Below are 57,671 nucleotides of genomic sequence, written 5' to 3' on the forward strand. Positions count from 1 at the left end.
GAGGGATTATTTATCCCAAGTTCATTAGCCAGGGTTTGATAGGATTTTTCGCCGGATTCATAAAGTGTAATAGCTTTCAACTTAAATTCTACACTGTATTTTTTGTTTTGACGAGAGCGTTTTAACCCCTTAATCCCTGACGTTTGATAGGCATTGACCCACCGCCTAATCTGTTGAGTATCCTTCATGTTGTATTTTTTAGCTAACGGTTTGTATCCAATCGTATCCGAAAGATATTCTGCGACGACTTTCATTTTGAATTCTAAGCTATATTTAGCCATACAAAGACCCCCTAAAGTTGGATTTTTTGGTCCAACTTTAGGGGGTCAGTACAGATTTTTCAGCTCCTTTTGCAGGGGTTCCTATTTTATTAAAAGATGCAGGTCAAGACTATGAGGGGAAACCTTCAACTGCTGCTTCACCATTATTGAAAAATAATATTGCTAACATAACAGATAATTATGTTCAAAAGATTTTGGATGCAGGTTTTATAATTGTGGGGCATACTAATGTTCCTGAATTTGCTCTTTTATATATAACAGATGGTGGTATATATGGGCCAACAGCAAATCCTGTAAATGTTAATTACAATGCAGGTGGTTCTTCTGGTGGAGCTGCTGCAGCAGTACAATCCGGTATGGTTCCAATTGCAGCTGCATCAGATGGTGGTGGTTCAATTAGAATTCCTGCATCGTTTTCAGGTTTAGTAGGATTAAAGCCAACTAGAGGTCGTACAGCTTCTGGTCCTGGATCATGGAGATCATGGGGAGGAGCTTCTATTAACTTCGCGATTACTTCAACTATTAGAGATACTTGGAACATGCTTAAAATATTACAAACAGATAAAATAGAGGCAATTCCTTTTTCGCTACAAAATCTTAATGATGAAGATTTAGAAAGAGAATATACTGAATTAAAAAATATAAAATTCGCATATACAACAAAGTCTTTTGTGGGAAGTGAAGTTTCAGATGAAGCCATAAAAGCTGTATTAGATACTGTTAAATTTTTAAGGAAACAAGGATTTACTGTTGAGGAAGTTAATCCTGAAGTGGATGGTATGTCATATCTAGCAGGATATTTTACTATGAATGCTGCAGAACAGAGAAAGAGTTTCATTGCAATAGAAGAAGCTTTAGGAAGACCTATAAAAAGAGGGGAAGTTGGTGATGATGCATTTGCACTTGGCAAGCTTGGTGAAAAAGTACTTGCTTGGGAATATTCATCTATATTTGATAGTTGGGATAAATTGACAGATGTGTTTTCAAACCTATATAAAGAATATCCTGTTTTAATTCAACCTTCCACTGCTAGACCAGCTCCTGGTATAGATGAGTATACATTAAAAATAGATAAACTTGCTGATTATGAAGAATTCGACAGTATGACAAAAGATGAACTACTATCATTAATTTTGGAGACATACTATTCAGGGACAGAATACTCACCATTTGCTTTTATTCACAACTTAACAGGACAACCAGCTTTAAGCTTACCACTACACACAACAGAAAATGGACTTCCTTTAGGAGTAATGTTTACAACAAATAAAGGAAGAGAAGATAGGCTGCTTGCCATTGGTAAATACTTTGAAGAAAATAATAGATTTAAATATTATTAGAATGGATTACCTAAATCATATATGATTGTGTTTTTTTTTGGTTAGGTGTGATAAATGGCATCAATATTTTTCGATTTGATGTTTCATAGATGCTTTTTGGGGTTCAGGCTCTTTAATGCTGAATGTTCGACCTAATTTGGAGTATCCAAATTCTGTACATTACCATGATCAAGGACTGAATATAACGACTTATAATTTAGCCAAAATGAATCTCATTCTTCACAGTGTTCCAACAGAATATATGCGCTTAAGCAATGCTGATACTTTAAATAAGGACTGGCCAAGTGATGAACCTTATACCTTTGATGCCGTTCTAATGAATCCACCATATTCCGCAAAATGGTCCGCTGATTCAACCTTCTTGGATGACTCACGTTGATGAATCCTATGAATAGAATAAGTATAATAAGGAAGATATAAAAAGTTAGTCCAAATATTTTTTAATTCTCAGGATAATAAAAGATACGATTAAAAAGCCCTAATCGGGCTTTTTTGTTTATTCAAATTTCCAACCAAATTAAAATTAGATTAGACTAGATAAAAATACTTAATAAGTTTACAATGAGAAGAAGCTAGTTTAGTCTAATAGGGGGATGACTCATGGAAGTTAAATTAAATCAAAATCTTCAAGATAAAATGGATGAAGCATTGGAAAAGGTTCTGTCTCAATTATTGGCACTGAAAGAAGATTTATACCACCATCCTGAAATTGGGGGTCAGGAATTTCGATCATCGAAACTTCTCCAAGATTTCTTAAGCCAGGAAGGTTTTCAAGTTCAACCTAATCTAGATCAATTAGAAACAGCCTTTAAAGCAGTCTACGATTCTGGTAAGCCAGGGCCAACAGTAACTTATACAGCTGAATTTGATGCTTTAGTTGGAGTGGGGCACGGGTGTGGCCATAATTGGATTTGTACCACAAGCCTTGGTGCGGCTACGGCTTTGAAGTCAGTCCTTGATGAGATAGGTGGTAAGGTGATGGTCCTAGGCACACCCGGTGAAGAAAATATTTGCTGCAAGGTACAATTAAGTGACCATGGTTATTTTGATGAAGCTGATTTAGTAATTCAAGCTCATCCTTTAGGCTATAATGCAGCCTCAGGTTTTGTCCGGGCGATTGATGCTCTGCAAGTGGATTTCTACGGACGGTCTTCGCATGCGGGCATGGCACCGGAAAAGGGAATTAATGCCTTGGATGCGGCGACAAACTTCTATGTGAAACTCAATCAAGTCAAACAAACCTATCCCGATTTAAATATTCATGGGGTCTTTGTGGCTAGTGGTGACCAAGCGGGTATTATTCCTGATTATGCAGCCATCAAATATTTAATCCGGGCTGATACTTATGAACAAATATTACCGATTCATCAAGTGTTTGAAGATTTGGCTAAAGAATGTGCCAGTCAAGTTGCACCAGATTGTCAGTGGAAGCTTTGGCGGAATGAACCAGTTAATCTTAGTCTTTTGAATAACCAGCCTTTATCCCAAACTTTTAATTGCTTCTATGAAAGCTTAGATGGTGGAGCCATGCCTGAATTAGAAGGGGGCGCTGGGTCAGATATCGGAAATGTTTCATGGGTACGGCCAACCATTCATCCATGGATTGGCTTGAATGCACCGGACTTTAATTTACATACCAAAGAATTTGCCAATCACACACTTACTCAGGATGCTGATTTGGCTCTCGAACGAGCTGCTAAGGCTATGGCATATACCGGTGCAGAAGGGATTTTGAACCCTGACCTCCTAGCACGAATTCAAGCAGAATTTGCAGCTGGTACTCAAGGTTATCAGGCTCCTGAAGTAGGTTATGGGGTGATTGATTATTTAGCTGGAACTCATAAATAAATTTTATAAATACAAATAAAACGCACAAGAAAATTCCTGTGCGTGTTATTTATTGTCAATTTAAATCATTAGTGTTTTGATTTTTTCTTAGATAGGAGTAGGAAGATACCAAGTCCTAGAACAACTACTCCACCAATAATCATGATCAGTGACCCACTTTCACCGGTGTTTGGTAGGAATCCTTTTTGATTTTTTGGAGTGACGGGGTCAATCGATGCAGTGGCAGATTTAGGTGCTTCTTTCTTCTCAAGGCTAGAAATGGAAGCCACCGTTGTACTTGCTTGGTCTGAGCTTTGGTCGGTCTGGGTTTCAGTTTCCTCAGTTTCTTCTTGCGTGTTCTCAGCTGTTGAATCTGCTTGGCTATTAGAATTATCGGTATTTGGATCTTCAGCCTCAAATGCGACATAGCCTTCAGGACTAGCCTGGTTTGGATCAAAAACTAAAGTAATCGCTTGTGGTCCAGGTGGGGTTTGACCGGTTTCTTGAATGTAGTCATCCAAGTCCCATTGTAGAGTATATTGGACCGTGCCGTCATTGAGCTCTTGGCTAGTATATGAGGTAATGATATAGGTATACTGGTCATCGATTTGGTAGGATCTTGGACCAATTGTTAGGGTTGAACCATCCGTAGTCGATTGCCATTTACCCTGCATTTCAACTGGTAAATCACGTGCTTGAGTTTCTTCACTTTCGCCTTGCCGATGGTAGGTATAACCGGCTGTGATGGTGTAATTGTGACCATTGTAGTCGAGCATAATCGGTTGTGGATTTACATTAGGATCAATATCAGTGGTGTCCCAATAGAGAATATAGGTGCGTAAATCTTGAGATTTTACTTCCAAATCATAGCCAGTTAAAGTGAGTGATTGGGTCTCATCTTCGTAAGCATATTCACTTAAAATCATTTGATGGCCTTGGTCATCTTCCCAAGTACCAATTAGTTCTTCAGGTAAAGCTTCACCACGATGTTCTTCTAAACCTGATTGGTTCGTTTGAGCATAGGCAATAAGAGACGGACCTTGAGCAAATAGACTGAATGAAGCTGCTAGGACAGCTAATTGTTTAAGCCATTTTTTCATAGTTTTTCCTCCTTTATCGATGATAATGCTTTATTTATCTTAATTGTAACTTGTTTGTAATATATAAACAAGGAGAAAGATATGAATAAAATGGTAAAGAAGTGTGAAGAGGTGGAGGGTATGAGTACTACTCGCATTTCCATGAAGGTAATACTAATAATAAATTGTTTGTAGCGAAATAAATAGGGTGCTCCCATCCGAGCGTCAAGGATTCCATACTCCCTTTGGTCGTATGGACATTGAGGCAGTAATTCACTTTGTTCAAACTGCAATAAAAAGGAACTCATACTCCTATCATCGTATGAGTACTGGCATAGTAACTCGCTTTGCTCGAACTGTGCCAGCATGTTATAATAATTTAATTATAAAATGAAAGGATGATGAGAATGCAAGAGGGTAAATGGTCCTTGGATGCTTTGTATCCTAGCTATGAGTCAGCCGAATACCAAGCTGATTTAGCTCGGTTTGAGGCAATTTTTGCAGACTTTGAAGCACTCGATATAACGGATTCAATTGAAAATATTAAAGCAGCGATTAAATTATTGGAGGAATATACGGTTTTAGTCCGCCGTTTATTTGCTTATTCTTCCTTGCAGCTTTCGACTGATACCTCTGACCAGGTTTCTTTGAAAGCCCAAGCCAAGCTCCGCAAAATTAATGCAGCTGGTACCGCAATTTTGACCAAGGTGAGTCAATTTATTGGCGCCACTCAAATTGACCCAGCCTCAGATCCTGACTTAGCGGATTATGATTTTTACTTCCAAGAAGCTAAACAAGAAAACCAACATCGCTTGTCAGATGAAGTCGAAACAGTCATTGCCCGTATGAATATGTCGGCTGGGGCAGCTTGGTCCCAACTCCAAAGCCTGCTCACTTCCACCGTCGAACATGACTTCAAAGGCCGGTCAGTCAATTTATCCGAAATCCGGAACCTCGCCTACGATCCAGACCCTGAAATCCGGAAAGCGGCCTATGAAACAGAATTGGTTATGTACGATACCATCAAAGAACCGGTGGCCTTTGCCTTGAATAATATCAAGTCCCAAGTCATTGACCTAGCTGACCTCCGGGGTTATGAATCACCCCTAGCCAAAACCTTGGAAGATTCCCGCATGTCGCAAGCCACCTTGGATGCCTTATTGGAAGCCATTAAAGAGTCTTTACCTGCCTTCCGCAAATACTTTAAGCATAAGGGGAAACTTTTAGGCCATGACCAAGGCTTACCTTTCTATGATTTGTTTGCACCTATGGGCTCGCAGGAAAATTCTAAGACTTATACCCCAGAAGAAGCCAAAAATTATCTGGTCAAACACTTCAGCAAATTCAGTCCTGATTTAGCAGACATGGTGGAAACCATGTACCAAGCCCAAGCCATTGACTACTTCCCTCGCAAGGGTAAACGGGGTGGAGCTTTCTGTTCTAACCTGCCTTTTATTGATTCATCGCGGATTATGTTGAATTTTGAAGGATCTTTATCAGATATTGTGACTTTTGCCCACGAACTCGGTCATGCTTATCATGGAGTTCAGATTGCTGACTTGAAGCCATTGAACTGGTCTTACACCATGCCAGTAGCAGAAACAGCGTCCACCTTTAATGAAGCCTTGATTATGGAATCTCTGCTTTCTGAAGCGGATGACCAAGAGAAAATCTCCTTGTTAGAATCACAAATTTCTGATACAGCTCAAATTATCGTGGATATTTATTCCCGGTTCTTATTTGAAGATGCGGTCTTCCGTGAACGCCAAGACCAATTCCTTTTCTCTAAGGATTTAGAAGCTATCATGTTAGATGCCCAAAAACAATCCTACGGCGAAGGCTTAGATCCAGACTATCTTCATCCTTATATGTGGGTCTGCAAGTCCCACTACTATTCAACCGGTTTGTCCTACTATAACTTCCCTTATGCTTTTGGCGGCTTATTCTCACGGGGACTTTATGCCTTATACCAAGCCCAACCGGATGGTTTTGTTGCTAAATATAAGAACATGTTAAAAGCCACCACGACACAATCAGTTGAAGATACGGCTGCCATTATGGGCTTGGATGTTACCACTCCTGCCTTTTGGACCCAGGCCCTAGACCAAGTGGCTGCTCTGATTGACCAATTTATTGCTCTGACGAGTAAATAATTTTTCCTAAATACTTCTGGTTTAGATGGACTATTTTTTTGTGGCCACGGTTTTGTAAGCGCAAAGATACTCCCTAGGATGTATATATTTTTGGGGAAAAATTTGTTACAATTGACTAAAGATTATTAAAGAATTAGTCAAAAGGAGGACCGTATGAAAGACGTAACCAATTCAAGTCGTACGAAACGTTTTAAAATGAACCATGAGAATTTTTCTTTTAAGGATATCTTCCAGAAAAGTGATAAATATGGGACTAAAATTCGCTGGTTGTATTTAGTCTTAGCGATTGGAGTGACGATATATTATTATGTCGCCTTACCTGCGATTCACTATGCTGCTCCAGAATTTTGGATGATGCTATTTGTTATTACCTTAATTGTAATTATTATCGAAAGCTTAGCCGATGGCATGGGGCTTTATGACCAGGTTAAGGCAGGGACAGATGGGGGCAAAGGCTTTAAATGGAAATTACCGCTTAAATATAAGCTCTTGATTTATCCATGGCCAATCCTATTGCTAGTGGCTTTTGTCTCAAATCTTATTTTTTCACCAGTTTTTATGGCAGATAGTTTTGCCAATATGATTAAAATCGAGACCAAAGATTTTTCTAAAGACTTTCCAGAAACAGACATGGATCATATTACCTTGGTGGACCGGGATACGGCCGAACGCTTAGGGGACCGCCAATTAGGTGCTTTAACTGAACTCGTCTCACAATTTGAAGCAGCGGATGATTATACGCAAATTTCTAAGGCCGGCCAACCTTTCCGGGTAAGTCCTTTAGAATATGCTGGCTTTTTCAAATGGTTGAATAATTTTTCCAAGGGAATTCCTAATTACATCCAAGTGGATAATGTTACTGGGAAGGTTACCCTAGAAAAGCCCGCTCAACCGATTAAGTATTCTTATTCAGATATGTTTAACCGCAATGTCTTACGGAAGTTACGCTTTGCTTATCCCTTTAAAATGTTCAGTCATCCGTCCTTTGAAGTAGATGACGAAGGTAATCCCTTTTATATTGCCACGACTTATGGTCGTCATTTCTTCTTAAAAGAACCAAAGGTCACGGGTTTGGTGACCTTGAATGCTATGACTGGGGTAACCCAATACTATCCATTGAATGAGATTCCATCTTGGGTGGACCGGGTTTACTCATCAGATTTATTGATGCATCAATTAGAAATGCACGGTCATTACAGTAATGGCTTCTTTAACTCACTCTTTGCCAAAAATGGGGTGACTGAACCAACCAAGGGCTATAATTACTTAGCCATTGGAGATGACTTATATATGTATACCGGGATTACTTCTGTAGTGGCTGACGAATCCAATATCGGTTTTGTCTTGGTCAATATGCGGACCAAAGAAGCCTCTATGTATCCTTTAACAGCTGCCGAAGAATTCTCAGCCATGGCGTCAGCTGAAGGATCACTCCAAGAAAAATCTTATACAGCTACCTTCCCACTCCTAATTAATGTGGGCGGGGATCCTTTATATATTCTGACCCTTAAAGATAATTCAGGCTTAATTAAACAATATGCCTTAGTGGATGCCCAAGATTATCAAGAAGTCTATACGGCACCATCCGTCAAAAAATTATTGGCAGATTACGCGGCCACCAACCAAATTGAAGATGCCAAAGTCGTTGATGAGTCAAGCCTCGAAACCATCACTGGTCAGGTTGAAAATATACAAGCCACGGTTGTGGATGGCAATTCTATCTACTACTTCATGGTGGATGGACAAGTCTATCGAGCCGATATTTCCTTGAGTGACCGCTTACCATTTGTTGAGGAAGGGGATGACTTGGAATTTAAGGCCGGCCAAGATGGTGTTGTAGTTGAGATTATGGGTGACTTTGCCAATTCCCGAGGTGAATCTGTAGATTCTAGTGAAAGCAGTGATTCTGACAAGTCTGCCGATCCACTAACGGAGAACTTGGATGCGGTTGAATCTGATGCCAGCAGTGAAGAATAGTTGTTTTAAATGAATTAGGCTTGGCCAACGCCAAGCCTATTTTTTTATGGCTTTCTAGTCGGTAGCTAGAGGGGATGGGGGCGTGCAGTATTGTAGTTGGTGCTATAGTATTCGGAAAAGGACGACTTGCAGGCAATCCCTCCTTTTTGATAATTAGAGATTGAGTTTTGGATTAGGCGTTCTAATTGGGGAGTGGTTTTGACGAGTTGGTGTGTAAGCCGTCCTAAATCGGTTAAACAGTGACGAGTGGAGGTGCAAGTGGTCCCCAACCGGTCCAGCAGTGCTAGCTTAGTGAGCAACTTTCGCCAATTCAGTCTGGTTAACACTTTCTATCATAAATTAAAAAATTTTTATCTGCACAGACTTGATTCTTTCTATCAATGTGATATGATTATGATATCAAATAGAAATGAGGTGCTGGAAATGGAAAATGTCAATCATAAGTTAGATCAAAGTGATTTAGTGCAAGAAAAGATCTTGAAAGGTCGCAAATCTGGGATGGTGGTCTTGTTAGGTTATTTCATTGGCTTAGCAATCGCAGCTTTTTTCTTTATTAAAGTGATAAACCAGTTCGATACTCATACCGATACCGGTATGAGTCGAATTATTCTCATTGTCTGTGTGCTGTACGCGGTGTTTGCTTGGATTCTACTTTGTGGTCTAAAGGTTTTACGACCGCAAGAATCCTTAGTCTTGACGCTTTTTGGTAAGTATATTGGGACACTGAAGGGTGAAGGCTTTTACTTTGTTAATCCGTTCGTGACGTCCTTTAATCCGGCAGCGAACACCCGTTTAAGTCAAAGTGGGGATGTTAGCGAAAATATTCATCATGTGACGAATTCGCCGGATAAGGAAGGGTCCAATTACAATCGACCTTCCAAGCGCATTTCATTGAAAGTTATGACCCTCAATAATTCCAAACAAAAGATCAATGATATTCTTGGAAATCCTGTCGAAATCGGGATTGCAGTCATTTGGCGGGTGACTGATACCGCCAAAGCGGTGTTTAACGTAGATAATTACAAGGAATTTTTATCACTGCAAACAGATACCGCCTTACGGAATATTATTCGTCAATATCCTTATGATGTGAATCCATCTTTTGAGATTGACACAACGGGTGATGGAGAACCTGATGATGGGTCTTTACGGGGTTCGAGTGAGATTGTAGCTCAACGGATAAAAGAAGAAATTCAAGCACGGGTTGAATTTGCAGGTCTTGAAATTATTGAAGCACGAATAACATATTTATCTTATGCACCTGAAATTGCGGCGGCCATGCTGCAACGACAACAAGCCTCAGCCTTAGTTGATGCGCGAGCCATGATTGTTGATGGTGCAGTTGGTATGGTACAAATGGCTTTAGATAAACTTCAAGAACAAGACGTGGTTGATTTAGATGAAGAACGGAAAGCCGCTATGGTCTCAAATCTATTAGTTGTCCTTTGTGGGAACAATGATGTGAGTCCAGTGGTTAATTCTGGAAGTTTGTATTAATAGTGGCAAATAGAAAACAAATTCCTCTTAGAGTCTCTGCAAAACTCTATGAGCAGATCGCGGCGTGGGCTGAGGATGATTTTCGGTCCATTAATGGTCAAATTGAATATTTATTGACTGAATGTGTGAAGCAACGCAAAAAGGATGGTAAGTATGTTTCAGAGGCCATTGATGAACCCTTAGATATTGAAATTGAATAACTTATATTTAAGTAGAATTGTTTGTGTTTAAATAAATGAAAATCGTTTATTTACAACTATTTTACGTAACCATTGAAATAATCAAGTGAATTTAATAGAAAATTGAGTCCACAATATTATATATATATATTAACTATATTATATATTGTATGGAGTAAATTAATGTGATAATATTGTTCCGAAAGGTGGGAGTGTAACATGCTAGAAGTAAAAAATTTGCATAAAAGCTTTGGCGATTTAGTCGCGGTTGATGATGTTTCTTTTACCATCGAACCAGGTCAAATAATGGGTCTGATTGGGCAAAACGGTTCAGGTAAAACAACAATTTTTCGAATGATTCTTGATTTCTTGACGCCTGAAGGCAATGGTCAGGTTCTTTGGAAAGGCCAGCCTATGAATAAGCAGGTTTATAATGTCGTAGGTTATCTGCCTGAAGAGCGCGGTCTTTATGATAAGATGACCATTGAAGATCAGATTATTTATTTTGCTTTGTTACGGGGCATGAAACGTAAAGAGATTATTGACCGAATTGATGATTGGATGCAACGATTCCAAGTTAAAGGATCTCGTAAGGATAAGGTTAAAACCTTGTCAAAAGGGAACCAACAAAAGGTTCAATTGATTGCGACCTTAATTCATGAACCGGAATTAATTATCTTGGATGAACCATTCTCTGGTTTGGACCCAGTTAATGCTGATCTATTGAAAGATGGTATTCGTTATTTATCCCAAAAGGGCTCTAGCATTATTTTCTCTTCTCATAATATGTCAAATGTGGAAGAAATTTGTGACAAATTATTAATGATTCATAATGGTGAGCAACGGCTTTATGGTACACTCAAAGAAGTGAGAGAGTCCTATGGTCGAATTAAGCTCTACATTGAGGGTGGCACTTGGACGCAAGACCAATTAGCTAACTTAGACGGTGTAATTGAAGTTAAACCTTTAAGCCAAGGTGGCTATTTATTGCACTTAGCCAACCCAGAAGTTGGGGCTAATTTGTATGAGACTTTAACCCAAGGTCGGTATTTACCAGTCTTTAATCAACAACCGCCAACCTTAGAGGAGATTTTCAAGATGGAAGCAGGTGGTCATCATGGATAAATTATGGATTGTTGCTAAGGAAACTTACCGTAAAAATGTTAAATCATGGTCTTTCTTATGGATGGTTTTTGGACCGTTAGTAATGATGGGAGTCATTTTTGCTATTGGTTATTTTATGGGTAATATGGAAAATGGAGCTAATGAAGGGAACTTAGGTATAGTTAATGCTTCGAGCCAAATTCAAGAAGTTATAAATCAGTCCGATACTTCTTTGACGCTTGAATATCTTGATAGTCAAGATCAAGCCAATCAAGCGATAAAAGCTGGCGATATTGATGGCTATCTTTTATTGGATGACCAATCTTCTGCCCGTTATTATAAAAAAGCTGATGTCGATTCTTTAAATATTAAAGCCATTCAAGATTCTCTAACTTCTTATTATAAAATTGAGAGTGCTCAGAAGTTAGGTTTGGACCCTAACAAAGTCGCTCAGTTAGAAGGGCAAGACTTTACGATTGAAGATGTGAATTTGAAACAAGGGGATAATGGCACAGTGAAGGAAGAAAGCCAAGATATGGCGATGAATTTTGCCAAAACTGGGATTGCCTATGTCGTGTCTTTTGTGGTCTTCCTCTTTATCATGAATTATGTGGGGATTATTTCGCAAGAAATTGCAGCCGAAAAGGGCTCACGGATTATGGAAATTATCTTGTCTTCAATCACAGCGACCCATCATTTTATGGGTAAACTATTAGGGATTGTAATGATTATTTTGACTCAAATTGCAGCTTATATTGTTTTAGGTGTGGTTATTTGGTTTGTGGCCAAAAGTCAAAATTGGTTATCCTTCTTAGACCAACTTCCGTTTAATGTCGTTGATTTATTGAGTCAGAATAAAGGTCTTTTAGGCTTAGCAGCAGTCTTTGCGATTACCGGTGTATTTACTTATACCTTCCTAGCTGGCTTCTTAGGATCCTTAGTATCTAAGACAGAAGATGTTACTAAACTAATCACTCCAATTACTTTATTAGCCGTTGCTGGTTTTTATATTGGGATGTTTGCCTTATCAAACACGACTAACCCAATTGTGCGGATTGGTTCAATGTTTCCATTATTCACCCCATTTGTGATGCCATTCCGGATTGCAGCGGATACTGTTGGTATGGGGGAAGTTTGGTTATCAGTGGCTATTTCAGTAGTAACAGTAATCGTGATCGCTTATATCTCAGTTTTATTCTACAAGAATAACGTTTTAATCTATTCTGACAAGGGAATCTGGAATTCCTTGAAGCGGTCTTACGCACTGTCTCAATCTGAGAAGAAGACGGATAAATAGTAATGTAAAGTTATTTAGTAAAAACAGGCACGCTTGCGGGCGTGCCTGTTCTTTTGTTATTATGTGATAGGAGAATTTGCCAAGGATCAGGTACCTTGGCAATTTTTTTATGAGGTTTGAGAGGCTGGAAACTTGCAAAAATTTAGTTTTTGGTAACTAACTTGTAGTTAAAGTTGCGAATAAAAGAATCTTTGCAACTCTTTTGCGGTCAGACTTGCGAAAAAATAAATCTCGGCAACTTTTCCCGACCTAGACTTGCAAAGATAAGATTCTTCGCAACTAATTTTTGCTTAGATCTGCAAAGAGAAGTTTTTCGTAACTCATACGTTGATCAGAGAGTCAAATCGCAGATCATAGTTATTTATTATGTTGAAACAAGTAACTTATGCTAAAATAGAACACAGTAAAGATAAGGAGTGACCTTATGAAGAAATTACCAATCGGTTTTATTGATTCTGGCTTTGGTGGCTTGACGGTTTTGAAGCAAAGTCTCAAGCAACTTCCTAATGAATCCAGTATATACTTAGGCGATTCAGCCCGCGCCCCTTATGGGGTCCGTTCTGTCGACGAGATCCGTCGTTTTATCTGGCAGATGACTAATTTTCTCCGAGAAAAAGGGATTAAGATGCTGGTTATTGCCTGTAATACCGGTGCCGCTGCGGCCCTTGATGAAATTCGGGCTAGTTTGGCTATTCCAGTGGTAGGCGTTATTCATGCGGGCTCACGCGCGGCCATTTTAACCACTGAAAATAATAAGGTTGGTATTATCGGGACTCCGGCGACCATTAATTCAGACTCTTATGCCCGGATTATCCATGAGAAAAACGCTCAATTACAAGTCTTCTCTAAGGCTTGTCCTGACTTTGTGCCTATCGTGGAAGAGAATCAAATGGTCCAGCCAGAAACCATGAATACTGTGGCTAACTACTTGGCGCCACTGAAAAATGCTGGCGTTGACACCCTGGTTTTAGGCTGTACCCACTATCCTCATTTGCGGCCTCAAATCCAAGAATTTATGGGACCGGAAGTGGAACTGATTGATTCTGGGGTTGAAACCATTAATGAAGTGTCCGCCTTATTGGATTATTTCAATTTAAGCCGGTCCGCTGAAGACGCGCAAAAAATGCCACCCACTCATACATACTACACGACTGGATCAGGTGCCAAATTTGCTCGCTTTGCCCAAATGTGGTTGGGCCAGCCTGATTTGTACGTTCAAGAATGCAAAATCAAAGGAGAGATAATCCATGAAGCTAGTCATCGCTAGTCATAACCAGCACAAAGTGGTTGAAATAAAAAATCTTCTGAAAAATTTTGGCCTTGAAGTGACCTCCCTGGCTGATTACCCAGAAATTGGGGATATTGAAGAGACCGGGACGACTTTTGAAGCCAATGCCCGACTTAAGGCCGAACCCATGGCCGCTCATTTTGGAACCATTGTCTTGGCGGATGATTCTGGTTTAGTAGTAGACGCCTTGGATGGGGCGCCGGGTGTATACTCGGCCCGGTATGCTGGTGAGAGCCATGACGATCATGCTAATAATTTGAAACTCTTGGATGCTCTTAAGGATGTCCACGGCAACGACCGGTCCGCCCACTTTGTTTCTTGCTTGGTCTTAGCTTATCCGGGTGTAGAAAGTTTAGTGGTTCAAGGTCAAGCCCCAGGACAAATTCTAGAAGATTATGTGGCCGATCCTGAAGCCTTTGGCTATGACCCAATTTTCTACGTACCGGAAGAAGGAGCGACTTTTGCGCAACTTCCAATCGAACGCAAAAATCAGATTTCTCACCGAGCCCATGCCTTTCAAAATTTAGTAAAGGTTTTACCGGCTTGGTTAGAGGAGGTAAAAAAATATGAAAATGCTTGTTCTTAGTGATAACCATGGCCGTTATGATTTGGTGATGAATCTATTGTCGCAATGGCGCGATAAAGTCGACTATATTTTCCACACGGGTGATTCTGAATTTTCTTCTGGAGATGTTATCTGGGGTTTGGTTGATGGGGTGGTCAAAGGAAACATGGATTTTGATCCAGGTTATGAAATTGAGACCTTCATTAATACCCCTGCTGGTAAAGTCGCTTTGTCTCATGGTCATTATTATGGGGTGAATCATGGCTTAGGTGGGGTGAAGGACCTGGCCCAGACAAACGGCGCTAAATTTATGTTCCACGGACATACCCATAAATTATATGCCCGTATGGAAGAGGGGATTTTGTTTGTTAATCCAGGCTCTTTAAATCATTCCCGCGGCCCGGAACCCGAACGAACTTTTGCGGTTGTCGAGGTGAATGAAAATCAAATCAAGGTTGATTTTTATGATGATGATCAACAAAAGCTAGACCGCTTAAGTCAGCAGTTTGACTTATAATTTTGAATCGATAAATTTGATCCGGGATTGCCCTATGTGGCAGTCGCGGATTTTTTGATTTTTGCGAACTTTATTAAAGGAACTGGCCTAATATTGGGTATTTACTGATAGGAGGGATTGCGCACGATCTATCAACACGATTTAAATTATTTAACTTGTTTATTGAGTCGAGGCAAACTAACTGACCATAATGAAAAAGATCTTCATGCCTTGCAGGAGGGCATCTGGGTTGAGATGAGTTTTAGTGAGCTCTTGGACGGGTGGGCCCACCCCGAATGGCTGATTTATCGTAACACTTGGTTTGCCATGGCAGGCAATTTTGAAATCGATGTGGTGATGTTTGCTGGAGACACCCTCTATCTTTTGACATCAAAAATTATAGAGACTCCTTTACTTATATGGAACAGCAAATTAAGCGGGTGGAGGATGGCCATATTTTTCCAGATATTTTCACTAAACTTCTCCGTGACAAAAATCGGCTTCGCGATGAACTGACTAACAGTCAATTGAAGCTTAAAATCGAAGCAGCCATAATATTTGTCAATGTTGACTGCCATTGCCAAAAATTAATTCTTCGCAAGTTCAAGTTGGAAACAGTTGCCAAGAAATCAATCTTCGCAACTTTCCTAAAACCTCACCACTATCAACTATAAAAGAAGAGTGTGGCGTTGGCGATAACGTCACACTCCTCATCATTCTAAATACAAAATGAAGCCCAGTCGCATATGACTCTATGCGGCTGAGCTCCTTTTTTACTTATTGTAAATTGAATTGGGCAGGAGCAAATCATTTTGTTGCAAGTCCAAAAAGAACTCCCGATACAACTTGGCTTCGAGCCGGTAGTGCTCACCGTTGACTACTTGAAAGGCAATCCGGTAGGCGAAAGCCTGGTCTAACCCTCCGTTAGATCTTATTGGCCCAATTAATTCGCTCGGACCAGCAAGTAAACTTGCATATTTTTCTTCGAGGACGCGGACTTTATTTTTGAGAACAGTTTCGAATTCCTCTAGAGGAAGTTGGTGATTCATAGGCAAATCAATATTGACAGTTCGAACTTGCCGACTTTGATTATTTACAATTGAAATTTCGGAATTAGGAATATAGTAGAGGTCACCATTGGCCGCCTTAATGGTGGTTGTTCGGATACCTACTTTTACAATGGAGCCCGCTAACGAATGGTTAGGTAGACTCACCCAATCATTGACTTCAAATTGATTTTCAAAAAGGATAAAAAAGCCATTGATGACATCGGTAATTAATTCTTTGGCACCGAGACCAATCGCAACCCCGACCACGCCAGCTCCTGCGATTAAAGTACCGACAGGTACTCCCATCAAGGATAAGACGACGTAAATATAGACAAAATAAAGAAAGTAGGTCGCTGCATTGAGAATCACTGTATTTAAAGTACGGGCGCGATTCGTTGACTGGTGTCGTCCTTTTAATTTAGGTAAGTGACTTTCTAGAAAATGTAAAGCTAATTTTTTTATAAAGTAAAATATAATTGAGAATAGAAGAATCTGCAAAAATATTAGACATATGTGTATGACTTGTTCTGGAATTTGAGCCACCATAAATTCACACTCCAATCTAATTTAGTATAGCAAGAGTAAAGCTCATCTCCAAATGAAAAGGCTTAGAAGCCTAGTCCAATCACTTTTATTTGTTTTAGAGGGGAAATCATGGTATATTTAGTACAAGATAAAGATATCACTAAAGTAAAAAGAAGGAGTGAGGCTAATAATGACAATAGGACAATTGGCTGGCATGATTGCAGCCCTTGCCTTTGCAGTTTTGGTAGTTTTCTTATGTATCAATTTATCAAAACTAGCTAAGGTAATGTCAGATTTGAAGGAAACCGTGAAGCGGGTCAACACAACTCTTGATGTGGTGACCAAAGATGTGGACAACTTGTCCATTGAGGTTGAAGGCCTATTAAATAAAGCCAACAGCTTAGTGGATGATGTCAATGGTAAACTAGGTAAAACTGATCCTTTATTTACCGCCATTGGTGATTTAGGTGTGACCGTATCTGATTTGAATGATTCTACTAAGAATATGACGTCTAATTTATTCGATTCAGTGGCAAAACGCAATAAATCAAAAATCAGTAAATTTGTGACTGCAACCCAAGCATTTTCAAATATTCGGGGTCGGTCCAATAAGAAAGCTCAAAATGTCGTAGTTAAGAATGCCAATCAAGGCGTTGAATCATTAAGTCAAATGGCTGATCAAGCGAGTCAAGCTCAAGTTGAAGCCAAGGCGGCTGAAGACCAGTTGAAAGCTTTTATCAAAACAGCTCCTTCAAAAACAGCGGGCGAGATTCGAATTAAACAATAATAATCAATAAGGAAGGACAGAACTTGTCCTAATCAAAATGCTTAAAAAATAGGAGGAAATTATTATGGCTAAAAAAGATGGTGGATTTTTCTTAGGTGCGTTATTTGGTGCAGCAATTGCAGGTGCAAGTGCTTTACTATTTGCCCCTAAATCTGGTGAAGAATTAAGAGAAGACTTAAATCGTGAATTAGATGACTGGTTAGACCGTGCCAGCGAATATACTGATCGTGCAGTTGAACGTGGCGTAGACTTGTATGATGCCGCTGCTGAAGCAACCCAGGATATTAAAGTTAATTTAAAATATAATGCCGATCAATTAAAATCACGTTTAGATGAATCAACAAAAGAATATGGTCAAAATTTCCAAAACTTTAAAGATACTGCCAAAGATAAATTTAATCAAGTGAGTCAAGATGCTCAAGCTGGCGCAGAACTGCTTAAAGAAGAAGGTCAACGTGTTGCAGGCGACTTGAATGCAGCTAAGGATATTGTGTTAGAAACTGCTGCAGAACAATTCGACAAAGCTAGCGATGACGTAGCAGATGCCAAAGATAAAGCAAAAGAAGTTGTTCAAGATACTAAGGATGCTGTTGAAGAATCCTTAGAAAAATAAGAAGTTAATATCTTATATTTTGAGCCCTAAGTAATTGTGGTTTCAAGCCAAACCCTTGGTTTTTGATGCCCATAGAAACTTAGGGTTTTTTTAGGCTCAAAATAAGATTGACAAGTAAGTCTTTTAGATAATGAAACCTCATTTTCATTGGTTTCAAGTGGAAATTTAGTTTTCATTATTTTGCTATAAAAATTAGATAAAAACCTGAAAATTTATCATTTAGAGTGTAAGATTTATCACAGAAAATTAGACTGAAATATGATACTATCATGATTAAATTCTTTCATATTAAGCCTATCCTTAAGGCAATATAATGAAAATAAAGCGCTTGCACTAGCCTGATAACTGTGCTATTATAAATCTAAATTAGTAGACAAAAGGTAGGGGGATACCATGGATAATAAAACAACAATTACAATATATGATGTTGCTCGTGAAGCTGGCGTTTCTATGGCAACTGTATCTCGGGTTGTGAATGGCAATCCAAATGTTAAACCATCAACACGTAAAAAGGTGTCTGATGTAATTGATCGTCTTAATTACCGTCCTAATGCAGTGGCGCGGGGTTTAGCATCTAAGAAGACCACTACAGTTGGAGTTATTATTCCAAGTGTAACCAATCTCTTCTTCTCATCATTAGCTCGAGGAATTGACGATATTGCTACTATGTATAAATATAATATTATTCTTGCTAACTCAGATGAAAATCCTGAAAAAGAAATCGCCGTGTTCCAAACACTCTTGGCAAAACAAGTTGATGGAATTATTTTCATGGGTTATGATGTGAATGATCAAATTCGGGCTGAAATTGAACGGTCCTATACACCGGTGGTTTTTGCAGGAACAGCGACAGGCAATAAGGGTGACTTCTACTCAGTCAATATTGATGATGAATCAGCGGTTAAAGATGTGGCCCTTAAATTATTAGATATGGGTGCTAAACCAGCTATTTTAACTGGTCCAGACCATCTATTGAGTAACGCAGAACGTATTAAGGGATACAAAGCTGCTTATAAAGAAGCTGGTAAAGAAGTCAATGAAAGCTTAATTATGCCAACCAGCCATAATTATAAGTCAGCGCCTGCCTTAGTGGATGAATTGTTAGCTGAAAAAGCAGACTCAGTCATTGTTACGCATGATGATATGGCAGCAGCTGTTTTGAATGAGGTAATTATTCGAGGATTAAAAGTGCCTGAAGAATTTCAAGTAATTGCCAGTCACAACTCAGTGATGACTGAATTGGTTCGACCTCAATTAACTTCTATTGAGTTACCGCTTTATGATATTGGTGCAGTGGCTATGCGGCTTCTAACCAAGATTATGAATTCTGAAGAAGTCGATGAAAAGAAAGTGATTTTACCACATAAAATTAAAGAACGGGGTACGACTCGCTTTTAAAAGTTAAGGATAAGTCCAGCAGTGTGAAACTGCTGGACTTTTTTATTTGTATTTTAACTTTGATGATCTTTACTCAGTGACCAAGTTCAAATTTTCTCTCTTGATATTTTAATAGTAATACAAAAACAGCTGAGACCTAATGAGTCTCAGCTGAGGATGGCAGGTCCATGCTGTGAAAGTATGACTTTTTGCAGCTTATCCCTGTGTTTTACTATATAAATAGTTAATTAGGGTGTATCAGTATCGGTGGTATCCGTCTCGCTAGAATCAGTTTCTTCACTGGTTTGACTTTCGTCACCGGTGCTTTCGGTTTCTGAAGTAGATTCCGTCTGTTCAGTATCTTGGCCTTCTCTTTGACGTTGGGCAGCTTGTTGGGCTGAAATAATTGAGTTCCAGAAATGGGCCACTTCGTCATCGGTTGCACCAATCATGAAGTTCATATCGAGCTTAGGTGCTCCTTTAGAAGCCTTAAAGAGGTCTTCTCTTAATGGGCCTGTCATTTGGATTTGATAGCCACTCACTTGAGCAATTCCCGGTTGAGTCCCAGTTTGTTCAAGAATTTTGGCTTTCACAACAGAGGAAGGTTGGTCGAAAGTACGGTCTGTGCCAAAGATTTCTGGCCGGATGGCATAGAGGTCATTTACAATTTTAGCCCAATAAATTTGAGACCGAACTGATTCACGGTCAAAGCCATCGTTAATATCAATAGTGTATTGTGCGTAACGACTATCATAACCAATCCATGAGCCAATTGTAATCGATGGGGTGGAAGCTAGGAACCAAACATCTTTAGAGTTTTCAGAAATTCCTGATTTAGCAATCCAATCCCCGGGAACCGTTTTATTGGCATTTGCGGTCCGACCGGTTCCTTCGGTAAAGGTGTCGCGCAACATATCAATCATTAAATAATTAGAATCTTCATTAAAGACTTTTACAGGCTCAGCATTTTCTTCGAAAAGAACGTTCCCCGCACCGTCTTCGATTTTTTCAATTAGATGGCCATTCCGGTAATAACCACCGTTAGCAAAGGTAGTAAAGGCACGTGTTTCTTCAAATACGGTCGGTCCTGTTGTAACCCCACCAATAGCAAAAGCTAAATTACCCGTATCTTCTTCGGTATAAGAATCGACAGTATTAAAGCCCATTTTTTCAAGATAATCAATGATGTTGATGCCTTTATCCTGCATGGTCTTATAAATTTTAACCGCAGGTAGGTTATCAGAACGGTAGAGGGCGACACGAGCAGTTAGATAATTATTGGAAATAGTATTTCCGTAATTGGTTGGTGCCCATGTTGAGCCATCTTCAAAGGTTTGGACAAAAGCTGTATCAGGAATGATTGATGAAGGGGTAATGATATTATTTTCAATGGCTGGACCGTAAACAGCTAGAGGTTTGATGGTTGAACCAGGTGACCGGCGCATTTTGAAGGCGTGGTCAATCTGATTATTATCATAGTCAGTTCCGGCCACAAATCCTAGAACTTTGCCACTTGCATTATCAATGACAACCATTCCAGTTTGAACTTTTTCAACATAATAGGTGTTTTCACCCGTTTCAGGATCTGTATAGACCCCATCATAGGTGGCACCGAGTTGGTCTTCGTATTCTTTGGCAGAAACTTGAAGTTGGTCATAAATTTCTTTGTCGATCGTTGAATAGACCTTGTAACCCGAAGTTTTAAGTTCCTGTTCAGCGGCAAAATAATATTCATTATACCAATCAACATCAGCCCAAACTTGTTTCCAGGAGGCGCCATCTTTTTCGATATTAATTAACATCAATCGTTCTATGGCGGCATTCATAACTGCCTGGTATAGATAGGATTGGCGGGCAACTGTGGTCGGTTTACCCGGGGTAAAATCCTTTGTAATGTCGTAAGTAAGGGCGTCTTCATATTCGGTTTTATCAATTTTTTTGGCTCGATACATCCGGTAAAGAACTTCCTTCATCCGGTTAACCCCAGCTTCAAGGTCAGGACGGACTTGTCCCGTTTGTTCATAAGGGGTGTAGGAATAAGGATCCTGTGGTAGACCTGCCAAGAAGGCGGCCTGGTTAAGATTGACATCTTTGGCACTTACTCCGAAAATTCCTTCAGCGGCCGCATTAATTCCGGCAATATTTTCACCTGAATTATTCCGACCAAATGGTGAAATATTTAGATAAGAGGTCAAAATTTCATCTTTTGAGAAATACTTATCTACACGCAGTGCTAAAAGAATTTCATTTGCTTTACGGAAGAAGGTCACGTCGTCCGTCAGTAACTGTTGTTTGACTAATTGTTGGGTAATAGTTGACCCACCAGTACCAGAACCTGTAAAGAGGGTTTCTAACCCCGCTCGGAGGATTGCTTTAGGTACAATACCAGGATGTTCATAGAAATATTCATCCTCAGTTGCGATGAAACCGTCAATAATGTAGGGTGATACTTGATCTAGAGTGGTGACATTTCGCACCACATCCGTTTGAATTTTGGCAATCGGATTACCATCACCGTAGAATAAGACGGATTGTTGGTCATATTGGTTTAGTTTGGTCGCCATTTCTTCTTTGCTTGGTGGTTCTGTATCTTTCACTAAGTGGGCAAAATAGCCGATACCAGCTCCACCAGCAAAGATACCTGCAAGGATTAAGGCTAAAATCAACCATAAAAATAATTTAGAAACCACATTAAAGGCAATATTAAAGGCAAAAATCAGTTTCTCTTTTAAAGTTCTAGGCTCTTGCCTTGTTTCTTGCATAGAAGCTTTTTTGTTATTATGGTTTCGGCCTTTACGATGGCGGGTCCGTGACCGCTGACTGGTCATAGGAGGAACCACCACTAAGTCAGCATTTGAATCAGAACTATGATTTAATTCTTCGTCTGAGTTGTGCCTAAGCCCTGGTTTAGGGGTAGGCTGATTAGCTGCTTCTTCAGTGTCTGTAGCATTCTTTTGCCTTACTTCATCATCAACTATTATTGGTGGACTGGATAATTTGTCATTATTTTCCATAGTTTCATCAGTTTCTAGTGTATTGTCACTAGAGGTGGATGTCTGTCCTGGTTGGCTAGCTTCATTATCTAGTAAAGACTCATCTGCAAGGGGACCGTGCTTGGTGCTAGTATTAACTGTATTTTTAGTTATTTCTATATCTTGGCTTGATTTTTGCGACGGTTCACTGAGTCTGGGTTTGTCTTCTTCAGGATGGATAGCTAGGTCGCTAGCTTTCCCCCCCAGATTTTCTTGGGGTGACTCCACTTTTTTATTTACTGCAGCTAAGTCCGCTTCTTCCAAACGTAAGCGTCTTTCTTTTTCTTGAGCTATTTGTTCGGGGCTTGGTCTTTTTGCAGACTTTAGTTTACTAGCGTCTTTGCGTTGACGTTTACCAGTTAAGGAGAAAGCAGGGTCCTTTTTGAGTGATTGGTCAATATCGGAGGCATGATTATCAGCTGATGTATGGTTTGTTTCAGTATTAAAAATTGAATCTCCGGTAATAAATTGTTTAAATTGAGAAAAAGTTGAGTGTCTTTGGTTTTGAACCGTCTCATCCTGCTTATTCTTCTTACCTTGCTGGGTATTTAGTTGCTTTTCAAGAGAGTCTGAGGGCCCTTCATGATAGCCTTTATTTGAGTTTTGACCGTCATTTTTTTCAGACATTCAATCACCTCTTTTTGATAAATTTGTAATCAGCTTAATCAGTTTCTTGACTGTCTTTCAATGATTCACCAAGGGCATTTAAACGAGTTTCCCATTCTTCAGTTGATAGACCGTGTTCAGCCACATAACGATTACGTGGGTGGCGGCGACATTCAGGACTACACCCCCGTACATATTTATGTTCATTTTCTTCAGAACAAAGGATTTGTTCATTACAGAAAGGATTTGCACAATTTACATAGCGTTCACATGGACTGCCATCAAAATAGTCTTTGCCGATGACGGTTGGTTCGACGTGGTTGATTGGCACTGCAATCCGTTCATCAAAGACATACATTTTTCCTTCCCAGAGGTCACCTTGAACTTCAGGATCTTTACCATAGGTATCAATTCCACCGTGTAATTGGCCAACATCTTTAAAGCCTTCACGAACCATCCAGCCTGAGAATTTTTCACAGCGGATACCACCAGTACAATATACAACGACCCGTTTTTCCATGAATTTTTCTTTATTATCACGGACCCATTGTGGAAGTTCGCGGAAGTTACGGATATCAGGGCGGACAGCTCCTTTAAAGTGTCCTAGGTCATATTCATAATCATTCCGAGTATCTAGGACGATGGTATCTTCATCCAAAATAGCATCACGGAATTCTTTAGGGGATAGGTATTGACCTGTGGTAGTATGAGGGTCGATATCATCTTCTAAGTTAAGCGATACGATTTCTTCTCGCGGACGGACAAACATTTTCTTATGGGCATAGCCGTCTGCTTCATCTTCCTTGAACCAAAGGTCTTCAAAGCCTGGTAAAGAGTGGACATAATCTTTGTATTGTTGAGTTTGTTCAACTGTACCTGAAACGGTACCGTTGATACCTTCTTTACCCACGAGAACACGCCCCTTTAGGCCAATAGATTTACAGAAGACTAACATTTCTTTAGCAAAGCTTTCTGGGTCCTCGATAGTTTGATATTTATAATATAAAAGTACACGATAATCTTTAGACATTTTAATATTTCCTCCTTGCAGCTGCAAACTGCATTAATCTAACTATAGATTATACCTAAACTTAGCATTTGTCACAAGCCAAGGGTTGTCCTGTAATGGAAATGAAACCTGTCTTAAAAAAATAGTAGAAATTTTGGATGAAGTTTTAAGAAAAATTCAAAAGCTAAAAAGATTAGAAAGAGTTAAATTTTAATAGTCTATTAAAGTTTCCACCCGACTTACTTTTATAGCCATGACTTATCCTGATTGAGTCTGGGATTTGTTTAAATCACTAGGATACCACTCTGGATTAAAGTCTGTTATAATAGACAAAAACCAAAGGTAAGGAGGGATCCAATGTTAAGCAGGGTCTTATTAATTGTTAATCCAACCGCGGGACGAGGCTTGGCGGTTAGCTATAGTCAAGATTTGAAGCGGGTCTTAGAAGACAACCATCAATCCAAGATTCAAGTTCGTATTACTCAAGCTGAAGGCGATGCCACCGAATGGGCTAAGAATGCGTTTGGAGATGGTTTTGACACCGTAATTTGTTTAGGGGGAGATGGGACCGTCCGGGAAACTGTTCAAGGTCTGATTCAAAATCCAGACCGTCCGTATTTTGCTTTTATTCCCATGGGTACCGTCAATGATTTAGCGCGGGCCTTGGGTTATTCTTTGAATCCTGCCACAGCCATTAAAGAGATGGCGAAAGTGAAAACTGGCAACTTAGATATTGGTTTAGTCAATAATTCCTTGGCTTTTATTAATGTGGTAGCCTTAGGGGTGATTCCAGAGTCAGTCATGTCAACTTCATCTGACGATAAGAATCGTTTAGGCCCTTTAGCTTATTTTTTAGATGGTTTTAACGCTTTCTTCTCAGAAAAGGGCTATGAGTTAAAAATTACAGATGACCAAGACCAGGTCCACAGCTTGATGTCGAATTTAGTTCTAATCGGTTTGACAAATTCAATTGGTGGCTTTGAAGCAGCTTTACCAGAAGCTAGTTATGATGATGGCCTTTTTCATTTAATTGCGGTCAAAGGTAAGACACCACTTGATACGATTCGGGCTGCCATTCAGAAAAAACAAAACCTATTCAAATTACCTAAGGAGAATTTATTACAGCTCAATTCCAAGTTCTTTTTGATTGAATCTAAAGCAAGTAGTGAGTTAGCAGCTAATATTGATGGCGATGCTGGGCCTGGCTTGCCTCTCAAATTAGAGCTTTTAGCCTCTGCCTTAACTGTCCTAATTCCTGACCAAAGTAAATCAAAACCATTCTTTCTTCCCTAGACTTGAAGAAGTTTACATAATATATTCACATATTCCTGGTATTATCAGCTTTGAAAGCCTATTCTTAGCTAATAAAAGCAAGGTATGATATAATTATATAAACAACTGTGGCCAGGGATTGAAGAAAGTAGGGATCACATGGTTCAAGTAACTAAGAAGCAACAGACCTTAATTGAAACAGAGTTGCGTCGAGGCACGAGCAAGTCTCGCATTGCTACCCTATTAGGAGTAGACTATGATGAGTGTATTGAGTTGATTGATCGGGTGAAAACTAAGATACGCCCTACAGTTGGAGATATTATTCGATTTACCTTTCGTGGTTCGAAAATGGTTGGAACCATCGTTAAATTATTAACCAATTCCGCTGTTGTAGAAATTGATTGGGATAAATCAGACTCTGCCATGAAAGATATTTGTGAAGATCGGACGATTGTCAATTTTAAAGATATTGTTGATTTTGTTTTCCAAGTCGATGAAGAATAAAAATAGCCCAAAACCCAGTCTTTTTTGACTTTGGATTTTGGGCTTATATTTTGGGATATTATCTAGGAAGAACAAGTTAAGCGTTTAAGAAAATACTCTGTAATTCAAGAATGATTTGATCATAATAGTGGTCTAACTCAGGTGAAATGTCTAAATATGAAACTGATTGAACCTGGTTTTTGTGGAGAAAAATCGCCAGCCAAGTATCTTCATTCTCAAAAGTGGCTTGAAAATAAGGGTAGAAAAAGAGGGCTTGGAGGACAAATTGCTCGAGCACAGCATCCGTCAGATGGGGATCATTAGACTGACAATAATCATATAGTTTCTGTCGGGTTTCTAAATATAGGGGATCTTCTTGATAGGGGGTTAAATTGGCTAGGTTGACTTCCTTGTCATGGTCAAACCAGCTGAATTTAATTGTCTGATTTAATTCGGTCTCGCTAAGGTGGTAAAGAAGGTAGTGGAGAATATCAGCCTTGGCATAATTTGAAACTTGCTCATGGCTTAGACATTGAAAGAGAAAGTGATGGCTCGCTTTACTTTGAATGACATAAATTTGTTTCAGCTGACTTAATTGTTCTATTAAGGGGAGAGATAATAAATTATCTAGAATTTCTTGGCCTTGACCTAGCTTAAATTGGTCTTGGAGGGCTAAAGCTTGGTTTACCTTACTTAATTCGGCCTCGATGAATTCTTTAAGCGGGCCAGCAGGTGTTTGTTCCTGAAGTTGGTAGAGTTTGAGCGCGATGTCATTTAGTTTTTCCATGTGAAAAAGGGATTGGATATAGACTTGGGCCAAACGGGGTTGCAAAGCAATTTCTTCCAGAGAAAAATGACTTTCTTGCCAGATTCGCTTCAGCTCAGTCAAATCTTTGGTACGAATCAGGGCAAAAACCCAATCCACCAGAACATCTGGGTTTGGGTTAAGCTGATAGGATTGCTCTAATAGGGGAAGGGCATCTTTAAATTGATTTTTGATGAGGAAATTGCGTGCCTTCCGGTAGGCATTTTCTGCATTATTGGGCATTTCTAAGATATCAGTCATAGGGCTAGTCCTTTCTTTTAAATTATTATAACGGAGGTGGTTACATGATTCAAATCAGAACAGACGCTTCTTTTCAAGCCGATACGGGTCAAGCGGGACTAGCGGTTTTGATTCAGGCTGAGGGCAAAAGTGAGCAATTCAAATTTTTTCGTGGCGGAGGCTTTTGATAACCATCAAGCGGAATTCATGGCGCTTTATTGTGGTATCTACCAGGCACTTAAGCTGGGATTGGACCAGGATCCGGTTTGGTTTTATCGGAGTGACTCACAGGTCGTGATTGATGCGGTGAATAAGGGCTATGTTAAAAAAGATAAGTATAAGTTGTATTTAGATAAAGCCCTAGCCTTAATTCCATGGCAAGTTGACCTATTTGCTAAGTGGGTGGCTGAAAAGGATAATCAAGGGGCAGACCAAGTGGCACGTCAAGCCTTGCATCATCAGGGGCAGGTTGAAAAATTTGAAGGATAAATTATAAAAAAATCCGATAAAAGAGCGGGACTGGGCTTTTTTGCCCAGATCCAAGCTTTTTACCGGTTTTTGGATTAATTTTTCTTGCCCCAATATTGGTAGTAATCAGTTCTAAGGGCACCATTATAAAGCTTACGTTTTTTGGTTGCTTTTTGACCGTAATAGTTTTCAAATTCTTCGTCAGAAGTGAGGAAGTATTTGGACCAAGTAGTAAGTGGGCGGAACTTGTCGCCCATTTGGCGGTAGAGTTTGTGGACAGCTTCGGTGCTGGACATCCGGTCCCCATATGGTGGGTTGGATATCAGAATACCATAGTCATCAGGCACTTGAAAATCAAGACAGTTGATTTGTTTGAAGCGGATAGACTCTAAAACGCCAGCTTTATCTGCATTTTCTTTAGCAATGGCGATCATGTTTTGATCGACGTCAGTCCCATAAATGTTTAGCTCGGCGTCTTGCTTGATAGCAGCGCGTGCTTGACTGCGGGCTTTTTGCCATTCGGTTTGGTCGAAGAAAATCCAATCTTCACAGGAAAAGGACCGGAAGAGACCGGGTGCAATATTATGGCCCATCAAGGCTGCTTCGATTAAGATCGTACCGGAGCCACAGGTTGGGTCATAGAGCGGGCGGTCAGGATGCCAAGTCGTCAGTTGAATCAAGGCTGCTGCAAAATTCTCTTTGAGTGGGGCTGTCCCTTTTTCTGCCCGGTAACCCCGTTTAAAAAGAGAAGTTCCAGATGTGTCAAGGGTCAGCATAACGTGGTCCTTGCGGATGGCAACTTCTAAGGGGTAGAGCGCCCCAGTTTCTGGGAGTTTACCGCGGCGGGAATAGGTGTCCATTAACTTTTTGGAAATGGCTTTCTTAACAATTCGTTGGACGGCTGGAACTGAGGATAATTGAGACTTAATAGATTTTCCAGCTACTGGAAATTCCCCATCCATGGGGATGAGAGCAGCCCAATCAAGTGCATAAGTTTGGTCAAAAAGACTTTCAAAACTCTTGGCATGAAATTCACCGACAATGATTTTGATCCGGTCCGCGGTTCTAAGCCAAAGATTGGTTTTTACGATATCAGCATAGCTTCCTTGGAAGCGAACACGACCATTTTCAGTTTGAACTTGGTAGCCCAGGTCTTTTAATTCGTTGGCAACGAGGCTTTCAATGCCAGCAGCTGCGGTTGCAATGAGTTGATAGCTTGTCATAGGATTCCTTTCTTTGTGGTTGGAAGGTTTGTCTTTTGGAGGTAGGGTTAGAGTGGTATTTTGGTCATTCTTTTTTGTGCTGGAGGTGCGAAGATTTGTTTCTTTACAACTCTTAACAGCTTAGACTTGCGAAGAAAAAATTTTTGGCAACTATTAACGGTGTAGACTTGCGAAAAAAGATTTTTCGCAAGTCGCATTACAATACAACTTCATGTGGAGGAAAGAGTATTTACCCAATCGTCTTTATATAGTTTAAAGGGGATAACCTGTCATAGAACTAACTAATATAGTTTAAATCCCAATAACTGAAAAACCGAAATGACTGAGAACACCAATAAGGATACCTGCAAAAATCACACCGCATAAGCAGGCGATGATGCTCTTTTTAAAACCTAAATCAAGAATTGAGGCAGCTAAGGTTCCTGTCCAAGCGCCCGTCCCAGGTAGCGGGATGGCAACAAATAAGAAGAGGGCCCAAAAAATTCCTTTACCTGCCTTAGCCTCTAATTTCCGACCTCCAGAATGACCTTTTTCAATACAAAAACGGAAGAAAGGCCCAATTAAGGGTTTATCTTGTCCCCATAAGAGGACCCGATGGGCAAATAAATAGATAAAAGGAATCGGCACCATATTACCAATAACACAAATTAATAGGGATGTGAAAAAGGGTAGATGCCAGCCAGAAGCCATGATCATGGAACCCCGTAATTCGACGAGTGGTACCATAGAAACTAAAAATAAAATAATATACTTTTTGATACGAACACCTTCTTTAAATTTATTATAACGGAACCGAGGAAAATATTCCCAGTTTTGTTAGGGATAACGGACTTATTTTGACGAGTTCACCGAATTGACTGGTAGTGGTGTACTTAAGCCGACGCATTCACTGATTTAGAATAGAATGGTTGGCTCAGAAATGTAGACCACCACTTTTTTCTATACTAGGGAAAAGACAAGGGAAATCTTGTCTGTGGATGATATTTCCACCTTGTACTCATAAAAATGAGGCTGGAACATGATTTGTCCCAGCCTCAATTACCTATAGAGTAAATTTCGATAAGCCATGTTCTGTCCCTAAGTTAAGATAGGCCTTAACTTAGAGGGGTAATCATCTATCTACAATTGCTTGTCCTTTTCACTCGTTGAATTCCTTTGAAAAGACGCCCCTACCAATGTTTGGGTTGCTCGCTCGAGGGGTTTACCGCGTTCCAGTCTGACCATTTCTGGCAGAATCGTTTCTGTGGCACCTTAGGGGATAGTGGGTCATAGTTAGCCGAAACTAACCTTAGACGTTTTCTCCCGCCGTAAGTATTGCTACTCCCATAGCTTATGACTTCGCTAAGCACGAACACTACAAGCATCTCAGCCTGTGCGAGCATGGACTTTCCTCAGCTAGTTGCCTAGCCGCGATTACCTAAAATTTACTCTTACTGATTTATTAAAAATCAGCTAAAACACAAAAGACTAACTAAAATTAGAATTTAGTTTTCTTACTATAGTCGAAGGTATTGTCAGTATTTTCAATCTTTGAACCGAAAACATGTTTTTCTAGATTAGATAAACGTTTTAGAATATCAAAATTGGTAACGCCATTACCAGGAGTTGTCGGAACCGTCTTTTTAGCAATAGCTAATTGTTTTGAAAGTTCATCAACTTTAGCAATTAAGCGTTCATTTTCATTTTTAAGATAGGCTACGTCTTTTTGATAAGAATCGTAGTCCCGGATAATACTATCTAAATACTCATCCACTTCGGCGGAGTTATAACCTCTAACAGCTTTAGAGAATTCCTTTTGTAAAATATCTTTGGCGGTTAAGTTCTTTTCTGCCATAATGGTCACCTTCTTTAAGTTATTGATTCACATTTAATAATGCTATTGTATAATAGAGCTAACACATAGTTTACTATTTTATCTAGAAAAACACAAAGACTTTTGAATGAAAAGACTATGAAAATACTATGGTCTCTCTTTCTAGTTCCGTATATATCTATTATAAGCAAAACTAGGTTTTTTTCAAAGATAAAAGAACAAATAAATAAATCAGCAGAGGTGTTTCCCAATGGAAAGTCAATTACTTACTTTAGTTTTAGAGGAAATTATGCAAGAAGCGTATTTTCCTTGTGAATGGAAGGTGGAATGGTTAGAAAATAATCATTTTATCAATCTTGAGCTCCAATTTATGTTAGCCAATCCTGAAAAGCGATCCATTTCAGATCGCTTTAATGCAAGTTGGAATCAGGAATTAGTTCCGCTTCAATACCAAGTGATTTTTTATTTAAAAAATCGGGTAAAAGTGCAAAATAAAAATGTCCTCAAAGCCATCCCAGTTGACCCGATCCATGGGATAAAATATGGGGATGTGATAGCGGTGGTAAAATATCTAAAACGCCTGGCCACAGCGGTGCGTAGTCGTTGGCAAGATTACTATCAAACGATGCAGGCTGGTCCGTTTGAGATTATCTGGAACGATGAAGATTATCTGCAAGTGGTCCAATCGCTTCAAGATACTTATCGGTACAGTGACCGAGATATCTATTTCCCCCAAAGTAATGTTGATCAGCCTAACTAGGAGGTAAATCATGACTCAATGGATACAATTAAAAGTTAGTCTTGACCTGAAAGATCCAAATTTAACTGAGTGGGTGTCTTATCAACTATTTGAAGCTGGGGCCCAAGGGGTTGATTTGAATTACGCTTATGATTACTTGGAGGGGCATGATAATTTATTCGGAGAAATCCCGCTCGAAGTTAAAGATACAGACCGGCAACATTCGGTCGAATTACTGGCTTATTTTGAAGACCCAGACCAAGCCCAAGTAGAAAAACAAGTACAAAGCCAAGTTGACCAGACTCAATTACATTTTACTTGGACACAAGTCCAGGAAGAAAATTGGCAAGAAAAATGGATGGCCTTTTATCAGCCAGAATTTATTTCCCGCTACCTGGTCATAGTGCCTGATTGGATGCGCTACTCGCTTGATTTAAAAGCTGATCAAATCCCGATTTTCTTAGATCCCGGCGTAGCCTTTGGAACGGGAAACCATCCGACCACTCAACTAGGGGGCCAAGCTTTAGAAATTTTTATGCGAGGGGGGGAACGCGTCCTTGATGTGGGTACAGGTTCAGGTATCTTGGCATTTATAGCGGCTTCCTTAGGTGCCAGTCAAGTTGCCGGCTTTGACCTGGATCCCCAAGCAGTAGCTTCAGCCCAAGCTAACTTAACACTTCAAAACCACAATTCGCTCATTCAAGACCTTGAGGCACAAGGTAAAATTCGTTTTGCTGTCAATGACTTATTAGCAGGGGTTGATCAAAGGGCAGATATTATTGTGGCTAATATCCTACCTCATATCTTAGTGAATCTATTTGACCAAGCCTATCCTTTATTAACTGACCAAGGTTATCTAATCCTGGGTGGTATCTTAGAAGAAAAAGCAGACTTTGTTATCCAAGCCATGGACCAACATGGGTTTAAACTGGTCCAACGAACTGACCTTAAAGGGTGGGTTGGTCTAGTCGCCCAAAAGAAGGAGGAAGCTTGATGCAACAGTATTTTGTAGACCAAGCGACATTGACAATGGGACAAGTTTTCACGATTGAGGGGGATGACTTTCATCACCTGGTTAAGGTGATGCGGGCCAAACCGGGTCAAGTTATCCAAGTAGTCGCGGCGAATCAAGTGGCTTATGCGGTCAGTATTCAAACCATTGATAAGGCCACTTGTCAATTACAAGTCGACCAGATTCTTCAAGATAACTGCCTCATCGAATTGCCCTTGGATGTGACGCTTGCTTGTGGTATATCCAAAAACCACAAACTGGATTGGATTGCCCAAAAAGGCACCGAAGGCGGCATGGCTTGTCTCCAACCACTGAACTTAAAGCGGGATGTGGCCAAGTGGCAGGCAAATAAAGCAGCCAAGCGCATTGAACGCTTGGAAAAAATTGTCAAAGAAGCTGCCCAACAAAGTCACCGGCGTCAAATTCCCCAAGTGAATGACTGCCTTAACTTGACCGACTTTATCCGTCAAGTTCCTAATCAGGCCATTAAACTGATTGCTTTTGAAGAAACAGCTAAGGTTGGCCACCACCAAATTTTGGCCCAAACCTTGTCTCAGTTAGACTTAAATCAGGAAGTTTTGCCGCCCCTAGTTATGGTCTTCGGTTCAGAAGGAGGCTTGGACATAGGAGAGGTTGAGCAACTTCAAGCAGCTGGGTTCAAAGCTTGTAGCTTGGGGCCGCGTATTTTGCGGGCCGAAACGGCTCCGATTTTTGCCTTAGGTGCGATTTCATACGCACTTGAACTAAGCAAAAATGGAGAAAATCTGTTATAATAAGGAAAATATCGCGATTAAAGGAGTATGATCATGGAAAAAGCTTTAAATAAGTATATCGACCACACCTTACTAAAACCGGAAGCAACTTTGGCTCAAGTTGATCATTTGATTGATAAAGCCAAGGAATATAATTTTATGTCAGTTTGTATCAATCCAACTTGGGTCAGTCATGCGGCAGAACGTCTTGCCGACACTGATGTCAAGGTATGTACCGTCATCGGTTTTCCTTTGGGGGCCAATACCTCAGCTCTAAAGGCGTTTGAAGCTTCTTCTGCCATTGATGATGGGGCCAATGAAGTGGATATGGTGATTAATATTGGTGCTGCCAAAGCAGGCGACTGGGATAAAGTCCAAGCAGATATTAAAGCAGTCGTCGATGTGGCAGATCATTCTGTAGTAGTTAAAGTGATTATTGAAACGTGCTTATTAACAGATGAAGAAAAAGTGAAAGCCTGTCAAGCGGCCAAAGCAGCTGGGGCAGACTATGTTAAAACTTCTACTGGTTTCTCAACAGGTGGTGCCACCGTTGAAGATGTGCGCCTAATGCGGGAAACTGTGGGTCCTGATATGGGGGTAAAGGCTTCTGGTGGCGTGGGAAATTACCAAGACGCCATGGCTATGATTGAAGCAGGTGCTTCTCGGATTGGTGCTTCCAAGGGTATCCAAATTATGGAAGCAGCTAAGGCTTAAGCAAGGATAGAGTAGGATCTTTACCAAGGACAAGAATGACCAAACAAGAAATTGAAACTTGTAGGTGTTTTTTGTCCTATTTTTTCTCATGAATTTTATTCTAAGCTTGGCTTGACAGATTAGGTTAGCAAGGATAAAGTGTTGACTATAAAAATTTAAAAGGTGGTGACATTATGACGCGAAATCAAGATTTAACCGCAGAAGACGTGCTAAGTCTTTGCGCTGAATATATGAATGAAAAAAATCTAAAACTAGTTAGGAAATCCTATGATTTTGCAAGATTGGCCCACCAAGAACAGTTTCGTTTGTCCGGCGAGCCTTATATCATCCATCCCATTCAGGTAGCGGGTATTTTAGCTAAGTTGCATATGGATGCCGATACGATTGCTACCGGCTTCTTACATGATGTAGTGGAAGATACACCCCATAGTTTAGAAGAGATTTCAGAAGAATTCTCACCCGCCATTGCTTTTCTTATTGATGGGGTCACTAAGTTAGGGAGGTTAAAGTTCCAGTCAAAAAAAGAAGCGCTTGCTGAAAACCACCGCAAGATGCTCCTAGCTATGGCAAAAGACATTCGGGTTATTATTGTGAAATTAGCCGACCGCTTACATAATATGCGGACCATGAAATACCAAAAACCAGAAAAGCAAGTGGAAAAGTCGCAAGAAGCGATTGATGTCTATGCTCCTTTAGCTGACCGAATTGGGATGAACTCTATTAAGTGGGAGCTAGAAGATATTGCACTAAGGTATATTAATCCAGAAGCTTACTATAATATTGTTCACTTGATGGATTCTAAGCGGGAAGAGCGGGAACATTATATTAATGCCACTATTTCTGAATTGCAGGATGCCATTATGGCTATTGATATTGAGGGGACTATTTATGGACGACCTAAACATATTTACTCAATTTACCGAAAAATGGTCGACCAAAAGAAAGATTTTGAAGATATTTTCGACTTACTGGCTATTCGTGTTTTAGTAGATTCTATTAAAGATTGTTATGCTGTTTTAGGGGCGGTCCACACTCAATGGAAACCTATGCCTGGCCGATTTAAGGATTATATTGCTATGCCAAAGGCTAACCTTTATCAGTCAATCCATACCACGGTGATTGGGCCTCAAGGTAAACCGGTAGAAATCCAAATTCGGACTTATCAAATGCATGAAGTGGCTGAGTATGGGGTAGCTGCTCACTGGGCCTATAAAGAAGGCAAGACTGATAAAGTCGAGTCCAATGATGCCATTCAAAAACAATTGAACTGGTTCAAAGACTTGGCTGAATTACAAGATGAAGCCACAGACGCCTCTGAATTTATGGACTTTGTTAAAGAAGATATTTTCAAGGATCTCGTATATATTTTTACGCCCAAAGGTGAAGTAATGGAGTTACCGATGGGTTCAAGTCCGGTAGACTTTGCTTACCATATTCATACTGAAATTGGCAATAAGGTCACAGGTGCCAAGGTGAATGGTAACATTGTTCCCTTAGATTATAAGTTAAAAAACGGGGATATCGTAGAAATTATGACCAATCCGAATGCCAAGCCAAGTCGTGATTGGGTCAACATCACCGCCACCTCTAAGGCGCGGAATCGGATTAAACGCTATTTCAAGATGGCTGACCGACAACAAAATGCTGAAACGGGTAAAGGAATTATTGAAAAAGAAATCCGAGCCAACCATCATACCATGAAGGAATTTAATACTCGTAAAGTTGAAGAAGCAGTCTTAGACCGGTTTAATTTTAACGAATATGAAGACCTCTATGCCGCCATTGCCCTGGGAGAAATTTCAGCCCAGACCGTATTAAATTTCCTTGGTTGGAAAGAAGAGGAATCCGAGCCCGAACGGTCCAATGATCAAATTATAAACAAAGAAAATTCGAATCAAGCGAAGGCTAGTCGTACGGTCCATGAATCAGGTGTTGTAGTTGAAGGGGCGGACAACTTAATGATTCGCTTAAGCCATTGCTGCAATCCGGTGCCAGGTGATGAAATCGTGGGTTATATTACCCGAGGTCGCGGAATTTCAGTCCACCGCAAAGACTGTAAAAACCTCAAGTCCAAATCAGATCTTGATAACCGGTTGATTCATGTCGAATGGGAAAGTCAAGCGGGAGCCGACATCCAACAGTCATATACAGCTGAAATTAAAATTTTTGGTTTTGACCGGTCTGGTCTCTTAAATGATGTCCTTCATGTGATTAACCATACGGTTAAGGGGTTAACCGCCATAAATGGAAAAACGGATAAAGATTCGAATGTTAATTTTACGATTAAAATTTCGATTAATGATACCAATGAGTTAAAAGACCTCATGAGTAAACTAAAAAATATTCCAGATGTTTACGAAGTGAAGCGGGTTACGGTCTAAGACTAGAAAGGGGATAGCATGCGGTTAGTCATTCAAAAATGTGGTCCTTCCTCTGTGTCGGTTGACGGCCAAGTGATTGGAGCCATTAAGAAAGGGTTTGTTATTTTGGTTGGTGTCAGTGACCAAGATCAAGCTGAAGACCTTGATTATTGTGTCCGTAAAGTGAGTAAAATGCGGATTTTTGAAGATGAAGCAGGTAAGACCAATTTAGATTTAGATGCGGTTGGGGGAGCCATTCTTTCAATTAGTCAATTCACTCTTTTAGCGGATACTCGCAAAGGCAATCGTCCTTCTTTTGTCCATGCAGCTCCACCTGAAATGGCGGAAGCTTATTATGATAAGTTCAACCAAGAGTTGGTTAAGTTAGGCTTTGAAGTTCAAACAGGCCGGTTTGGGGCCGATATGACCTTAAACATTCAAAATGAAGGACCCATGACGATTATTTTAGATTCAAGAGATAAATGAGACTAAAAGTAGCGGACAGCCAAAGTGAAAATTAGAGATTTTCATGCCTTGATTGGCCGCCCCCGCACGATTGACTAGGATGGAACCAGTCGCTATGCGACGCTGAAGTTAAGCTCACGACTTCGCTTAACTACTAGGGTTCTAAGTCGTTTCACTCCAAGAACCCTAGTAAACTATTGCGATGTATTATTCTGATTTTAATATAAATGAGCGGGACTGGGCTTGTTGCCCAGTTTTTTATTGTCCACAAAATTTATCCTCTTCAAGAAAGCTAATTTTACCCTGGTCTAAGGCCGCAATGCGGCAGATTGAGTATACATCTAAGCCGGCTGTTTCTAATCGGCTGCGACCTGCTTGGAAGGATTTTTCAATACAAATCCCCACGCCTGCCACTTGGGCGCCCGCCTGCTTAGCGATTTCGACTAAGCCTAGAACAGCTTGGCCTTGGGCAAGAAAATCATCAATAATGAGAATTCGGTCTTGGCTGGTTAAATAAGCCTTATCAATACTAATTGTGGTTTCTGTCTGTTTGGTATAAGAATAAACTGGACTATGGTAGACATGGTCATTTTTTAAGGTAGAGGGTTGTGATTTTTTGGCAAAAAGCATGGGTATGCCCCAGTGGCTAGCCAGCATAAGGGCAGGTGCAATGCCAGAGGCTTCAATGGTGACAATTTTGGTGATGGAAGAGCGGTTAAAATATGCAGCGAAATCCAAAGCAATGGCTTTGATTAATTCAGGGTCGATTTGGTGATTGAGAAAACTGTCGACTTTTAAGACATTGCCAGGAAATACCTGACCTTGCTCTTTGATCATGGTTTGAAGATTTTTCATGTTTGACTCCTTTATTCATTTTTTAACTAATACTGTTATATAGAAAATTCGAGTTAAATTTGTTATTTAATTCTTAAAAGATAGGACAACTTATGAGAGTATTTTAATCGTATGACAAAGTTGTAACGCTTATGTAACAAATATTAGATAAGTTTGAATTTTTTATGATGCATTTATATAATTAAGGATAGCAAATTGAGGGAGGAAAGCAATGGATAAGGTCAATTATTTGATGCGTGCAATTATGACACGCAAATATTTCCCTTTATTTATCACACTCTGTCTAATGGCTTGCTCAAGTTTAGCCGTATGGGGTCTCCTCTCTAATAATTCGATGATCATCGAACGACCTGGCCTTGTCATGCGACGGAACGCTGCCACCAATCAAGAAAAAGTAGCCGATTTAGTTGAAGGAGACACCATTAATATCATCGGACAAAAGAATGGTTGGCTCCATGTTAGAAAAGAAGACCTAAGTGAGGGTTGGATTCCTCAATGGTTATTAGAAAATAACAAATTAAATAATGACCAAGAAATTGCTATTAAAACTTTGATGTCTTCAGATTTATTAGCTGAAGCCACTTACCGAAGTAATCATTTAATCGAAGTTCCGTTAGGAACTTACCTACTGATAAATTATGAATCTAATGGCTGGGTACAAGTTACTTATGAAGGTAAAGTGGGTTATTTAAAAGCTGATGTAGGAGAAATTATTAATGAGAGCGATATGCCTCAAGAAACCTATGAACGGCTAGAGTCTCAAGAGCAAGAAAACACGGATGGTCCAAGTGTTACTGTTGGTGCAACCGTGAAAGTTAAGAGCTTTGATTCACCACTTTATGCCGAACCTTCTACCAGTGCTGAAACTATCTATACAGTTCCGGTTGAAACAACTTTAGTTTATTTAGAAACTGTGACTAATGATGCTGGCCAGGAATTTTATTTCGTCCAAGATGGGGAAGGGCGCCAAGGTTACTTAGATACAACCTATGTTTCAAAATCAGACTATTCAACAGACCATCTGAATAGTCCAAAGGTAAGCTCGCTTAAGGAGGCTAAGGTCTTGATTGACCCTGGTCATGGGGGCGAAGATCCAGGGGCTACCGCTTATGATAATGGGTCATATGAAAAAGAACACACTTTAGCCACCGCCTTAAAAGTCAAAGAAAAATTAGAAGCTGCTGGTGCGACGGTGACCTTAACTCGAGAAAGCGATCAGTGGGTTGAATTGAGTGATCGGGCTAAGTTGGCCAACGACCAAGACGTCGATGTATTCTTATCGCTTCATTATGATTCTTCTCCAGGAGCTGGTTTGCATGGGGTGACAACCTATTATTACCATGATGCAGATCAAACTATGGCTAATTCTGTAAATAATCAATTGGCCACCCTAGAGATTAATAATAATGGGGTTCACTTTGGAAATTACCAAGTTCTTAGAGAAAATCATCAACCTGCTTTACTATTAGAGTTGGGTTATGTTTCAGAAACGACTGACTTGAAGTTTATTCGGTCAGATGCTTATCATGAGCAAGTTGCCAATGCAATTGTTAATGGGTTAAATGCTTATTTTGAAAATAATTAAGCCGTTGGACTTAAAAACGTTTTCCTAAGCAAAATAATTGATAAGGCTTGACAAAGCTATTTAGAACGATTAGATTAGATACAAGAATTATAAATTCAATGAAGTAGACAGGGTCGCAATCATAATTAGAGAGTTACCAAATGCTGAAAGGTAATACGATTAACGGCTGACACTATGGAGAAGGATAATGCAAAGTTATTCCGTTAACTGCGTTAAAGTTTGAGGTGCTTGTTATTTTAGATAAGCACAAATTCAGGTGGTACCACGTAATCATACAAACGTCCTGTGACTTCGGTCATAGGCTTTTTTTATTGTTTGAATTCATGTGAATGTTTAATAAGGAGGAAAAAAATGATACAGAAAATTAAAGGGGCCGAAGACTTATTAGCTGACAAAATACCGACTTGGCACTATGTTGAAGATACGGCACGTACAATATTTGAAGCCTATAATTTTAAAGAAATACGGACTCCGATGATTGAAAACTTTGAATTGTTTTCACGTTCAGTAGGGGAAAGTACCGATATTGTCTCTAAAGAAATGTATGACTTTGAAGATAAGGGGGGCCGTCGGATTGCCTTAAGACCCGAAGGTACTGCACCCGTTGTCCGAGCCTTTGTAGAACATAAGTTATTTGGTCCGGAGTATCCACAACCTTATAAAGCTTACTATATAGGACCTATGTTCCGTTATGAACGGCCGCAAGCGGGCCGCCAACGTCAATTCCACCAAATTGGGATGGAAGTGTTTGGGTCTTCTAATCCAGCCACAGACGCTGAAGGAATTGCGATGGCCTGGGATTTACTTTCCGAATTAGGTTTGGAAAACTTGACCATCCACTTGAATTCCTTGGGTAAAACGCCAGAACGGATGGCCTACCGTCAAGCCTTAATCGACTATTTCACCCCTCATTTAGCAGAATTATCTGAAGATTCCCAACGTCGGCTCCATGATAATCCTTTACGGGTGCTTGATTCTAAAGATCCTAAAGATAAAGTTTTTGTCAAAGATGCACCGACCATCCTTGATTATTTGTCTGAAGAAAGTAAGGCTCATTTCCAAGCGGTTCAAAACTACTTGACTGATTTAGAGATTCCTTTCCAAATCAATCCTTATGTGGTTCGTGGTTTAGATTATTATCAAGATACTATTTTTGAAATTATGGTAGAAGATGAATCCATTGGAGCACAGTCAACTGTCGCCGGTGGCGGTCGTTATGATGGCCTCGTACAGGAACTGGGTGGTCCTGAAGTGCCCGGCTTTGGTTTTGCACTTGGGGTTGAACGTCTGATTTTAGTTATGGAACATCAAGCAGTGGAAATTCCAGCTGAAGATGGGTTAGACCTCTTTGTATTATTGGCTGACCCTGAAGCTAATTCGCTGGCGTTACAAGTTTTACAAGCAGCCCGGCAAGATGGCTTGATTGCGGACCGTGATTTTATGAATCGGAGCCTTAAGTCACAATTTAAAACAGCGGCTAAAAACAATGCTAGTTTAGTGACTACCTTAGGTGGCGATGAAGTGGCAAGTAAAATGATCCGCTTGAAAAATCAGGAAAGCGGTAAGGAAGCTGAGTTTTCCTTAGATGAATTAATTGAAGATTTTGCTGGAATTTACCGTCAAATGACCATGGATACCTCAGCAATTGATGATTTTTTTAAAGGAGTATAGAAAATGACACAAAGAACAGTTTATAATGGATTAGTTTCAGAAGAATATGTAGGCCAAGAAATTACCCTTAAAGGTTGGGTCCAAAAACGTCGGGATCTTGGTGGAGTGATTTTTATTGACTTACGTGACCGGGAAGGTTTCTGCCAAGTGGTATTTGACCGTCAATATATTCCTGACCAAATGGATGAAGCCGATCACTTACGGTCAGAATATGTGGTTGAAGTAACCGGTAAGTTACGTCACCGGGCGGAAGAATCTATTAATCCAAAGATTCCTACTGGACATTTTGAATTAGTGGCCCATGAATTAACCGTTTTGGCTAAATCAAAAACGCCAGCCATTTATATTGAAGATGATCGGACCTCTGATGAGGAAGTACGGTTGAAATATCGTTATTTAGACTTACGGCGGCCAAATATGGTTAAGAATTTGAAATTCCGTCACCAAGTGACTAAAACCATCCGTCATTATTTAGATAATAAAGACTTTATCGATGTGGAAACCCCATATTTGACCCGGTCAACTCCAGAAGGCGCCCGTGACTTTCTCGTGCCAACGCGCCGCGAACCAAATTCTTTCTATGCCTTACCACAATCTCCTCAAATATATAAACAATTATTAATGGGGTCTGGTATTGACCGCTATTATCAAATTGTGCGTTGTTTCCGGGATGAAGACTTACGGGGTGACCGTCAACCTGAGTTTACCCAAGTAGACTTGGAAACTTCATTTATGACACAAGCTGAAATTCAAGAGATTGTGGAAAACATGTTGAAAGACGTGGTTAAAGAAACCCGTGGCTTAGAAATCAAGGAAGCTTTCCCAGTCATGACTTATGATGAAGCCATGAATTCATACGGTTCTGATAAACCGGATATCCGTTTTGATATGACCTTAAAAGATTTAAGTGATTTCGCTGCGACTGCTGATTTCAAAGTTTTCCGGGCTGCAGTTGAAAATGGCGGTAAAGTTAAAGCGATTAACTTGAAAGGTTTGGCTGATGAATATACTCGTAAAACCGCAGATGAATTATATAACGTTGTTAAACCATTTGGGGCAAAAGGCTTGGCTTGGACTAAGATTACTGAAGATGGATTCAACGGTCCAATTGCTAAATTCTTAGGTTCTGACGAAGATTATCAAGCCATTACTTCAGCAGTCGATGGTGAAGTTGGGGACATTCTCTTCTTTATGGCTGACTCAGCTGATGTAGTCAACAATTCTTTAGGTGCCTTACGGACGCATTTGGCGGCTAAGCATGGCTTATATGATGAAGCCGAATTAGCCTTCCTATGGGTAGTTGACTGGCCATTATTAGAATTTGACCCTGAAGCAGGCCGGTATGTGGCAATGCACCATCCGTTTACTTCACCACAAAATTCAGATATTGCCGAATTAAAGGCCCACCCAGAAAAAGCCTTAGCCAATGCTTATGATATCGTCTTAAATGGCTATGAAATCGGTGGGGGTTCTATCCGGATTCATACTCGAGAAATGCAAGACCAAATGTTTGAGTTATTAGGCTTTACGCCTGAAGAAGCTGAAAACCAATTTGGTTTCTTACTCCATGCGTTTGATTATGGTTTCCCACCACATGGTGGTTTGGCTATCGGTCTAGATCGTTTAGTCATGATCTTGGCCCAAGAAAAGAACATCCGTCAAGTCATTGCTTTCCCTAAATCTGGTTCTGGTATGGACTTAATGTCTAACTCACCAGCTGCCGTTGCTAATGATCAATTAAGAGAATTGAACTTAGCAGTGAAGGAAAGTAAGAAGATTAAATAATATAAATTTAAAGAAGATAAGATTAAAGCCTTATCTTCTTTTTTATTATTCAAAATTAATCTTAATAACAATTATTGTTTTTGTATAAAAACATGAAGTTATATATAGCAATTTAAAATATTAAATGATGCTGATTTTGCTAAAAAATAACGATATTAAAGCGGGGCAAGCTGAAAAAGCTACATTTGACCAAGCCCTTCAAGAGGAAGGTCTAATTGAAGAATTAGCAACTTATGAAGGCAATAAAGCTTACTATGATGGAATGAAGAATTAGACTTGGGTTAGCAAGTTAAAAGGAGTTGAGCAAATTTGCTCAACTCCTTTTTTAATCTTCACTCTATTAAACCACTGGTAAATCCAACAAATCTACAATTATGGAAGCAGATTCTTCAATCGAACGGTCAGAAACGTTTAATACAGGGCAGTCTAACTCTTTATAAATTTGATTGCTAAAGGCTAATTCAGCTTGAATCCTTTCTGGCGAGGTGTATTTACTATGTTCGGGCATACCAAACTCTATCATGCGATTACGGCGGTGTTTTTCCAAGACCTTTGGATTATTAGTTAAACCGATAATTTTGCTTTCACCATATTTGTAGAGGTCTTGGGGAATATCACTTTCAGGTACCAAGGGGATATTCATCACCTTATAGCCCATGGTTGCTAGGTACATGGAAAGGGGAGTTTTACCTGTTCGAGATACACCAAGTAGAATAAGATCTGCTTGGGCTAAGCTTTCAGGATCACGGCCATCATCATAACGCATACAGAATTCCATAGCTTCCACACGGCGGAAATAGGCGTCTGTAAGTTCATGTTGAATGCCTGATCGAGCTACAGGTTCAACCCCGGTTCGGCGTTGGACTTCTAAAATATATGGGTGCATAAGGTCATAGCATATCAATCCAGTTTTAACACAAAAATGTTCGGCTTGGAGGGCCAACTGGTAATCTATTACTGTCATAAAAATTAACCCATCTTGGCTGGCAGCTTCATCTAAAGCTTCTTGTAATTGTTCAGGAGTGGAAATAAAGGTATAGCGGTGAATCTGTGTTTTAACATTAGGAAATTGTGAGAGCACAGACCGGGCTACCTTAATTGCAGTTTCACCAATAGAGTCAGATATGATATAATAATGTAATATAGGCTTAGCTGTCATGGTATCTTCCTTCTTTTTTTATTATAAATATGATACCATATTTTAACCAGTTGAGATAATAAGGAGTTGTGTATTATGGAAAGCAAAACACATCATCATAACCATTCTACAACATTGTGTCCGGAAGAACGTTTAGACCAATCTTTGGAGACCTTGAAGGAAAAAGGATTTAAGTTAACCAATAAACGACGGGAAATCCTGGAAATTTTTATTGATTCTGATCGATATTTAACCGCTAAGCAGGTATATCAATCTTTAGCTGAAAAATATCCTACCATGTCTTATAATACGACTTATCGTAATTTGTATGATTTTGTTAAAATTGGACTTTTAGAATCAACTGAATATCAGAACGAACAATTATTCCGTATTTCTTGTGAGGGTGAAGACCATCACCACCATCATTTTATTTGTACTAATTGTGGTAAGACCATTCCATTGGAAATTTGTCCGATGGATCATATTCAAACTGACTTGTCACAAGTTGAAGTACAAATGCACCGCTTTGAGGTTTTTGGTTTGTGTGCAGACTGCAAGGCTAAGCAAGAAGCTTAAATTTTACTCGCTTAATAATTTTAATATTTTTTTAAAAAGTCTTGGAAAAGGGTCTCACTTTTGATATAATATTTTTTGAACTTTATTAGATTTAAGGTCTAAGAAAGGTTACATAAGCTCGGGAGGAGGGGATCATATGTCTAAGACAGTTGTTCGTGACAACGAATCATTAGATGACGCTCTTCGTCGCTTTAAACGTAATGTTTCTAAAACCGGTACTTTAAGAGAGGCTCGTAAACGTGAATTTTACGAAAAACCAAGTGTTAAACGTAAAAAGAAATCAGAAGCCGCTCGTAAACGTAAATTTTAATTAAATATATACGGATGAAGTGACTTGTATAGGACACCCTTTGGGGTGTCCTTTCATTTTTTCTTAGCAGAGGTGGGAAAGTGCGAAGAATTCTGTCTTGTCACTCTGAAGAATTTTGTCTTGTCACTCTTTTGGCAGGATCTGGTGCAAAAAATCATGTCTTTGAAAATCTTAATTGGAATTAGTTGCGAAGAGCAAAAATCTTGGCAAGTCCATCAAGCTAAAACACCCCAGACCCATGCTATACCCCACCCGAACTTTCCTACTCCATAATTTTTCCGCTCAGCCAAGTCTTCAATGACAACCAATCCTAGTCAATTTCTATCAATTTTAGCCCAAATATGATAGGATTAAGCTAACAAAAGTCAAAAGAAGGAGCTTGCTATTTGAGTCAAAAAAATGCTTATTCAACCAAAGTTGTCATTAGCAATCCAGACTGGCTGTTAGCTATTCTGGGTAACCACGATAAATATATCCATCTCATTGAGGAAAACTTTAATGTTGAGTTTTCAAATCGCGGTGAGAATTTAACCATTTCAGGTCAAGATTCAGACGAAGTAGACCAGGTTGCTGCCTTGATCCACCAACTTGTACATTTACTAGAACGGGGGATTACGCCTAGATCGATGGATGTCATGACCGCTATAAAAATGGCCAAAAAACAGACCCTAGATTATTTTCTAGCCCTATATGATAAAGTGGTAGGTCGAGCTTATGATGGTAAACCCATCCGGCCTAAGAATTACGGTCAGCTCCAATATGTAGAAGCCATCCGCAAGCAAGATGTGGTTTTTGGGATTGGACCAGCTGGGACGGGGAAAACTTTTCTAGCCGTCGTGATGGCTGTCCAAGCTCTACGTGACAATCGAATCAAGAAAATTATCTTAACTCGGCCAGCTGTTGAAGCAGGTGAAAACTTAGGTTTCTTACCAGGGGACCTTAAGGAAAAGGTAGACCCTTATTTACGGCCAATTTATGACGCTTTGTATGCCATTTATGGAACCGAACAAACCAACCGCTTAATGGAACGGGGCGTTATTGAAATCGCGCCATTAGCTTATATGCGGGGGCGGACCTTAGATGATGCCTTTGTTATCTTGGATGAAGCTCAAAATACGACCGTGGCCCAAATGAAAATGTTCCTTACCCGGTTAGGTTTTGGCTCTAAGATGATTGTTAATGGGGATAAGACCCAGATTGACTTACCGGGTGGGGTAAAATCTGGCTTAGTTGATGCTGAACACAAATTAAAAGGCTTGAACCGGATTAAATTTGTGGCTTTTGATGAATATGATGTGGTCCGCCATCCGGTGGTGGCTGATATCATCCGCGCATATTCTGGTCCTTTAAACAATAATCTAAATGTCAAAACACCTCAAAGTCTGGGTAAACTGCCGGATGAAAGTTTAGAACCTAGCTTTGGTTCACCTGTAGATAATGAAAGCAACAAGCTAGATAAAGCTGAACCTGCATCCATAGATACAAACGCAACCGAGGATGTAAAACCTTTATCTTCCTTGTCTAGTCGTGATTTAGAAAATGAATAGAAAGAGGGAATCGATATGGTCATCGATGTAATCGACGATAATAATTTTTTAAGTCAAGCCCAAGTTGAATTAGTGCAGGATGTCATCAAGTTAGCCGGGCAGAAATTAATTTTACCGGATAATTTTGAGGTGGATATTTCAATTGTGACGAATGAAGCCATTCATGAACTGAACCGTGACTACCGTAATATTGATCGGCCGACCGATGTGCTCTCTTTTGCCTTAGAAGAAACCGCTGAGGATGATCCCTTTGGTCAAATCGATATGTCGGAAGAATTAGGGATTTTTCTAGGCGATATTATTATCTCTTTCCCTAAAATTCAAGAACAAGCCACAGAGTATGGCCATTCTTTTGAACGCGAATTAGCCTTTTTAGCGGTTCACGGTTTCTTACATTTGAATGACTATGATCACCAAAGTCCCGACCAAGAAAAAGAAATGTTTGGACTTCAAGAAGAGGTTTTATCTGCCTATGGACTTGAAAGATAGAAAAGATTTAAATCCCTTTAAACGGTGGCTACTTTCCTGTGGCTTTGCCCTAGAGGGATTACGCTTTACTTGGAAAGGTGAGCCCAATTTTAAGATTCATATTTCCATTTTGATTCTTGTAACGATTGCTGGGTTTTTCTTTGGGATTGCCCGCTGGGAATGGGTGACTCTTTTAATTTGTTTTGCCTTTATTTTGACCTTAGAGTTAATCAATACCGCCTTAGAAACTCTCGTAAACTGGATAGCTGATAAACAGTGGCACCCTTTGGCTAAGATTACCAAGGATGTGGCAGCTGGAGCTGTCTTAGTGGGTGCTATTATTGTTGCGGGGATTGGTTTGATTATTTTTGTGCCATATATCTGGCAATATTTTCTAGGTTAGGCCTTAGATGTTGAGGAGTATATATGAATAAGAAAAATTTTAAATCGGGGTTCGTCGCCTTGATTGGTCGCCCTAATGTGGGGAAATCGACCCTTTTAAACAAGGTGGTGGGTCAGAAGATAGCGATTATGTCTGACAAAGCGCAAACGACCCGAAACCGGATCCAAGGGGTTTACACTGATGCCGATAGTCAAGTGGTCTTCATTGATACCCCCGGCATCCATAAACCCAAACATGCCTTGGGTAATTTTATGTTAAAAACTGCTTATTCATCCCTCCAGGGTGCTGATGCAGTGTGTGTAGTAGTCAATGCAGCCGAGAAAATTGGTCCGGGTGACCGTCTGGTGATTGAGCGAGCCAAGAATGTTCAAGTACCTTTATTTTTATTAATTAATAAAATTGACCTGGTAAGTCCTGAACAAGTTCTACAAGCCATAGAACCTTATAAAGATTTGGCAGATTTTGCCCAGGTCTTTCCAATTTCTGCTTTAGAAGGCAATAACGTGCCAGAGTTAGTAGAAGGACTGAAGGAAGTGTTACCGCAAGGTCCTCAGTATTATCCTGCAGACCAAGTGATGGACCATCCAGAATATTTTGTAGTGGCGGAATTTATCCGAGAGAAGGTCTTGATTTTAACCCGGGAAGAAGTGCCGCATTCTGTTGCGGTCAAGGTCGAATCCATGGTGCGGAATGAAGATGATAAAATCGAAATTCACGCAGTAATTATCGTGGAACGAGCCTCGCAAAAAGGCATTATCATTGGCAAGCAGGGTCAAATGATTAAGAAAATTGGTAAAATGGCCCGCCGTGATATCGAAAAATTGTTAGCGGATAAGGTTTATTTAGATTTATTTGTCCAAGTTCAAAAATCTTGGCGGGACCGGATGACCAACCTCCAAGACTTAGGTTATGAATTAGATAATTATTAATAATTTAAAAAAAGGGGAGGAAGACTTGAATGAACGGTTTGAAGGCATCGTCCTCTTTAATCGTCCTTACAAGGAAGATGATGCTTTAATCAAGGTCTTTACCGACCGCTTTGGGACTAAGATGTTTTATCTCAAGCATGTCAAAAAGCCCAACCATCCCTTGGCTAGCCAAATGATTCCCTTAACCCGTCATGAATTTGTCGGTATGATTCATGACCAGGGTTTTTCTTTTTTACGTGAGGGCACGAGTTTGGATATGTATCGGTCTAACCAAGTGGACTATAAAAAACAGGTGTATACGGCCTATATTTCTCAATTGGTTGATGCGGCCATTGATGACAATGTGCCAAATTTGGCCTTATATCAATTATTGCGTGGGAGCCTAGAACAAATTAATCAGGGACAAGTGCCTGAATTAATCACTCATTTTGTTGAAATTCATCTTCTCCCCTTATTTGGAACCCAACTAAATTGGCAGACCTGTCAAGTTTGTGACTCGCAGCAAGAGCCGGCGGATTTCTCAATTAAATTGCAGGGCCGTCTGTGCCCCCATCATTTAGACCATGACCCTTACCGGATGCACCTAAATCCCCGGGCCATGCATATGGCAGCCTTATTGGCCGGTCTATCCCTTGACCAGTTGGGGCAGATCAATCTTTCTGAACAAACCTACCAGGAATTGCGACGGTTAATGGATGCAATTTACCAAGAGTTTGTGGGGATTCGTCTTAGAAGTAAGCATTATCTGGACCAAATGGACCAGATTGCACAAAAAACCGACCAATTAAAAGTAAAACGTCAAGCGCGAAAATCAAAAGATAAAACTACTAGTGAATAAGGCTAGGTTATCGTTTTGACAGGACTTGGCTAGTTTAAATCGATCAGCTAGCTTATGGTCATCTGATTATGTTTCATTTTATAATTAAGCGTGCAATAAAGTATAGTTTTTGAGGTTAAAATAGGTAGATTAGGTTTTGGGTCTCAGTCTGAGAAGTCCCTTAGAAAAGCTGACTTACTATTGACTTTAATGAAGCATTTAGTTAAACTTAGTTTAATTGTTAGGCAAGTAAATAAGACGGTTAAGCGATTCTAGGCGGGTGTGAGCTAGGACGAGTCGATGGTAGTCTAACAGACAAATGAAGGCTACAATTAAGAGCTAACCCCGTGTTAGAATTAGGGTGGAACCGCGATAACTCGTCCCTATGGTTGAACAACCATAGGGGATTTTTTTGTAAATTCTTTATGAAAACAGATAAGAAAAGGAAGTGTACACATGGCAGTTGAAACATTACAAGATATGATTTTAACGCTTCAAAACTTTTGGGCCAAACAAGGCTGTTTAATTCTTCAATCCTATGATACGGAAAAGGGTGCTGGGACCATGAGCCCTTATACTTTTTTACGGGCAATTGGACCAGAACCTTGGAAGGCAGCTTACGTGGAACCCTCTCGTCGTCCAGCCGATGGGCGTTACGGTGAAAACCCTAACCGTCTCTATCAACACCACCAATTCCAAGTGGTCATGAAACCTGCGCCATTAAATGTGCAAGAATTATACCTTGAAAGCCTACAAGCTTTGGGAATTGATCCTTTAGCTCATGATATCCGCTTCGTAGAAGATAACTGGGAAAATCCTTCTTTAGGTTGTGCCGGTCTAGGCTGGGAAGTTTGGATTGATGGTATGGAAATCACTCAATTTACCTATTTCCAACAAGTTGGTGGACTTAAATGTTATCCAACCACTTCAGAAATTACCTATGGGATTGAACGGTTAGCCATGTATATCTTAGATGTGAATGATGTCTATGACTTACAATGGGTACCTGGGGTAAAATATGGAGATATCTTTAAACAACCTGAACGGGAACATTCAACCTATTCTTTTGAAAAATCCAATCAAGATATGCTTTTCCATCAATTTGATGCCTATGAAACCGAAGCGAATCTTTTGATTGAAGCAGGTCTTGTCCATCCAGCCTATGACTACATTCTAAAATGTTCGCATACCTTTAACTTATTAGATGCGCGAGGAGTCATCTCTGTTTCAGACCGGGCTGGCTATCTTGGCCGGATCCGTAAAATGGCACGAGCCATTGCTAAAGCCTTTGTGGCTGAACGGAAAGCCCTTGGTTTCCCACTGATTAAAGACCGGGCGCAAGCGCAAGTATTTCTAAACCAAAAGGATTAGGAGGAATCAACCATGGTACACAATTATTTATTAGAAATTGGGATGGAAGAGATTCCTGCCCGTTATTTATTGAGTTTGAGCCAACAATTAAAAGAAAGAATGGCTAATTTTTTAAATGACAATCGATTAGAATTTGACGCAATTCAAGAATATGCGACGCCACGTCGTTTAGCAGTTTTAGTGACGGGTTTAGCCGATAAACAAGCAGACTTGTCAGAACAAGCCAAGGGACCCGCCTTAAAAATTGCCAAGGATGACCAAGGTCAATGGACCAAAGCGGCTCAAGGCTTTGCCCGTGGCCAGGGGGGGACCACCGATGATTTGTTTGTGCAAGACCTCAATGGTGAAGACTATGTCTTTATTAATAAATTTCAAGCGGGTGAAAGCAGTCGCGACGTATTAAGTGGGGTAGAGTCAGTGGTGTCAGGTATGACCTTCCCGGTTACGATGCACTGGCATGATTATCAAATTAATTATATTCGTCCGGTTCACTGGTTAGTTTCTCTGTTAGATCAAGAAGTGATTCCATTTGACTTTGCCGGTGTGACTGCCAGCAATGGTTCTCGGGGTCACCGCTTCTTGGGGCATGACTTAGTGATTGCTCAAGCTGACCAATATGAAGCCAGCTTAGAAAAAGAGTTTGTCTTAGCAGACTTCCATAAACGTCAAGCCGTGATTGAAGCCCAAATTAAAGAGATTGCCGACCAAAATCATTGGCAAGTTCCAATTGATCAAGACCTTCTTGAAGAGGTGACGGCGATTGTAGAATGGCCCACTGCTTTCTACGGTGACTTCGAAGAAAAATACTTGGAAATTCCCGATATGGTCTTGATTACAGCCATGAAAGACCATCAACGGTATTTCTATGCTTTAGATCAAGCGGGAGAAAAACTACAAGCTATCTTCATTTCAGTCCGTAATGGGGACGCCAACCATTTAGAAAATGTGGTCCGGGGGAATCAGAAAGTCTTGAAAGCCCGTTTGGAAGATGCTTTATTCTTCTATAAAGAAGATCTTAAGGGGTCAATTGAAACCTATGTAGCTAAGCTAGACCATGTCAATGAGCATTATAAACTGGGTTCCTTGGCGGATAAACAAGCCCGAGTAGGTCAAATACTTGGCCTTTTAGCAGTTAAAGTTAACCAAACTGATAAAAATGATCTTGAAACAGCCAAGATGGCCGCTAAAATGTACAAGTTTGACCTAATGACTGGTATGGTCGGTGAGTTTGATGAGCTACAAGGACAAATGGGAGCTTGGTATGCTCGTCAATTTGGTCAGTCTGACCAAGTGGCTCAAGCAATCGCCAGTCAATACTTGCCAACCACCGCAGGAGGGCAACTACCAATAACTAAAGCTGGAGCGCTTTTAGCCATGGCTGATAAATTAGATAGTCTGGTGCAATATTTTGCTGTCGATTTGATTCCTACTGGTTCGAATGACCCTTATGCCTTAAGACGTCAAGCCATGGGTGTCGTGGAAATTATGGCGGACCAAGCATGGTCACTTGACTTAGTTGATCTATTCCAAGATATTCTGGCCCACTTTAATTTAAGTGATTCTGAACTTTTAAATAATCTGAAAGAATTTATGGCGGCCCGGATGGAGCCACAGTTAGCTAAGTTAAATCTTGATTTCGATATTATCGAAGCAGTTTTAGCAGGTGATTTCTTAAATGTTGTGCATATTTTGGAAGCCGGACCTATATTACAAGCTTTTAAGAATCAAGAGCCTCAAGCCTATCGGAATTTAGTTGAATCTTTAAGTCGGGTATTAAACTTAGGTCTAACCGTAGAAGAAGCAAAGGATTTAGATTTAAATCTTGCCCAATCCGAGAGTGAACAAGTTCTTTTTGATGCGGTTAAAGATTTAAACTATGAAGCTGATTCTATGGCTGAATTGTTGGAAGAGTTCAAAGCCCTAGTAACACCGATTGGCGATTACTTTGAGAATAATATGGTTAATGCAGACCAAGCTGATATCAAGGATAATCGTTATGCCCTTATGGCTTATTTAAGTCGTTATGTGATGCAAATGATGAACCCACAAAAATTAATTTCTAAGTTTTAAATTTTATAGAAATAAAATACAGTGAATTGTAGACTGACTGGAGCAAGAACAAGCTTTTAGTTAGTTTAGGAACGAGAAGGAGGCGAACCAATGTCAACATTTTTAGATTACGCCAAGGTAAATGTCAAAGCCGGTAAGGGTGGCGACGGAATGGTTGCTTTTCGCAGGGAGAAATATGTGCCTGATGGGGGACCAGCAGGAGGAGACGGCGGTCGCGGTGGTTCGGTGATTTTTAAGGTAGATGAAGGCCTAAGAACCTTGATGGACTTTAAATATAACCGTCACTTTAAAGCAAAACCTGGTGAAAACGGCATGTCTAAGAGTAAATATGGAGCAGCTGCGGAAGATTTAGTCGTGGCAGTTCCACCTGGAACAATTATTAAAGATGCCAATACGGGTCAATTTATTGCGGACATGTTAGAAAATGGCCAAGAAGTTGTGGTAGCTCAAGGGGGCCGAGGCGGCCGTGGCAATATTCGCTTTGCGACTCATAAGAATCCAGCGCCTGCAATCGCTGAAAATGGTGAGCCGGGTCAGGAAGTTGATTTAATCTTAGAATTGAAGGTTTTAGCGGATGTTGCTTTAATTGGATATCCTTCAGTGGGTAAGTCAACCTTATTATCGGTGATTTCTAATTCTAAACCCAAGATTGCGGATTACCCGTTTACTACGCTGAGTCCTAACTTAGGAGTCGTAAAATTAGGGTATGATCAAGAATTTGTGGTGGCGGATATTCCTGGTTTAATTGAAGGAGCCTCACAAGGTGTTGGTTTAGGCACCGACTTTTTAAAGCATATTGAACGGACCAATGTGCTCCTTCATGTGATTGATATGGCCGGAGTCCATGGTCGGGACCCATTTGATGATTTCGTAAAATTAATGGGTGAGCTCGAACAATATAATGAACGTTTACTGCTAAGACCTATGGTGATTGTGGCCAATAAAATGGATCAAGCTGCTGCTGAAGATAATTTACTTGAATTTAAAGCTCAATTGGCTAATTATTATGCCGATAAGGAACATAGTCAGCCGGAGATTTTCCAAATTTCCGCTTGGCAAACCAAAGGACTGGATGAGTTATTAAAGGCTACCTTTAATATAGTTCAAGAAGCTGACTTTGTGCCGCTTTATAATGAAACAGCAACAGTAGAGCAATATGTTCATTATCAACTAGATGAAGAAAAACCAGATTTTGAAATCCACCGTTTAAACGGGGATTATTATGAAATTACGGGTGAAAAAATTGAGAAACTCTTCCAAATGACCAATATGGCCCACGATGAGTCTGTCAACCGCTTTGTTAGACAAATGCGGGCGATGGGGATTGATCAAGCCTTACGCGAAAAGGGTGCTAAGTCAGGGGACACAGTTGACTTGATGGGATTCACTTTCGAATTTGTGGATTAGGTGTGAGAGAATGAAAGGAAAAGCAAAACAAGCAAGCCAACGTTTAGCTGTCTTTGATGGCTATAAGGGCATCGCGATTATTTCAATTTTAGGCTACTATTTTTACCAACATATTTTACCAGGAGGCTATTTAGCCGTTAACTTTTTCTTATTAGTAGCTGGTTTTTTCAATATGCGTCATTTTTACTTGGCGGATACCCGTGGTTTGAAAATTAATACTTGGAAATATTATAAGAAACGGTTTAAACGCCTATTTTTCCCGATGTTAGCTATGATTATTTCTACGGCAGCAATTATTTTAATTTTTGCTCGTGATTATCTGTTTAATATTCGGAATATGGGGGTCGCTTCATTATTGTTTGTGAATAATTTCTATCAAATATTTAATGAACAATCTTATTTCGTCCATGCCTCAAATCCATCTGCCTTTACTCACTTATGGTATGTGGCGCTCTTAGGACAATTATTACTTCTAACCCCGATTTTCTTTAAATTATTTTATACTTGGCACCGGAACCCAGCCATTGCCATTAATATGATGGGAATCCTCACCTTGGTTTCGGCCGCTACCATGGCTTATCTGTTCAAGGACGGTCAGGATCCTACTAATGTCTATTATAATCTATTGACCCGGGCTTTTGCCTATACCATGGGAAATGTTTTAGCCTTTTTACTACCGGTTAAATTAGAATCCCATCCTTTAAATCGACCTCAGAAAATTCTGGTCAATACTTTAGGTATCTTAGCCTTTGTCTTACTTTTTTTGATGTCTAAGTTTATGTATGGAACCCAAGCCTTCGCCTATCGATTTGGCATGTTCCTTTATACTTTAGTTGCTGCAGGCATGGTTGTGTTTACCATCCATAAACAAACTTTAATCAATAAAGTCTTATCTTGGCCTTTATTTACTTTTCTTGGTAAACGGTCATATTCTTACTATTTGTGGTACTATCCTATTTACTTAATCTTGCCTAATTATTTACGGTCTTGGAACTTTACCTTAACGAATATTTTCCAATTTGTCCTCTTGGCAATCTTAGCTGAAATTTCTTACCAATTATTTGAGCAAGACCGGATTAAGTTACCAATTGGTCAGCATTTTAATTGGTCTAAAATGAAGTACCAATTTTCTATTCTTAAACGGTCAGGTAATGTTCTCATGAATGTTAAAGTCATCACGGGAATTTATATCTTCTTTCTGCTTTTTGGTACAGTGGCTTTGGCTATTGCACCGGAAAAACGCTCAAGTAACGAGGATGATTTACAAACCCTGATTGAAAAGAATGAAGCCTTAGTTCAGACTAAACAAGCAGCAGAAACAAAAAATCAATCAAATGAAACAAAGCAAGAAAATACTTCTGATGATAGCCAGGCTCCAAGTCAAGACACCACCAAAGTCATTAATAACATTGAAGGTCTAGAACAAGATGAATTACTCTTTGCCAATGGTTTAGATATTACTTTTATTGGTGATTCCACTTTGCTTGCTTCCGCAGACCATTTTAAAGCAGTCTTTCCTAAAGCGATTATCGATGGTGAAGTTGGCCGCCAGTTATTTAATACCTATGGTGAAGTTAATTATCTTCAATCAGAAGGTTTAATTATGAATACAGTGGTGGTCATGCTAGGTTCAAATGGGACCTTTACGGATGGTCAAATTGATGACTTTATTGAAGCAATCGGGACGGATAAGTCTATTTACTTTATCAATTCCAACGCCAACCGTTCCTGGGTGACCGATGCCAATGCGGCTATTCTTCGTGCTTCACAAAAATATGGTAATGTCCAAGTCATTGATTGGAATACTTATTCGAATGATCACCCTGAATGGATTCGGGAAGATGAAGCCCATCCAACCGATGAAGGGGCTCGTCAATTATCAGTTTATGTTGCAAAAGAACTCTTTAGAACCCGTTAATCTATGATTTAGTAAAGGATGTCTAAAATGGAATTACTGTTTTTAGGAACTGGGGCAGGCATCCCGTCCAAAAATCGGAATGTTTCTTCGATGGCACTCAAGTTATTAAACCAGTTAAACCAAGTATGGCTATTTGATTGTGGGGAAGGGACCCAGCATCAAATCCTACATACCAGTTTAAAGCCAAGAAAAGTCTCCAAAATTTTTATTACCCATATGCATGGGGACCATATCTTTGGCTTACCAGGTTTTTTAAGCTCACGGTCCTTTCAAGGAGGCGAAGAGCCAGTTACCATCTATGGTCCTCAAGGTATCAAGGACTATGTTTTGATGTGCTTGAAGTTATCAAAGTCAAATTTGGGTTATCCCTTAATATTCGAAGAATTGTCTGACCAAGGCGGTAAGCTTGATCTAGGCCATGGCTGGCAAGCGGAATATTTGCCCTTGAATCATGGTATATTGTCCTTTGGTTTTCGCATTAAAGAACCTGATACCCCAGGTCAATTATTAGTGGATGACTTAAAAGCCCAGGGCATACCGGCTGGACCTATCTATGGCCGCTTAAAAGCTGGAGAAACAGTCCAATTGGAAGACGGTCGTCTCCTAGATGGGAAGGACTTTATCGCCCCAGCGCAAGCAGGGCATGTACTTACGTATATTGGCGACACTCGGCCCAATGCTAATAATTTAATTTTAGCCAAAGATGCGGATGTCTTAATTTATGAGGGAACCCATGATGGGTCTTTAAGCCAAATGGCTAATCAATATTATCACTCGACTTCGGACCAAGGAGCGACCTTAGCCAAAGAAGCTGGGGTTAAGCAAGTTTATTTGAATCATATTTCCTCCCGCTATTTAAGTCGAGATGTGCAAGTGATGGAACAAGCAGCGCAGAAAATTTTTCCAAAGTTACATATTGTCCGAGATTTAGAAGAAATCAACTTAGACTCAGTAGGGGGCTAGAAAGATGTCTCAAAGTAGAAAAGTTGCAGTGGTGACGGGCGCATCCTCTGGGATTGGTCAAGCAATGGCAAAACAATTAGCCGCTCACCACTATGATTTAGTTTTAATTGCCCGTCGCCAAGACCGGTTGGAAGCTTTAGCAGCAGAAATTAACCGTATTCATGGTGTGGATACTTTTGTCTTGGCGGGGGATGTGACCCAAACCAGTTTTATCGAAAGTATTGTTCCTTTATGTAAATCACGGTTTGGTCGGATTGATTTACTGTTCCAAGCTGCGGGTTATGGAGTATTTAAACGAGTCACCCAATTTTCTTATGCCGAAATTGTGGCCATGTTTGAAGTAAATACTTTTGCTATCATGTATTTGTCCCAATTAGTGGCTTTAGAAATGCTAGACCAAGGTTCAGGTCAGATTGTTATGGTAGCCTCTTCTGCAGGTAAACTATCGACGATTGCTTCATCTGTATACTCAGCGACTAAAGCCGCAGTAATAGCTTATGCAGATACGCTTCGACTCGAATTACGTCCGGCTGGAATCGAAGTCATTGTGGTGAATCCAGGTCCAGTTGTTACCGAGTTCTTCGACCGCGATGCTAACTCAAAAGCCTACTTTAAAACCATTGAAGGCTTTGCCTTAGATGTTGATGTTTTAACAAAGCGAATTATGGCTAACTTATTGAGCCCTTGTAAATTTAAACGGGAAGTGAATGCGCCGCTAGTTCTTGAGCTGCTGGCTCGATTAAATTCGATTTTTCCGACAATAAGTGATATATTAAAATTAAACTTATTTAATTTAAAGGAGAATTCAGATGAAACAACAGTTTAAGGTAATTCTAGGGGTGATTTTCCTCATTTTATTTGTGATTGTCGCCTTACAAAATGTGAATCCTGTGTCAGTGGATTTATTTGTCGCTAAATATCAAGTTCCCCTTATTCTACTAATCTTACTGTCAGCCTTGTTGGGGATGATTGTAGGACTTTTAGTTACTATTTCTTCCAATAGTCGACAACGTAAAGAGGTTAAGCGACTTAACAATGAAATTAAGAGCTTAAAAGACCAACATACTCAGGATATTATCAAGAAAGATGATCAGATCTCAGACCTTAAAGCTAAAGTATCTGATTTGAAAGATAAAAATAAAAATACCCAAGTCTATCAAGAAGATAGCTTTGTAAAACAAGAGATGGATATGCCTGAAAGTCACTTAGACCCTGCTTCAATGACACCAAAAGATTTACCAGTAAGTGAGGAAGTAAGTCTTCCAGCTCAAGTAGAGTTGCCAGAAGAAGTTGACGCTGATTTCACTGAATAAATAAGTTTTAAAAGGAGGCCTTTGGGCCATGTTTCTAAATAAAGCTCATTATGAGTGGGTCTTACCAACATTAGATTCCAACTCAAGTGATTTATCGGTATTTAAAGAAGCGGAAAAG

General features: G+C 39.9%; 54 protein-coding genes, 1 other RNA gene and 2 pseudogenes (1 of these 57 running past the window's edge). 45 read left to right on the forward strand and 12 right to left on the reverse strand.

From position 1 onward, the window contains the following. Nucleotides 1-281: helix-turn-helix domain-containing protein (locus tag G396_RS0104905; RefSeq protein ID WP_028125234.1), on the reverse strand; the 281-nt coding region annotated here is incomplete at its 3' end. A 74-nt stretch (nt 282-355) separates the two neighbouring features. Here G396_RS0104905 and G396_RS10200 point away from each other — a divergent pair. The 3 genes and pseudogenes from G396_RS10200 to G396_RS10205 form a co-directional block, all read left to right on the forward strand. Continuing rightward, nucleotides 356-1,621: pseudogene (locus G396_RS10200) on the forward strand (amidase family protein); the annotation flags it as partial. 88 nt (nt 1,622-1,709) lie between these two features. Next, nucleotides 1,710-1,997, forward strand: a pseudogene (locus tag G396_RS0104915) (N-6 DNA methylase); the annotation flags it as partial. A 224-nt stretch (nt 1,998-2,221) separates the two neighbouring features. Further along, nucleotides 2,222-3,469 carry a M20 family metallopeptidase gene (locus G396_RS10205; protein ID WP_051221142.1) on the forward strand — a complete coding sequence of 416 codons (1,248 nt, stop codon included), beginning with the start codon at nt 2,222-2,224 and terminating at the stop codon, nt 3,467-3,469. Nucleotides 3,470-3,537: 68 nt separating this feature from the next. On the opposite strand, the gene G396_RS0104925 is transcribed toward G396_RS10205, so the two are convergent. After that, on the reverse strand, nt 3,538-4,548 hold the full coding sequence (locus G396_RS0104925; protein ID WP_028125236.1) for an LPXTG cell wall anchor domain-containing protein: 1,011 nt from the start codon (nt 4,546-4,548) through the stop codon (nt 3,538-3,540). 386 nt (nt 4,549-4,934) lie between these two features. On the opposite strand from G396_RS0104925, the gene G396_RS0104935 reads away from it, so the two are divergent. The 10 genes from G396_RS0104935 (at nt 4,935) to G396_RS0104980 (ending at nt 15,599) form a co-directional block, all read left to right on the forward strand. Continuing rightward, nucleotides 4,935-6,680, forward strand: a complete 1,746-nt coding sequence (locus tag G396_RS0104935) for a M3 family oligoendopeptidase (protein WP_028125238.1) — start codon at nt 4,935-4,937, stop codon at nt 6,678-6,680. A 153-nt stretch (nt 6,681-6,833) separates the two neighbouring features. Beyond that, the gene (locus tag G396_RS10210; protein ID WP_034907613.1) at nt 6,834-8,657 is read left to right on the forward strand and encodes a hypothetical protein; all 1,824 of its coding nucleotides are present in this window, start codon (nt 6,834-6,836) and stop codon (nt 8,655-8,657) included. A gap of 462 nt (nt 8,658-9,119) precedes the next feature. Continuing rightward, nucleotides 9,120-10,154 carry an SPFH domain-containing protein gene (locus G396_RS0104945; RefSeq protein WP_211224446.1) on the forward strand — a complete coding sequence of 345 codons (1,035 nt, stop codon included), beginning with the start codon at nt 9,120-9,122 and terminating at the stop codon, nt 10,152-10,154. 2 nt (nt 10,155-10,156) lie between these two features. After that, nucleotides 10,157-10,354, forward strand: a complete 198-nt coding sequence (locus G396_RS0104950; RefSeq protein WP_028125240.1) for a type II toxin-antitoxin system antitoxin — start codon at nt 10,157-10,159, stop codon at nt 10,352-10,354. 198 nt (nt 10,355-10,552) lie between these two features. After that, complete coding sequence (locus G396_RS0104955) at nt 10,553-11,458, forward strand: ABC transporter ATP-binding protein (protein WP_028125241.1); 906 nt, start codon at nt 10,553-10,555, stop codon at nt 11,456-11,458. After that, the gene (locus G396_RS0104960) at nt 11,451-12,734 is read left to right on the forward strand and encodes an ABC transporter permease (RefSeq protein ID WP_028125242.1); all 1,284 of its coding nucleotides are present in this window, start codon (nt 11,451-11,453) and stop codon (nt 12,732-12,734) included. The genes G396_RS0104955 and G396_RS0104960 overlap by 8 nt, the downstream gene beginning before the upstream one ends. Nucleotides 12,735-13,158: 424 nt before the next feature. Continuing rightward, a complete protein-coding gene (gene racE / locus G396_RS0104965; protein ID WP_028125243.1) occupies nt 13,159-14,001 on the forward strand; it encodes a glutamate racemase in 843 nt (280 codons plus the stop codon). Further along, entirely contained in the window at nt 13,982-14,608 is a 627-nt protein-coding gene (locus tag G396_RS0104970; protein ID WP_028125244.1) for an XTP/dITP diphosphatase, read from the forward strand. Before racE ends, G396_RS0104970 begins: the two co-directional genes overlap by 20 nt. Next, the gene (locus G396_RS0104975; RefSeq protein ID WP_006417519.1) at nt 14,589-15,104 is read left to right on the forward strand and encodes a YfcE family phosphodiesterase; all 516 of its coding nucleotides are present in this window, start codon (nt 14,589-14,591) and stop codon (nt 15,102-15,104) included. The genes G396_RS0104970 and G396_RS0104975 overlap by 20 nt, the downstream gene beginning before the upstream one ends. Before the next feature lie 117 nt (nt 15,105-15,221). Next, complete coding sequence (locus G396_RS0104980) at nt 15,222-15,599, forward strand: hypothetical protein (protein ID WP_028125245.1); 378 nt, start codon at nt 15,222-15,224, stop codon at nt 15,597-15,599. 257 nt (nt 15,600-15,856) lie between these two features. Here G396_RS0104980 and G396_RS10215 read toward each other — a convergent pair whose 3' ends face one another. Further along, nucleotides 15,857-16,630, reverse strand: a complete 774-nt coding sequence (locus G396_RS10215; protein ID WP_248623904.1) for a mechanosensitive ion channel family protein — start codon at nt 16,628-16,630, stop codon at nt 15,857-15,859. Between the two features lie 217 nt (nt 16,631-16,847). Between G396_RS10215 and G396_RS10220 the strand changes: the two genes are divergently transcribed. The 3 genes from G396_RS10220 to ccpA all read left to right on the forward strand — a co-directional run bounded on the left by G396_RS10220 (nt 16,848) and on the right by ccpA (nt 19,455). Then, nucleotides 16,848-17,444, forward strand: coding sequence for a DUF948 domain-containing protein (locus G396_RS10220; protein ID WP_034907618.1), 597 nt, complete (start codon nt 16,848-16,850; stop codon nt 17,442-17,444). A gap of 64 nt (nt 17,445-17,508) precedes the next feature. Further along, complete coding sequence (locus G396_RS10225; protein ID WP_006417429.1) at nt 17,509-18,057, forward strand: YtxH domain-containing protein; 549 nt, start codon at nt 17,509-17,511, stop codon at nt 18,055-18,057. 393 nt (nt 18,058-18,450) lie between these two features. Continuing rightward, complete coding sequence (ccpA, locus tag G396_RS0105000; RefSeq protein WP_006417421.1) at nt 18,451-19,455, forward strand: catabolite control protein A; 1,005 nt, start codon at nt 18,451-18,453, stop codon at nt 19,453-19,455. Nucleotides 19,456-19,682: 227 nt separating this feature from the next. On the opposite strand, the gene G396_RS10230 is transcribed toward ccpA, so the two are convergent. Together G396_RS10230 and trhO are read right to left on the reverse strand one after the other, a co-directional pair. Then, nucleotides 19,683-23,093 (reverse strand): transglycosylase domain-containing protein, encoded by a 3,411-nt coding sequence (locus tag G396_RS10230; RefSeq protein WP_028125246.1) that lies wholly within the window; start codon nt 23,091-23,093, stop codon nt 19,683-19,685. Between the two features lie 34 nt (nt 23,094-23,127). Continuing rightward, nucleotides 23,128-24,102 carry an oxygen-dependent tRNA uridine(34) hydroxylase TrhO gene (trhO, locus tag G396_RS0105010; protein WP_028125247.1) on the reverse strand — a complete coding sequence of 325 codons (975 nt, stop codon included), beginning with the start codon at nt 24,100-24,102 and terminating at the stop codon, nt 23,128-23,130. 336 nt (nt 24,103-24,438) lie between these two features. Between trhO and G396_RS0105015 the strand changes: the two genes are divergently transcribed. Both G396_RS0105015 and G396_RS0105020 read left to right on the forward strand, forming a co-directional pair. Continuing rightward, nucleotides 24,439-25,374 carry a diacylglycerol/lipid kinase family protein gene (locus tag G396_RS0105015; protein WP_028125248.1) on the forward strand — a complete coding sequence of 312 codons (936 nt, stop codon included), beginning with the start codon at nt 24,439-24,441 and terminating at the stop codon, nt 25,372-25,374. A 138-nt stretch (nt 25,375-25,512) separates the two neighbouring features. Next, the gene (locus G396_RS0105020) at nt 25,513-25,857 is read left to right on the forward strand and encodes a DUF2187 family protein (RefSeq protein ID WP_028125249.1); all 345 of its coding nucleotides are present in this window, start codon (nt 25,513-25,515) and stop codon (nt 25,855-25,857) included. 76 nt (nt 25,858-25,933) lie between these two features. Here the strand turns inward: G396_RS0105020 and G396_RS0105025 are convergent, their stop codons facing one another. Next, complete coding sequence (locus tag G396_RS0105025; protein WP_028125250.1) at nt 25,934-26,902, reverse strand: tetratricopeptide repeat protein; 969 nt, start codon at nt 26,900-26,902, stop codon at nt 25,934-25,936. Nucleotides 26,903-26,946: 44 nt separating this feature from the next. On the opposite strand from G396_RS0105025, the gene G396_RS11930 reads away from it, so the two are divergent. Together G396_RS11930 and G396_RS10935 are read left to right on the forward strand one after the other, a co-directional pair. Continuing rightward, a complete protein-coding gene (locus G396_RS11930; RefSeq protein ID WP_006417500.1) occupies nt 26,947-27,069 on the forward strand; it encodes a hypothetical protein in 123 nt (40 codons plus the stop codon). Continuing rightward, entirely contained in the window at nt 27,053-27,370 is a 318-nt protein-coding gene (locus tag G396_RS10935) for a reverse transcriptase-like protein (RefSeq protein ID WP_162139963.1), read from the forward strand. The genes G396_RS11930 and G396_RS10935 overlap by 17 nt, the downstream gene beginning before the upstream one ends. Nucleotides 27,371-27,444: 74 nt before the next feature. Here G396_RS10935 and G396_RS0105040 read toward each other — a convergent pair whose 3' ends face one another. The 4 genes from G396_RS0105040 to gpsB form a co-directional block, all read right to left on the reverse strand. Beyond that, nucleotides 27,445-28,572: a THUMP domain-containing class I SAM-dependent RNA methyltransferase gene (locus tag G396_RS0105040; RefSeq protein WP_028125251.1), complete on the reverse strand. Its 1,128-nt coding sequence runs from the start codon at nt 28,570-28,572 to the stop codon at nt 27,445-27,447. A gap of 291 nt (nt 28,573-28,863) precedes the next feature. Further along, the gene (locus G396_RS0105045; RefSeq protein WP_006417606.1) at nt 28,864-29,298 is read right to left on the reverse strand and encodes a COG2426 family protein; all 435 of its coding nucleotides are present in this window, start codon (nt 29,296-29,298) and stop codon (nt 28,864-28,866) included. A 329-nt stretch (nt 29,299-29,627) separates the two neighbouring features. After that, nucleotides 29,628-29,997, reverse strand: an RNA gene (rnpB, locus tag G396_RS11175) — RNase P RNA component class B. A gap of 52 nt (nt 29,998-30,049) precedes the next feature. Further along, a complete protein-coding gene (gene gpsB, locus G396_RS0105055) occupies nt 30,050-30,406 on the reverse strand; it encodes a cell division regulator GpsB (RefSeq protein ID WP_028125254.1) in 357 nt (118 codons plus the stop codon). Between the two features lie 229 nt (nt 30,407-30,635). Here gpsB and G396_RS0105060 point away from each other — a divergent pair, with 229 nt between their 5' ends. The 6 genes from G396_RS0105060 (at nt 30,636) to dtd (ending at nt 36,448) form a co-directional block, all read left to right on the forward strand. Continuing rightward, the gene (locus G396_RS0105060; RefSeq protein WP_028125255.1) at nt 30,636-31,145 is read left to right on the forward strand and encodes a DUF3013 family protein; all 510 of its coding nucleotides are present in this window, start codon (nt 30,636-30,638) and stop codon (nt 31,143-31,145) included. 10 nt (nt 31,146-31,155) lie between these two features. Further along, nucleotides 31,156-32,118: a 50S ribosomal protein L11 methyltransferase gene (gene prmA, locus G396_RS0105065; protein ID WP_028125256.1), complete on the forward strand. Its 963-nt coding sequence runs from the start codon at nt 31,156-31,158 to the stop codon at nt 32,116-32,118. Beyond that, nucleotides 32,118-32,909, forward strand: coding sequence for an RsmE family RNA methyltransferase (locus tag G396_RS0105070; RefSeq protein ID WP_028125257.1), 792 nt, complete (start codon nt 32,118-32,120; stop codon nt 32,907-32,909). Before prmA ends, G396_RS0105070 begins: the two co-directional genes overlap by 1 nt. 33 nt (nt 32,910-32,942) lie before the next feature. Next, complete coding sequence (gene deoC / locus G396_RS0105075) at nt 32,943-33,602, forward strand: deoxyribose-phosphate aldolase (protein WP_028125258.1); 660 nt, start codon at nt 32,943-32,945, stop codon at nt 33,600-33,602. Between the two features lie 173 nt (nt 33,603-33,775). After that, nucleotides 33,776-35,983: a RelA/SpoT family protein gene (locus tag G396_RS0105080; protein ID WP_028125259.1), complete on the forward strand. Its 2,208-nt coding sequence runs from the start codon at nt 33,776-33,778 to the stop codon at nt 35,981-35,983. An 18-nt stretch (nt 35,984-36,001) separates the two neighbouring features. Further along, nucleotides 36,002-36,448, forward strand: coding sequence for a D-aminoacyl-tRNA deacylase (gene dtd / locus G396_RS0105085; protein ID WP_028125260.1), 447 nt, complete (start codon nt 36,002-36,004; stop codon nt 36,446-36,448). Nucleotides 36,449-36,685: 237 nt separating this feature from the next. Here the strand turns inward: dtd and G396_RS0105090 are convergent, their stop codons facing one another. Next, nucleotides 36,686-37,282: a xanthine phosphoribosyltransferase gene (locus tag G396_RS0105090; protein ID WP_028125261.1), complete on the reverse strand. Its 597-nt coding sequence runs from the start codon at nt 37,280-37,282 to the stop codon at nt 36,686-36,688. Nucleotides 37,283-37,493: 211 nt separating this feature from the next. Between G396_RS0105090 and G396_RS10940 the strand changes: the two genes are divergently transcribed. The 4 genes from G396_RS10940 (at nt 37,494) to G396_RS11410 (ending at nt 42,597) form a co-directional block, all read left to right on the forward strand. Further along, nucleotides 37,494-38,867 carry an N-acetylmuramoyl-L-alanine amidase gene (locus tag G396_RS10940; protein ID WP_051221145.1) on the forward strand — a complete coding sequence of 458 codons (1,374 nt, stop codon included), beginning with the start codon at nt 37,494-37,496 and terminating at the stop codon, nt 38,865-38,867. 351 nt (nt 38,868-39,218) lie between these two features. Further along, nucleotides 39,219-40,538: a histidine--tRNA ligase gene (gene hisS, locus G396_RS0105100; RefSeq protein WP_028125262.1), complete on the forward strand. Its 1,320-nt coding sequence runs from the start codon at nt 39,219-39,221 to the stop codon at nt 40,536-40,538. 3 nt (nt 40,539-40,541) lie between these two features. Then, a complete protein-coding gene (gene aspS / locus G396_RS0105105; RefSeq protein WP_028125263.1) occupies nt 40,542-42,323 on the forward strand; it encodes an aspartate--tRNA ligase in 1,782 nt (593 codons plus the stop codon). 124 nt (nt 42,324-42,447) lie between these two features. Beyond that, on the forward strand, nt 42,448-42,597 hold the full coding sequence (locus tag G396_RS11410) for a hypothetical protein (RefSeq protein ID WP_162139964.1): 150 nt from the start codon (nt 42,448-42,450) through the stop codon (nt 42,595-42,597). Nucleotides 42,598-42,663: 66 nt separating this feature from the next. Here the strand turns inward: G396_RS11410 and G396_RS0105115 are convergent, their stop codons facing one another. Continuing rightward, complete coding sequence (locus G396_RS0105115; RefSeq protein WP_028125264.1) at nt 42,664-43,482, reverse strand: pyruvate, water dikinase regulatory protein; 819 nt, start codon at nt 43,480-43,482, stop codon at nt 42,664-42,666. Nucleotides 43,483-43,557: 75 nt separating this feature from the next. Here G396_RS0105115 and G396_RS0105120 point away from each other — a divergent pair, with 75 nt between their 5' ends. From G396_RS0105120 to recJ, 15 genes are all read left to right on the forward strand, one after another. Continuing rightward, nucleotides 43,558-44,037: a Fur family transcriptional regulator gene (locus tag G396_RS0105120; protein ID WP_006417490.1), complete on the forward strand. Its 480-nt coding sequence runs from the start codon at nt 43,558-43,560 to the stop codon at nt 44,035-44,037. 136 nt (nt 44,038-44,173) lie between these two features. After that, nucleotides 44,174-44,347 (forward strand): 30S ribosomal protein S21, encoded by a 174-nt coding sequence (gene rpsU, locus G396_RS0105125; RefSeq protein WP_006417488.1) that lies wholly within the window; start codon nt 44,174-44,176, stop codon nt 44,345-44,347. Between the two features lie 386 nt (nt 44,348-44,733). Next, nucleotides 44,734-45,894, forward strand: a complete 1,161-nt coding sequence (locus tag G396_RS0105130; protein ID WP_028125266.1) for a PhoH family protein — start codon at nt 44,734-44,736, stop codon at nt 45,892-45,894. 15 nt (nt 45,895-45,909) lie between these two features. After that, nucleotides 45,910-46,383 (forward strand): rRNA maturation RNase YbeY, encoded by a 474-nt coding sequence (gene ybeY, locus G396_RS0105135; protein WP_028125267.1) that lies wholly within the window; start codon nt 45,910-45,912, stop codon nt 46,381-46,383. Continuing rightward, nucleotides 46,373-46,765, forward strand: coding sequence for a diacylglycerol kinase family protein (locus G396_RS0105140; RefSeq protein ID WP_028125268.1), 393 nt, complete (start codon nt 46,373-46,375; stop codon nt 46,763-46,765). Before ybeY ends, G396_RS0105140 begins: the two co-directional genes overlap by 11 nt. A gap of 23 nt (nt 46,766-46,788) precedes the next feature. Continuing rightward, entirely contained in the window at nt 46,789-47,694 is a 906-nt protein-coding gene (gene era / locus G396_RS0105145; protein WP_028125269.1) for a GTPase Era, read from the forward strand. Nucleotides 47,695-47,719: 25 nt separating this feature from the next. After that, nucleotides 47,720-48,532: a DNA repair protein RecO gene (recO, locus tag G396_RS0105150; protein WP_028125270.1), complete on the forward strand. Its 813-nt coding sequence runs from the start codon at nt 47,720-47,722 to the stop codon at nt 48,530-48,532. Nucleotides 48,533-48,967: 435 nt separating this feature from the next. After that, nucleotides 48,968-49,882 (forward strand): glycine--tRNA ligase subunit alpha, encoded by a 915-nt coding sequence (glyQ, locus tag G396_RS0105155; protein ID WP_006417526.1) that lies wholly within the window; start codon nt 48,968-48,970, stop codon nt 49,880-49,882. A gap of 12 nt (nt 49,883-49,894) precedes the next feature. Continuing rightward, the gene (gene glyS, locus G396_RS0105160; protein ID WP_028125271.1) at nt 49,895-51,952 is read left to right on the forward strand and encodes a glycine--tRNA ligase subunit beta; all 2,058 of its coding nucleotides are present in this window, start codon (nt 49,895-49,897) and stop codon (nt 51,950-51,952) included. Between the two features lie 90 nt (nt 51,953-52,042). Further along, nucleotides 52,043-53,359: a GTPase ObgE gene (gene obgE / locus G396_RS0105165; RefSeq protein ID WP_028125272.1), complete on the forward strand. Its 1,317-nt coding sequence runs from the start codon at nt 52,043-52,045 to the stop codon at nt 53,357-53,359. Nucleotides 53,360-53,369: 10 nt separating this feature from the next. Further along, nucleotides 53,370-55,277 (forward strand): acyltransferase family protein, encoded by a 1,908-nt coding sequence (locus G396_RS0105170; protein ID WP_028125273.1) that lies wholly within the window; start codon nt 53,370-53,372, stop codon nt 55,275-55,277. 27 nt (nt 55,278-55,304) lie between these two features. After that, entirely contained in the window at nt 55,305-56,240 is a 936-nt protein-coding gene (gene rnz, locus G396_RS0105175) for a ribonuclease Z (protein WP_006417555.1), read from the forward strand. A 4-nt stretch (nt 56,241-56,244) separates the two neighbouring features. Beyond that, a complete protein-coding gene (locus tag G396_RS0105180) occupies nt 56,245-57,066 on the forward strand; it encodes an SDR family NAD(P)-dependent oxidoreductase (protein ID WP_028125274.1) in 822 nt (273 codons plus the stop codon). Beyond that, nucleotides 57,050-57,553 (forward strand): LapA family protein, encoded by a 504-nt coding sequence (locus G396_RS0105185; RefSeq protein ID WP_028125275.1) that lies wholly within the window; start codon nt 57,050-57,052, stop codon nt 57,551-57,553. The genes G396_RS0105180 and G396_RS0105185 overlap by 17 nt, the downstream gene beginning before the upstream one ends. 28 nt (nt 57,554-57,581) lie before the next feature. Continuing rightward, on the forward strand, nt 57,582-57,671 hold the start of the coding sequence (gene recJ, locus G396_RS0105190; RefSeq protein WP_028125276.1) for a single-stranded-DNA-specific exonuclease RecJ. The gene runs 2,241 nt beyond the window's last position; 90 of the gene's 2,331 nt are visible here — the first part of the coding sequence; it begins with the start codon at nt 57,582-57,584; the stop codon falls past the right edge of the window.

Origin of the sequence: Eremococcus coleocola DSM 15696, assembly GCF_000428865.1 — a bacterium.
Lineage (GTDB): Bacteria > Bacillota > Bacilli > Lactobacillales > Aerococcaceae > Eremococcus > Eremococcus coleocola.

Coding starts and splice junctions, on each gene's coding strand:
- G396_RS0105045 (WP_006417606.1), bottom strand. CDS start 29,298: ATGGTACCACTCGTCGAATTACGGGGTTCCATGATCATGGCTTCTGGC.
- G396_RS0104975 (WP_006417519.1), top strand. CDS start 14,589: ATGAAAATGCTTGTTCTTAGTGATAACCATGGCCGTTATGATTTGGTG.
- G396_RS10225 (WP_006417429.1), top strand. CDS start 17,509: ATGGCTAAAAAAGATGGTGGATTTTTCTTAGGTGCGTTATTTGGTGCA.
- G396_RS0104925 (WP_028125236.1), bottom strand. CDS start 4,548: ATGAAAAAATGGCTTAAACAATTAGCTGTCCTAGCAGCTTCATTCAGT.
- rpsU (WP_006417488.1), top strand. CDS start 44,174: ATGTCTAAGACAGTTGTTCGTGACAACGAATCATTAGATGACGCTCTT.
- G396_RS0105070 (WP_028125257.1), top strand. CDS start 32,118: ATGCAACAGTATTTTGTAGACCAAGCGACATTGACAATGGGACAAGTT.
- G396_RS0105185 (WP_028125275.1), top strand. CDS start 57,050: ATGAAACAACAGTTTAAGGTAATTCTAGGGGTGATTTTCCTCATTTTA.
- gpsB (WP_028125254.1), bottom strand. CDS start 30,406: ATGGCAGAAAAGAACTTAACCGCCAAAGATATTTTACAAAAGGAATTC.
- trhO (WP_028125247.1), bottom strand. CDS start 24,102: ATGTCTAAAGATTATCGTGTACTTTTATATTATAAATATCAAACTATC.
- G396_RS0105060 (WP_028125255.1), top strand. CDS start 30,636: ATGGAAAGTCAATTACTTACTTTAGTTTTAGAGGAAATTATGCAAGAA.
- obgE (WP_028125272.1), top strand. CDS start 52,043: ATGTCAACATTTTTAGATTACGCCAAGGTAAATGTCAAAGCCGGTAAG.
- G396_RS0104935 (WP_028125238.1), top strand. CDS start 4,935: ATGCAAGAGGGTAAATGGTCCTTGGATGCTTTGTATCCTAGCTATGAG.
- G396_RS11930 (WP_006417500.1), top strand. CDS start 26,947: ATGATTCAAATCAGAACAGACGCTTCTTTTCAAGCCGATACGGGTCAA.
- era (WP_028125269.1), top strand. CDS start 46,789: ATGAATAAGAAAAATTTTAAATCGGGGTTCGTCGCCTTGATTGGTCGC.
- G396_RS0105040 (WP_028125251.1), bottom strand. CDS start 28,572: ATGACAAGCTATCAACTCATTGCAACCGCAGCTGCTGGCATTGAAAGC.
- G396_RS11410 (WP_162139964.1), top strand. CDS start 42,448: ATGATGCTGATTTTGCTAAAAAATAACGATATTAAAGCGGGGCAAGCT.
- aspS (WP_028125263.1), top strand. CDS start 40,542: ATGACACAAAGAACAGTTTATAATGGATTAGTTTCAGAAGAATATGTA.
- G396_RS10940 (WP_051221145.1), top strand. CDS start 37,494: ATGGATAAGGTCAATTATTTGATGCGTGCAATTATGACACGCAAATAT.
- G396_RS0105090 (WP_028125261.1), bottom strand. CDS start 37,282: ATGAAAAATCTTCAAACCATGATCAAAGAGCAAGGTCAGGTATTTCCT.
- G396_RS10220 (WP_034907618.1), top strand. CDS start 16,848: ATGACAATAGGACAATTGGCTGGCATGATTGCAGCCCTTGCCTTTGCA.
- deoC (WP_028125258.1), top strand. CDS start 32,943: ATGGAAAAAGCTTTAAATAAGTATATCGACCACACCTTACTAAAACCG.
- G396_RS0104960 (WP_028125242.1), top strand. CDS start 11,451: ATGGATAAATTATGGATTGTTGCTAAGGAAACTTACCGTAAAAATGTT.
- prmA (WP_028125256.1), top strand. CDS start 31,156: ATGACTCAATGGATACAATTAAAAGTTAGTCTTGACCTGAAAGATCCA.
- ccpA (WP_006417421.1), top strand. CDS start 18,451: ATGGATAATAAAACAACAATTACAATATATGATGTTGCTCGTGAAGCT.
- G396_RS10210 (WP_034907613.1), top strand. CDS start 6,834: ATGAAAGACGTAACCAATTCAAGTCGTACGAAACGTTTTAAAATGAAC.
- glyS (WP_028125271.1), top strand. CDS start 49,895: ATGGTACACAATTATTTATTAGAAATTGGGATGGAAGAGATTCCTGCC.
- G396_RS0105115 (WP_028125264.1), bottom strand. CDS start 43,482: ATGACAGCTAAGCCTATATTACATTATTATATCATATCTGACTCTATT.
- G396_RS0105015 (WP_028125248.1), top strand. CDS start 24,439: ATGTTAAGCAGGGTCTTATTAATTGTTAATCCAACCGCGGGACGAGGC.
- G396_RS0105025 (WP_028125250.1), bottom strand. CDS start 26,902: ATGACTGATATCTTAGAAATGCCCAATAATGCAGAAAATGCCTACCGG.
- G396_RS0104970 (WP_028125244.1), top strand. CDS start 13,982: ATGAAGCTAGTCATCGCTAGTCATAACCAGCACAAAGTGGTTGAAATA.
- glyQ (WP_006417526.1), top strand. CDS start 48,968: ATGGCAGTTGAAACATTACAAGATATGATTTTAACGCTTCAAAACTTT.
- G396_RS0105080 (WP_028125259.1), top strand. CDS start 33,776: ATGACGCGAAATCAAGATTTAACCGCAGAAGACGTGCTAAGTCTTTGC.
- dtd (WP_028125260.1), top strand. CDS start 36,002: ATGCGGTTAGTCATTCAAAAATGTGGTCCTTCCTCTGTGTCGGTTGAC.
- G396_RS0105170 (WP_028125273.1), top strand. CDS start 53,370: ATGAAAGGAAAAGCAAAACAAGCAAGCCAACGTTTAGCTGTCTTTGAT.
- G396_RS0105020 (WP_028125249.1), top strand. CDS start 25,513: ATGGTTCAAGTAACTAAGAAGCAACAGACCTTAATTGAAACAGAGTTG.
- racE (WP_028125243.1), top strand. CDS start 13,159: ATGAAGAAATTACCAATCGGTTTTATTGATTCTGGCTTTGGTGGCTTG.
- G396_RS0105180 (WP_028125274.1), top strand. CDS start 56,245: ATGTCTCAAAGTAGAAAAGTTGCAGTGGTGACGGGCGCATCCTCTGGG.
- G396_RS10230 (WP_028125246.1), bottom strand. CDS start 23,093: ATGTCTGAAAAAAATGACGGTCAAAACTCAAATAAAGGCTATCATGAA.
- hisS (WP_028125262.1), top strand. CDS start 39,219: ATGATACAGAAAATTAAAGGGGCCGAAGACTTATTAGCTGACAAAATA.
- ybeY (WP_028125267.1), top strand. CDS start 45,910: ATGGTCATCGATGTAATCGACGATAATAATTTTTTAAGTCAAGCCCAA.
- G396_RS0105120 (WP_006417490.1), top strand. CDS start 43,558: ATGGAAAGCAAAACACATCATCATAACCATTCTACAACATTGTGTCCG.
- G396_RS0104955 (WP_028125241.1), top strand. CDS start 10,553: ATGCTAGAAGTAAAAAATTTGCATAAAAGCTTTGGCGATTTAGTCGCG.
- rnz (WP_006417555.1), top strand. CDS start 55,305: ATGGAATTACTGTTTTTAGGAACTGGGGCAGGCATCCCGTCCAAAAAT.
- G396_RS10205 (WP_051221142.1), top strand. CDS start 2,222: ATGGAAGTTAAATTAAATCAAAATCTTCAAGATAAAATGGATGAAGCA.